This window comes from Herbaspirillum robiniae, from assembly GCF_002213415.1.
Classification (GTDB): Bacteria; Pseudomonadota; Gammaproteobacteria; order Burkholderiales; family Burkholderiaceae_D; genus Herbaspirillum; species Herbaspirillum robiniae.
The window spans coordinates 457890-514526 of sequence record NZ_NJGU01000001.1; the positions used below are offsets into that span (position 1 = coordinate 457890).

Consider the following 56637-nt stretch of genomic DNA (forward strand, 5'->3'; position numbering starts at 1 on the left):
TTGAAGTCGCAATACGGGCATTTGCGCACGCACCACGGGAAATGCACATACAGCGACAACGGCGGCAAGGCCGTCAACTGCAGGCTGCCCGGCTTCAGGAAGGCCAGCGCGGCCTGCGCCGGCCCGGACGGCGCCTGCTCGGCCGGCACGTTGGACGGGACCGGTTTGATGGGGATCATTTCAGCTTCTCTACCAATGCGCGCAAGGCCTGGCCGCGGTGCGAGACGGCGTTTTTCTCGGCCGCGGAGAGTTCGGCGGCGGTCTTGCCCAGCGCGGGCAACAGGAAATACGGGTCGTAGCCGAAACCACCCTCGCCGCGCGCCTCGGCGACGATCTCGCCCTTCCAGACGCCGTCGGCGATCACCGGCTGGGGATCCTCCGCATGGCGCACATAGACCAGCACGCAGTAATAATAGGCGGACTTGTCGGCATGCGCGGCCAGGTCCTTGATCAGCTTGGCGTTGTTGGCGGCGTCCGACTTCGGCTCACCGGCATAGCGCGCCGAGTACACGCCGGGGGCGCCGCCCAGGGCGTTGACGCAGACCCCGGAGTCGTCGGCCAGCGCCGGCAGCCCGGTCAGGCGGGCGGCGTGGCGCGCCTTGGTCAGGGCGTTTTCGACGAAGGTGCCGAACGGCTCTTCCGCCTCCGGCACGTTGAATTCACCCTGCGGGCGCACGTCGAGGCCGATGTCGCCCAGCAGGCTGGCGAATTCCTTGAGCTTGCCGGCGTTGTTCGACGCCATCACGATCTTTTGCTTGGTATCCATGCTTGTCTTGTCTGGCTCGTATCGTTTTGCAAAGTTTTACGCGGTGCAATGAAAAACGCCATGTCGTCGATATGTCGTCGATTCAACATGGCGTTTCCCTTGAAAGCCGCATTGTAAAGCGATTCGCGGGCGCCCGCAGGCCGCCCCGCGCATGCGCGCTGCCGCGCTTACAGGCCGAGGGCCTGCTTCTGCAGCGTGTTGAGGGTGGCGATGCCCTGCTGCGCCAGGTCCAGCAGGTCATTGAGGGCGGCGCGGTCGAAGGCGGCGCCTTCGGCGGTGCCCTGCACTTCCACGAAATGGCCGGCATCGGTCATGACCACGTTCATGTCGGTATCGCAGTCGGAGTCTTCCAGGTAATCCAGGTCCAGCACCGGCACGCCCTTGTAGACGCCGACCGAGATCGCGCCCACGAAGTGCTTCACCGGGATGGTCTCGATCAGGCCGCGCGACTTCAGCACCGAAAAGGCGTCATAAGCCGCCACCATGGCGCCGGTGATGGCCGCGGTGCGGGTGCCGCCGTCGGCCTGCAGCACGTCGCAGTCCAGGTGCAGCGTGCGCTCGCCGAAGGCTTCCAGGTCGAAGGCGGCGCGCAGCGCGCGGCCGATCAGGCGCTGGATTTCCTGGGTGCGGCCGGACTGCTTGCCGCGGGCGGCCTCACGGTCCATGCGGGTATGGGTGGAGCGCGGCAGCATGCCGTATTCAGCGGTCATCCAGCCCTGGCCCTTGCCTTTCAGGAAGCCCGGCACCTTTTCCTCGATGCTGGCGGTGCACAGCACGCGGGTGTCGCCGAACTCGACCAGCACCGAGCCTTCGGCGTGCTTGGTGTAGTGGCGCGTCAGGCGCACGTCGCGCAGCTGGGAAACGGCGCGGCCGCTGGGTCGTTGGGATGCTGTCATGTCAGGTCCTTGTACTGTCTGCTGTTTTAAGAAGCCGGGAATCGTGAAAAACCGGCAATTTCGATGTTTTGATAGCGCGCCGCCGTCAATCTTCTTTAAAATGCGGGATCCGATCGGCCGATGCCTTCCGGGCCGCCGCGGCGGCTGCCGGAATTTTCGAATCCGGCATTGTAAAGGATGGCACGCCGCCCGGCGCGACATCGCTGCATGCCCGCCTTCGCATCGCAACCGACTCTACGACCCGCCAACGCGCCGCCGCATCCCGGCCGGCGCAAGCACACCGGAGCCTGAATTTGACCATCTACAGCATGACCGGCTATGCCGTCACCACCCGTGAAACCACAGCCGGTACGGTCACCGTCGAGATGAAAAGCGTCAACTCGCGCTTCCTCGACCTGCAATTCCGCATCAACGACGACCTGCGCGCGGTCGAGCCCATGCTGCGCGAAGCCATCATGGGCCGCCTGGTGCGCGGCAAGGTGGAGTGCCGCCTGTCCTTCGGCCGCAAGGTCGCCACCGGCAACAGCCAGGCGCTCAACGCCGGCGTCGTGGCCGGCCTGTCGACTCTGCAGGACCAGCTGCGCGCGCAGTTCCCGGACGCCGCGCCGCTGTCGGTCAACGAGCTGCTGCGCTGGCCCGGCGTGATGGAAGAAGCCGAGATCAGCCAGGAAACCCTGCAGGCCGACATCCTCTCGACCATGGGCCAGACCCTGGACTCCTTCGTCGACACCCGCGCGCGCGAAGGCGCGGCGCTGCAGGCCGTGATCCTGGCCCGGGTCGACGCCATGGAAGCCATCGTGGCCCGCATCACGCCGCTGATTCCGCAACTGATCGAACAGTTCAAGCAGAAGGCCACCGAGCGCATGACCGAAGCGCTGGGCCTGGCGCTGAACACTGCGGGCGCCTCCGCCCCGCTGGCCACCCGCGAGGAATCGCTGGAGCGCATCCGCCAGGAGGTCACGCTCTACGGCATCCGCATCGACATCGCCGAGGAACTGGCGCGCCTGTCGGCGCACCTGGCCGAAACCCGCCACATCCTGAAAAAAGGCGGCCAGGTCGGCAAGCGCCTGGACTTCATGATGCAGGAACTGAACCGCGAGGCCAACACGGTCGGCTCCAAGGCCGCCGTCAAGGAACTGGCCGACGCCTCGATGGAACTGAAACTGCTGATCGACCAGATGCGCGAGCAGGTTCAGAACCTCGAATAAGACCACGCCGCCAAACGGCGGGCCGCGCCCGCCGCCGGCAACAACGACTTGAAGACTTGAAACAACAAAAACAGCGAGGATCCCATGCCAGCTAAAACCCCAACTTCCGGCAGCCTGTTCATGGTGGTTGCACCCTCCGGCGCCGGCAAATCGACCCTCGTCAACGCCCTGCTGAAGCAGGAACCGGCCATCAAACTGTCGATTTCCTACACCACGCGCGCCCCGCGCCCGGGCGAGGAACACGGCCGCGAATATTATTTCACCGACACCGAAGACTTCCTCAAGCGCCAGGCCGAAGGCGAGTTCCTGGAATGGGCCGAAGTGCACGGCAACTACTACGGCACCTCGCGCCTGATGATCGCCGACCAGATCGCCAACGGCACCGACGTGCTGCTGGAAATCGACTGGCAAGGCGCCCAGCAGGTCAAGAAGCAGTTCACCAACGCCATCGGCATCTTCATCCTGCCGCCGTCGATCGCCGCGCTGGAAGAACGCCTCAAAAAGCGCGGACAGGACGAGCCGCACGTGATCACCCGCCGCATCCTGGCCGCCGGGGGCGAAATCGCGCACTCTCCCGAGTTCGAATATGTTATTATTAATCAAGAGTTTGCCGTCGCTTTGTCTGAGCTGACGGCGATTGTCCAGGCAGCCCGCTGCCGCTTCCCGCAGCAAGCCGCACGCAACGCCTATCTGTTCACGCAGCTTGGGATCCACGCGCAGTAAAAGCTGGCAAGGCCGGCCGACAAAGGCGCCGCCGCCCGGACATTCCAACCATTTTCAAGCAAGACCGTCACTCAGGAGTTTTACATGGCCCGCATCACTATCGAAGATTGCCTCAAGCAAATCCCGAACCGCTTCCAGCTGACCCTGTCGGCCACTTATCGTGCCCGCCAGCTGCTGCAAGGCCACACTCCCAAGGTTGACGCCAAGGACAAGCCGACCGTGACCGCCCTGCGCGAAATCGCCGCAGGCAAGGTCGGCGTGGAAATGCTGAAGAAGGTTCCGGCCTGATCCTGGTCCGTCCATGAAGCTGATAACGGTAAAGCATGAGCCTCACCCCCACCGACTCCACCTTATCAGCAGCGACTAGCAACAAACGGGCAGCCGGTTCCGGCCGCCCGACCTCCCCGAACGATGCCAGCTCCGCCGCTCCCCACAGTGGCGTGGCGACGTTCGCGCACCTGATCCCCAAGCTCGAAGAATACCTGACGCCTTCCGAACTGAAGAAGGTCAAGGAAGCCTATCGCTTCGCCGACGAGATGCACCTGGGCCAGATGCGCAAATCGGGCGAGCCCTACATCTCGCATCCGCTGGCGGTGGCCGAGATCTGCGCCGAATGGAAGCTCGACGCCCAGGCCATGATGGCCGCCTTCCTGCACGACGTGATGGAAGACCAGGGCGTCAAGAAGGAAGAGCTGATCGAGCGCTTCGGCGCGCCGGTCGCCTCGCTGGTGGACGGCCTCTCCAAGCTGGACAAGATCGAGTTCCAGAGCCAAGTCGAGGCGCAGGCCGAGAACTTCCGCAAGATGCTGCTGGCGATGGCGCGCGACGTGCGCGTGATCCTGGTCAAGCTGGCCGACCGCCTGCACAACATGCGCACGCTGGGCTCGATGCCGCCCGACAAGAAGCGCCGCATCTCGCGCGAGACCATGGAAGTCTACGTGCCCATCGCGCACCGCCTGGGCCTGAACAACATCTACCGCGAGCTGCAGGAACTGTCGTTCTCGCACCTCTATCCGCTGCGCCACCGCACGCTGTCCAAGGCGGTCAAGGCCGCGCGCGGCAATCGCCGCGAAGTGGTGACCAAGATCATGGAGTCGGTCACCAGCACCCTGATCGCCGCCGGCATCCCGGCCCAGGTCGACGGCCGCGAAAAGACCCTCTACGGCATCTACCGCAAGATGCGCAACAAGCACCTGACCTTCTCGCAGGTGCTGGACGTCTACGGTTTCCGCGTGGTGGTGGACAGCTTCGCCAACTGTTACGTGGCGCTGGGCACCCTGCACTCGCTGTTCAAGCCGATGCCGGGCAAGTTCAAGGATTACATCGCCATTCCCAAGCTCAATGGCTACCAGTCGCTGCACACCACGCTGATCGGCCCCTACGGCACGCCGGTCGAATTCCAGATCCGAACCCGCGAAATGCACCGCGTGGCCGAATCCGGCGTGGCGGCGCACTGGCTGTACAAGGACGACGAAGGCAGCCTGACCGACCTGCAGCAGCGCACCCACGCCTGGCTGCAGTCGCTGCTGGACATCCAGAAGCAGACCGGCGACTCCGCCGAGTTCCTGGAGCACGTCAAGGTCGACCTGTTCCCTGATTCGGTCTACGTGTTTACGCCCAAGTCCAAGATCATCGCGCTGCCGCGCGGCGCCACGGCGCTGGACTTCGCCTACAGCATCCACACCGACATCGGCGACCAGACCACCTCGGCCATCATCAACCACGAGCCGGCGCCGCTGCGCTCGGAGCTGCACAACGGCGACATCGTCGAGATCATCACCTCGCCGACCTCGCGCCCCAGCCCCAACTGGCTGGGCTATGTGCGCACCGGCAAGGCGCGCTCGGCGATCCGCCATCGCCTGCGCACGGCCAACAAGATCGAGTCGCAGGCCGTCGGCCGCCGCCTGCTGGGCAATGCGCTGCACACGCTGGGCATCGACCCGGAACTGCCGGCCCACATCGTCGAGCGCCTGCTCAACGAATCCAGCGCCAAGACCCTGGACGACCTGTACGCCGAGATCGGCATCGGCACCCGCATGGCGCCGCTGGTGGCGCGCCACATCATGGGCATGCTGGACACCGGCGCTTCGGTGCCGCAGCTGGATCCGGAAGGCCACATGCTGCCCAACAAGCCGGATCCGGTGGTCATCACCGGCAGCGAAGGCGCGTCGGCGCAACTGTCGTCCTGCTGTATGCCGATCCCGGGCGACCGCCTGACCGGCTACCTGAAGCCGGACCAGACGCTGATCGTCCACACCCAGGAATGCGAGACCGCCAAGCGCCTGCACGAGAAGGAACCCGATCGCTGGATCGAGCTGGTCTGGGGCCACGACCTCAACCGCCGCTTCGACTGCCGCATCACCATCCTGATCCACAACGAGCGCGGCACGCTGGCGCGCATCGCCGCCGAGATCGGCGAGTCCGACGCCAACATCGTCTCGGTCAGCATGGACGACGACGGCGGCTCTTCGATGAAGTACCTGCGCTTCACCATCCAGGTCGAGGACCGCGTTCACCTGGCGCGCACCATGCGCGGCATCCGCCGCATCGACAGCGTGACCCGCATCCTGCGCGAACGCGGTTGAAGCCCTGACCCGGTGTGGTCGCCGACGGCGAAGCCGACGCCGAAAATAAAAACGCCCGCTGACCAGCGGGCGTTTTTTTATGGGCAAGCAACGGCAAACAAACGGCGAACAAGTCAGACGGCAGCCTTCTCCGCCGCACTCTCCCGCTCCGCCTGCCGGGCCTGCTTGCGCCTGGCGGCAGCCACGCCCGCCTCCTTGGCCAGCTTGGCCGCTTCCTCGCGGTCGAAATGCTCCTGGCAGACTTGCGCCCCCTTGTCGGCGATGCCGCGCTCCAGCTTGTCGGCGAAGAAATCGATCAGCGCCTTCACCGCGCTGGGCAACTGGCGGCGGTGTACATAGACCGCATACAGCCCCATGGAATCGCGCTGGTAATCCGGCAGGATGTGGACCAGGGTGCCGTTGCGCAGGTCTTCCGAGGCCAGCATGGTCGGCAGCAGCGCGATGCCCAGTCCGGCGCGCGCGGCACGCAGCTGTCCTTGCGCGGTATTGATGGCCAGCCGCGGATTGACGCGCACGCTCTCCGGCCCCTGCGGCCCTTCCAGCTTCCAGGTGGTGTGCTGCGGCGCCTGCGAAGTCGCCAGGCAGGCATGCTCCACCAGGTCGGCCAGGGTGCGCGGGGTGCCGAAATGCTCCAGGTAGCGCGGGCTGGCCACCAGCCCGCGATGGCTGTCCACCAGCTTGCGTGCCACCAGGCTGGAATCGGGCAACACGCCGCCGCGGAAAGCCACGTCGATGCCCTCGGCGATCAGGTCGGCACGACCGTCATTGAGCACGAACTGCAGCTGCACCTTGGGATACAAACGCATGAACTCGTGCATCCACTCGATCGAGAAATTGTCGAAGAAATCCACCGGCGCCGCCACGCGCAGGCTGCCGGACGGCTCGCCGGTGCTCTCGGTCAGGCTGGCGCTGGCGTGCTCGATGTCTTCCAGGCCCGGCGCGCAGCGCTCGAAGAATTCGCGGCCGGCGGCGGTCATGTTGAGCTGGCGCGTGGAGCGCTGCAGCAGGCGCACGCCGACTTGCGCTTCCAGCGCCTGCAGGCGGCGGCTGATGGTGTTGGGAGGCATGGACAGCTTGCGTCCCGCGGCGGCGAAGCTGCCGGCGCGCACCACTTGGACGAAGAGCCAGATATCGTTCAGGTCGACCATCATCAATTACCATCAAAAATGGATCAGTGAAATGCGATTCTCGCATCTTATGGAAGAAATGAAAACTGGGTATCTTTCTTTCAACGCCGCAAGCAAGGCAATTCAGGCAGCAAAGATACAAGGATTTTGCTTCCTCTGCTTCCGGCGCGGCATTTGAACCCGGCCGCGGACATTCCCGGCGGCGAAACGAACAACATGGCCGTTGCCAAAAAGCAAGCAACAGCCGTGCCAAACCGAAAAGGAAACACCATGAGCACCTTGCTGCACCTCGACTCCAGCGCCCGCACCAGCGGCTCCATCTCGCGCCAGCTGACCGCCTCCTTCGCCGAGCAATGGCAGGCCAAGAACCCCGGCGGCAAGATCATCCACCGCGACCTGGCCAGCGACGCCCTGCCGCACATCACCGAAGCGCTGCTGGGCGCTTACTTCACCCCGGCCGAAAACCGCAACGCGCAGCAGGCCGAGCTGATCAAGCAGTCCGACGCCCTGGTCGACGAGCTGCTGTCGGTCGACACCCTGGTGATCGGCGTGCCGATGTACAACTTCGCCCCGCCCTCGACCCTGAAGACCTGGATCGACCACGTGTTCCGCGCCGGCCGCACCTTCCGCTACACCGAGAACGGCCCGGTCGGCCTGGTCACCGGCAAGAAGGCCATCGTGATCCTGACCCGCGGCGGCAAGTACTCCGAAGGCCCGATGGAAGCGCTGGACTTCCAGGGCAAGTACATCAAGAGCGCGCTGGGCTTCATCGGCATCACCGATGTCGAGCTGGTCGTCGCCGAAGGCGTGTCGATGGGTGAAGAAGCCATCAAGCAGGCCGTGGCCAGCGCCCAGGAAAAGATCGGCGCCGCCGTCTGATCACCGCCTCCTCCCCCTGAGGCAACGGGGCGAGCCGCCACAAGCGGTTCGCCCCGTTTTCATTTGCGCGCCGGCCGGCGCGTCAGTGCTGCCCCAGGCCCTTATGCATGCGGCGCAGCCCCAGCCAGACGCAAGCCGCCACCACCGGCACCACCAATCCGGTCGCCAGATCCGGATTGATCGGCAGGCCGGCCGCCTTGGCCGCCTTGCCGGCGTAGCCGATCAGGCCGATCACGTAATACGAGATGGCCGCCACCGACAAGCCCTCCACCGCCTGCTGCAGCTTCAGCTGCTGGGCGGCGCGCGCGTTCATCGACTCCAGGATCTGCCGGTTCTGCTGCTCCTGCACGATGCCGATGCGGGTGCGCAGCAGGTCGTTGGTGTGGGCAATGCGCTCGGCCAGCGCCTCCTGGCGGCGCGCGATGGCCTGGCAGGTGTTCATGGCCGGCATCAGGCGGCGTTCCATGAATTCGCCGATGGTGGGCACCCCTTCGATGCGCTGCTCGCGCAGCTCCTCGATGCGCGCCTGCACCAGCCTGAAATACGCCTGCGAGGCCGAGAAGCGGTAGCTGTTCTCCAGCGACAGCTTTTCGATGCGCGCGGCCAGCCCGGTGATCTTGTGCAGCACGCGCTCGTCCTCGGCCTGCTGCTCGGGCGAGCCGCCGGTGGACTGCTCGGCGTGCACCATGGCCGCGGTCAGCGCCGCCAGGTCGCCCTCGATCTGGTTCAGGAACGGCCCCGCCTGCTGGGCGTGCGGCAGGCCCAGCAACGCCATCATGCGGTAGGTCTCGATCTCCAGGATGCGCTGGGCCAGCCGGCCGCCCTGCAGCTCGCGCAGGTCGATGTCGCGCACCACGAAGCGCGAGAAGCCATCGGACTGGATCTGGAAGTCGGTCCAGATCTCGCCACCCTGCAGGACCTTGCTGGAGCTCATCAGCTTGCCCTCGAAGATGCGCTGCATCTGGCGCGCGGTGGCGGCGGTGTCATCCTGGCCGGGTTCCACCACCACATGCGCGGCCACCATCAGCTTGCCCTGCAGCGACAGCAGCCATTGCTGCGGAATGTGCGACAGCGGCGCGCGCGAGAAGGCCTCGACGGTGGAGATCGCCTCCTCGTGCGCCTGGGCGAAGGTATAGGTGGCGAATTCGGTATGGCATTCCCACTTCAGGCGGAAGCGCCCGAAGTCGTGATAGAAGTGCTTGGCCTCGGCGCCCGGCGCGACCACGCCGAAATGCGTGCAAAGCGCCTCCAGCAGCGCGTGCTGGGCGCGGCCGTGCTGGTTGCCGTTGCCCTCTTCGCGCACATAGACGGCCAGGTGCGTGAGCGTTTCCGAGCGCGTGAGCTGCAGGAAGGGCCGCGAATGCACCTCCGCCGCCAGGACGACGCGTTGCGGATGATTCAGGCTGGCAAAGACGATGGACATGGTTTCCCCGTGGATGGTTTTCGATTCGGTCTGCCCGGCGCCGTGGTCGGCGCTCGCGGCAATATCCTCCCCGCATGCGAAATGCATGCCGGGCTTGGCGTTGTTGATTGGCGTGCTCAGCGTTGTAGCGGCGTCCCGCGGCAATTACCGCGGCGCCGGATAGCTCACTTCCAGGATGGTCAGCTGCTCCACGCCGGAAGGCGTCTGCAGCACCACCTCGTCACCCTCGCGCGACTTGGTCAGGGCGCGCGCCACCGGCGAGATCCAGCTGATCTTGCCCTTGAGCGGGTCGAGCTCGTCGATGCCGACGATGGTGACCGTGTGCTCTTCCCCGCGCTGGTTCTCATAGGTGATGGTGGCGCCGAAGAAGATCTGGTCGCTGCCGTGGTGCACGGCCGGGTCGACCACTTCGGCCAGATCCAGGCGCTTGGTCAGGAAGCGGATGCGGCGGTCGATCTCGCGCAGGCGCTTCTTGCCGTAGAGGTAATCGCCGTTCTCGGAGCGGTCGCCATTGGAGGCGGCCCAGGAGACGATCTTCACCACCTCGGGGCGCTCGACGTCGATCAGTTGCAGCAGCTCGTCCTTGATGCGCTGGTGCCCCTGGGGCGTCATGTAGTTCTTGGAGCCCGCGGGAATGGCTGGCAACGCGATGTCGTCATCGTCGTCGCCGCCGTCGGATTCTTTTACGAAGGCCTTGTTCATGCTCTGTGCTGTCCGGATATGCTTGTCCCGCCTGCTGATCAGGCGGGACTGTCAAACCACATTGTAGCCGCATGTGCGGCCCGGCGAAGGTACAGTTGGCGCCGTGAATGGATGCGCGACTGTGCTGGGAATGCGCCCCGGCCCCGGCGCGGCACTCGCCCTTTCGGTCGCACTCGGCGATAATCTGCGCATCGCGTCTTTTTCCCGCACCCTGCCTCCACCAACGAGCCTTTATGTCTTCGTCTTCCATCGCCCCCCGCTATCGCATCGGCCTGATCGCCAACCGTGCCCACCAGGACGCTCCCGACTCCGCGCTGGTCCAGCTGCTGACCGGTTCGCGCCATCGCATCGAAGCACTGCAGCCGGAACTGATCGTAGTCGGCCGCACGCTCGACGCCATCGGCCAGATGAACCTGCTGCCCGGCTACCCGCACCTGGTGCGCTTTCCCTACGGCCGCCAAGGCGGCCTGATGAAGCTGGTCTCGCGTACCGTCGACGCCGACCCCGAGCGCACGCTGGACGCGGTGATCTACCTGATCGACCCGGTCGACCCGTCCTCCACCTTTCCTGAGGCGGTGGCGCTGAAGCGCCAGTGCGTGATTCACGGCAAGCCCTTCCTGTCGACGCTGGGCGGCGCGCAGGAGTGGTTCGAGCTGGAGTCGATCGCCACCGGCGCCGCGCCCGATCCTGCGCTCGACGAACGCTTCAGGCTGGGCCAGGAAGGCATCGCCCTGATCGCCCACGACGCCATGAAGTCGCGCATGCTGGAGCTGGCCGAGAAGCACTTCGCGGTGCTCGACAAGTTCGCCTTCCGCTGCGCCACCGGCACCACCGGCGGGCTGCTGAACCAGCTCGCCGTGAAGATCAAGGGCGAGGCCGGCCGCAACTGGGTCAAGCCTTTCCTCTCCGGCCCGCTGGGCGGGGACGCGCAAATCGCCGAGCTGATCCTGGAGCGCCAGTGCCGCCGCGTGCTGTTCCTGGAAGACCCGCACGTGGCGCGCCAGCACGAAGCCGACATCCAGCTGCTGGAACGCGCGGCCCGCACCGTGACCGACTACGCCTCCTGCATGAGCGACATCAAATGGGGCGATCGCTGGCTGTCGCTGATCGAGGAGCGCCAGGTCAACTAGGACGAGCACGCTGCCTGCCATGAGCGAACACCCTTCTCCCCCGCGCCGCGCGGCCCGCTGGCGGCGCCGGCTGCTGGCGCCGCTGGTCTACCTGGCCGCACTGCTGCTGATGCTGGAGGAGTGGCTGTGGGATGCGACGCAGGCGGTATTGGCGCGTATCCCCGACTGGCCTTTCCTGATGCGCCTGCAGCGCTGGGTGGAGCGGCTCTCGCCCTATGCGGCCCTGCTGATCTTCCTCGCCCCGACGCTGCTGCTGTTGCCGGTCAAGATCCTGGCGCTGCTGTCCATCACACACGGCCATCCCACGCTGGGCCTGGTCATCATCCTCAGCGCCAAGATATTGGGCACGGCGCTGGTGGCGCGCATCTATGCGCTCACCCGGCGCAGCCTGCTGTCGCTGGCCTGGTTCCAGCGCGCGCACGACCGCCTGCTGGCGTTCAAGGACAGGATGATCGCGCAACTGCACGCCAGCGCCGGCTGGATCCGGATCCAGGCGCTGCTGGCGGCGCTGCGCGGATCGTCGCGCGACTTCGTGCAGCGCTGGAAGGCGCGCCTGGCGGGTTCGCCGCGCTCCGAAGGCGGACGCCTCATCCGCCTGCTGCGCCGCCTCGCCGCGCGCATGCGCAAGTGGCGCAAATGCCGGTCGCACTGATACCGCGCCCGGCCCACCAATTAAAAAAGGCTGCCATCACGGCAGCCTTTTCTTTTCATTCCGGTGCTTCAGCGCCCGGCGGGCGACATCAATCATCGTCGTCGTCATCGTCGATATAACCGTCGGGCGGCGGCGCCATCGACACGCCGCCGGCCTGGCCGACGTTGTTGCTCGAAATGCTGTTGCCCCATTCGAAGGCATACTTCTCCGCCTCGAAGAAATCGTCCGCCGACAGCTGCAGCTCGTCGAGCAGGCGCTGCATCTCGACCTGGTCCTGCTCGCGCTGTTCGGTGCATTCGACCAGTTTCAGGGCCATGCCGTAGAAACCGGTGCGGCGCAGCAGCGCCTCGCGGATTTCGGTGCTCACGGTGATCTGGCGCAGCACGCTTTCCATGCTCATGCCGAACAGCGCATCCACCAGCGACATGATGCCCACGGTGAAGGCCATCTCCGACATCTTGCGGCGGCCCGGACGGATCTTGGCGGTGATCAGCTCCAGCATCTTGCCGCGCGTGGCCGCCAGGATCATCAGCGGCGACAGGGCCGACTTGTCCTTCTCGGTGTTGGCGTACAGCAGGATCTGCAGCCAGCGCTTCAACTGGCGACGGCCCAGCACGATCAGCGCCTGGCCCAGCGAATCGATGAACTTCTGGAAACCGTACACCGGCGTATTGACCAGGCGCAGCAGCGTCAGGCTCAGCGCCACGTCGCGCTTGATGTAGCGCACGATCTCGCCGTTGTCGACATTGCGCACCAGCAGCGTCAACAGGTGCATGATCACCATCTTCGACGCTTCCAGCTTCTTGCCCTGGAGGATCATCGGCTTGGCGAAGTAATAGCCCTGGAAGTAATCGAAACCGAAGGTGACGCAATCGTTGAACTGCTGCAGCGTCTCGACCTTCTCCGCCAGCAGCTCCTTCTGCGCGCGCTTGAAATGCACCGACAGCTTCAGCAGCTTGCTGGGATCGACTTCCATCACGTCGATCTTGATGATCTTGATCATCGGCAGCAGCTCTTCGATCTCTTCGGACTCGGCCACCACATCGTCCAGCGCGAACACATAGCCGGCCTTGACCAGCTCGCGCACGCGCGTCACCAGTTCGGGCGTGACCTTGACGGTCTCGAGGATCTCCAGCACCACCTTGTCGGCCGGCAGGAAGTAGATGAAGTCGCTCATCAGCACGGCCGCATCGACGTTGATGAAGCCTTGCAGGTTGCCGATGACGTTGGACAAGCCCAGTTCCGACGCATGTGCGATCACCGCGGCGGTCGCGGTCACGCCGTCCTTGACGTTGGCCGGACCGAAAGCGGCGCTGCGGAACAGCAGCTCATAGCCGATCAGATCCTGTTCGCGGTTCAGGATCGGCTGGCGGGCCAGGAAGAAATCCAGCGCGTGCTGCTCAGGGGCGGATTGGTCGGATGACTGATCAGACATGGTTGTTATTTTAGTTACCCCAAGCGTTGCAATGACTCTTTATTTTCGGCAATTTCCGCATTGTATGCCGATTCGGCATCGCTTCGGCAAGCCGAAACCGGATTCCAATTGAAAAAATCACAAAAATTCACAACGCAAGTATAACTGGTCATCATACTTCCCCTGATTCGAGGACGAAGCCGGCGGTGTCGTCCACCCCCAGCACATCGACCAGGTAAGGCATCAATTCGCGCAGCATGGGCTCCAGGGTCCAGGGCGGATTGAGGATGAACATGCCGCTGTTATGCAGCCCGAAACCATCCGGCGCGGGGCCGTGGATGGCCAGCGTGACGTTGAGCCAGCTCTTGGCGCCCAGGCGCTTGAGCTTCTCCGGCAGCTGGATCGACTCATTGCGCTGCAGGACCGGATACCACACCGCATACATGCCGGTGGGGAAGCGCGTCAGCGCGTCGCGCAGCACTTCGGCCGTGCGCGCATAGTCGCGCTTGTCTTCATAGGGCGGGTCGATCAGCACCAGGCCGCGGCGCGACGGCGGCGGCAGCGTGGCCTTGAGCGCGAGGAAGCCGTCGGCGCGCTCCACCATCACGCGCTTGCCGCGCACGGTGGGACGCTGGCCCTGGGCGGCGGCATGCGCCTCGAGCTTGCGGAAGTTGTCGGCCAGCACGCGGCTTTCGGTCGGATGCAGCTCGAACAGGCGCAGGCGATCCTGGTCGCGCATGACCTTTTCGGCGCAATAGGGAGATCCGGGGTAGTAACGCATCTTGCCGCTCGGATTGAGCGACTTCACGACGTCGACGTATTCCTGCACCGCCGGCGGCAGGTCCTTGCGGTCCCACAGTTTGGCGATGCCGGTTTCATATTCGGCGTTCTTGCTGGCGTAGTCGCCGTCGAGCGCATACACGCCGGCGCCGGCGTGCGTGTCGACGACCATGTAGGCAGTGTCTTTCTGCCCAAGGTAGCGCATCAATTGAATCACCACCATGTGCTTCAGGACGTCGGCGTGGTTGCCGGCATGAAAAGCGTGGCGATAACTCAGCATGGGGAATTCTGTTCTTGGATGAAGTTGGAGATCGTACGAGTTGGCGGATAGCTACCGTGCGATTGAGGAAACGTTTGGCATTCTAGCAAGGATACGAGACCGTTAGGCCGCCCATTCCTCTTTTGTTACAAAGAAACAGCAGCTTTCATGCCTGTACCCACTCGCCGTATGCCCCTACTGTACCCCTTGCGCACGGTATGCGAGCAAAAATCGGCGCGATTTGCCGGCCATGCGCCGGCAGCCCGTGTAAATCATTAACAAAAAAGTACGCTGCTCAGTTGCCCGCCCGGTCCAGCCTGAAGTACGCGTCCAGCAGCGACGTCTTGAACACCACGCCCAGGAGCCTCGGATCCTCGGCATTGGCGATGACCGGCAAGCGCTCGCCCTGGTGATCGAGGAACAGCTGCAGCGCCTCGCCCAGCGACATGTCCGGCGTCACCTCGTGCAGGAAATGCCGGCGCAAGAAATCGCGAGCCGTCCGGCCGGCCGGCTCCTTCTTGTCGAGCAGCCACGACGTGATGTCCTGCAGCGCCACCACCCCCTGGTAGCGCTCGCGCTCGTCCACCACGTAGACGTACTTGACCGGGAATTTCAGGAACAGCGCGCTCACCTCCTCCAGGCTGGCATCCTCCCGCAAGACCGTCTCGGCCGGGCGGATCAGCTCGCTCATGTGGGTGCCGCGCAAGCGCAGGCGCTCTTCGGCATCCTTGTGCCGCTTGAGCGTGATCTCGTACATCGAACGGCCGTCCAGGCCGCGCGCAACCACATAGGCGACCACGCAGGACAGCATCAGCGGCAGCACCACCTGGTAGCTCAGCGTCATCTCGAAGATCATCAGGATCGCCATCAGCGGCGCGTTGGACGCCGCCGCCAGGAACGCGCCCATGCCGACCATGGCATAGGCGAACGGCTGCGACATGTGGAACGGCAGCAGCGCCTGGGCGGCGTCGCCGAACAGCAACCCGACCGCCGCGCCGACAAACAGCACCGGCGTGAAAATGCCGCCCACGGCGCCCGAGCCGACCGTGATCGAAGTCGCCAGGATCTTGACCACCAGGATCGTCAGCACCGCATGCCATACCCAACTGGTATGCAGCAGCGAATTGACCAGGCTGTAGCCGTTGCCCCACACCTCCGGCACCTGCACCGAAATCAGCCCCACCAGCAGACCGCCCACGCCCAGCCGCGCCGGCAACGGCAAGCTGAGCTTGGCAAAGCCCGTCTTGCCCAGCTCCAGCACGCGCAGGAACTGCGGCGCCAGCACCCCGGCCAGCACGCCCAGCACCAGGAACAGCAGCACCTCCCAGCCGGCGATCTCGGGGAAGAACGGCATTTCATAGGAAGGCCGGTAGCCCGGCAGCTCGCGCATGGTGATGTTGGCCACCACCGACGCCACCACCACCGGACCGAAGCTCTCCATCACCAGCGAGCCGAGCACGATCTCGGTGATGAAGAAGGCGCCGGCGATCGGGGCGTTGTAGGCCGACGTGATGCCGGCCGCGGCGCCGCAGGCCACCAGCAGGCGCAGGCGCGAAGAAGGGAAATGCGAGAACTTGCCCACCAGCGAGGCGCACAGCGCGGCCAGCTGCACCATCGGGCCCTCGCGCCCGATCGAACCGCCCGAGGCAATCGTGGCCAGCGACGAAATGCTGCGCAACAGCGTGTTGCGCACCGGGATGGCGCCGTCGCCAATGGCCACCGCCTCCATATAGTCGCCGCCGCCGCCGGCCGGCATGCGCCTGGCCCACACCAGGAACAGGCCGGCGATCACGCCGCCGCAGGTCGGCAGCAGCACCCGCATGTACCACGGCAAACCCTTGGCGATGTCGACGAAACTGCCGTTCTGGCCGGTCAGCAGCTCCTGCAGCAGCGCGATGCATTCGCGAAAGACCACGGTCGCCAGCGCACCGACGAAGCCGGCCAGCGCGCCCCACAGCAGCATGGAATGGTTTTCGGAAACGCGGCAGGCGTTCAGTACGCGCAGCCGGGACTTGAGCCAGATCTCACGCATCGTGCGCACCGTGCTCACTCCGACTGGTCGCTCATCAGCGAGCGCAGGTAGCCCAGGTCGGCGGCAATGCTGGCATCGGCCTTTTTCTGCATGCGCTGGTAACGGGCCAGTATGTCGCGCCCGAAATCGGTGACCACCGCCCCGCCGCCGCGCGCGCCGCCCGTGGCGGTCGTCACCAGGGCGCTGGAGAAGCAGCGGTTCATCTCCTCCACCAGCAGCCAGGCGCGGCGATAGGACATCTCCATCTCGCGCGCGGCGCCGGAGATCGATCCGGTGCGCTCGATGGCCTGCAAGAGATCGGCCTTCCCCGGGCCGAAGGCGATGGTGTCGCCCTGCATCACGCGCACTCTGATGGTCTTGGAATAATTCATGCGCGTGATTGTACAAGGGCCGCCCCGCGGCTCCAATATCGCAGCGCCGCATCGACGGCAACATGGCCGCAAACGCATATCATGTATAGCGGCGCTCGGTTGACGCACGCTATATCCTTGCGTATATTGCGACGGATTCAACAAGCGCGCGTCGCCCCTGGGTCCGCGCGCTTTTGCTTGTCCGCAGATTTGCGAACGACTTTCCGCCATCACAACAAGGAGGACCACCGATGCTGAAGAACACCCGCCTGAAAGCCGCCCTGGGCGCGGCATTCGCCGCCACCCTGATGTTTTCTGCGAGCGCCGCCCACGCCACCGACCTGGTGGTCTCGGCCGCCGCCAGCCTGACCAATGCCTTCAAGGAACTGGCCCAGTCGTTCGAGCAGCAGAACCCCGGCGTGAAGGTGGTCACCAACTTCGGCGCCTCCGACATCCTGATGCAGCAGATCGTGCGCGGCGCGCCGGCCGACGTGTTCGCCTCGGCCGACCAGACCGCGATGGACAAGGCGGTGACCGAGAAGGCCGTCAACCCCGCCACCCGCAAGAACTTCGCCGCCAACGGCATCGTCCTGATCGTGCCGCACGACGGCAAGCTGGTGCCCTCCGCGCTCAACGACCTGACCAAGCCCGAATACAAGCGCATCGCGCTGGGCAACCCGGCCTCGGTGCCATTCGGCCGCTATACCAAGACCGCGCTGGAACAGGCCGGCCTGTGGTCGCAAGTGCAAGCCAAGGGCGTGATGGCCGAAAACGTGCGCACCAGCCTGGACTACGTGGCGCGCGGTGAAGTCGACGCCGGCTTCGTCTTCGCCACCGACGCCGCCGTGATGCCGGACAAGGTCAAGGTCGCCGTGCGCATTCCGTCCGACACCCCGGCCACCTACCCGATCGCGGTCACCGCTGGCACCCAGCAGAAGGAGCTGGCCGACAAGTTCGTCAGCTACGTGCTGTCGCCCACCGGCCAGACCGTGCTGGCGCGTTACGGCTTCCTGAAGCCGTAACACGAAGGCGCGCACGCCATGCACCCGGTCTGGACGCCGCTGCTGCTCTCGCTCAAGGTCGCCGGTCTGGCGACCCTGGCCAATATGGTGCTGGGCGTGGCCGCGGCCTACGGACTGTCGCGCTGGCGCTCGCCGCTGCGCGACTTCATCGATTCGGTGCTGACGCTGCCGCTGGTGCTGCCGCCCACGGTGCTCGGGTATTACCTCCTGGTGCTGTTCGGCCGCCGCGGCACCTTCGGCGCCTGGCTTGAGAGCATGGGCATCCAGCTGGTGTTCACCTGGCAAGGCGCGGTGGTAGCCTCCACCATCGTCGCCTTCCCGCTGGTGCTGAAGGCCGCGCGCGCGGCCTTCGAGAACGTCGACCATCAACTGGAGAACGCCGCCCGCGTGCTGGGCGTGTCGGAGGCCGGCGTGTTCTTCCGCGTCAGCCTGCCGCTGGCGACCAAGGGCATCGCCGCCGGCGTGCTGCTGGCGTTCGCCCGCGCGCTGGGTGAATTCGGCGCCACGCTGATGGTGGCCGGCAACCTGCCGGGCCGTACGCAGACGCTGTCGGTGGCCATCTATGAAGCGGTGCAGGCCGGCGACGACGGCGCCGCCACCATGCTGGTGGTGATCACATCGATCACCTGCATCGTGGTGCTGATGCTGGCCGGCCGGCTGGTGCCGGACCGCAACCAGCTCCATGTGCGCTGAGTTGGGTTAATCTGCCCTCTTCCCTTTTCTTTTCCTTCCCTTGCCCTTGCCGTGAGCGTCGAACTCCAGATCCAGAAGAAGCTGCAAGCGGGCGACCGCGTGTTCGAGCTCGACATCGCCTTCGCCTCCGACAGCGACCGCATCGTGCTGTACGGCCCCTCGGGCTCGGGCAAGAGCCTGACCCTGAAGGCCATCGCCGGGCTGATGACGCCAGACGCCGGCCATATCCGGCTGGACGGCCGCACCCTGTTCGATGCCGCGCAGCAGGTCAATGTGCGCGTGCAGGAGCGCAACGTCGCCTACCTGTTCCAGGACTACGCGCTGTTTCCGCATCTGACCGTGGCGCAGAATATCGCCTTCGGCCTCTCGCGCGGCTGCTTCAACCTGCGCCGCCCGACATCGCACCCGGCGGTGCAGAAATGGCTGTCCGCCTTCGAGCTGCAGGCGGTGGCCGGCAGCCATCCCGCGCAGATTTCCGGCGGCCAAAGGCAACGCGTGGCGCTGGCGCGCGCGCTGGTGTCCGAACCCGACATCCTGCTGCTGGACGAGCCCTTCTCCGCCCTCGATCTCTCGCTGCGCGAGCGCATGCGCAAGGAGCTGGCCGAACTGCAGCAGCGCCTGGACGTGCACATGCTGCTGATCACCCACGACCCGGCCGACGTCGAGGCGCTGGGCGACGAAGTCTTCGAAGTGCGCGACGGCCGCATCAGCGCCCAGCGCACGCCCTGATGAGGCCATAAAAAAAGCCGTACCCTTTTGGGGTACGGCTCCAGGCTGGGGGATCACCCCCGCCGGCCCGCACAAGGATGCGGACCGGCGTCACACCACACACTCAAACTCAAATCATCGGATCGCCGTCATCAGGCGGCCTTCTTCTCGGCCTTGTCGTCGAAGAACTGTTCATCTTCGGTCGAACCGTGCAGCGCGGTGGTCGACGACTGGCCCTGCTGGATGGCCTGGGTCACGGCGTCGAAGTAACCGGTGCCGACTTCGCGCTGGTGCTTGACCGCGGTGAAGCCCTTGGTGGCGGCGGCGAATTCGGCTTCCTGCAGTTCCACGAAGGCCGACATCTGGTTGCGGGCATAGCCGTGCGCCAGGTTGAACATCGAGTAGTTCAGCGCATGGAAGCCGGCCAGCGTGATGAACTGGAACTTGTAGCCCATCGCGCCCAGCTCGCGCTGGAACTTGGCGATGGTGGCGTCGTCCAGGTTCTTCTTCCAGTTGAACGACGGCGAGCAGTTGTAGGCCAGCAGCTTGCCCGGGAACTTGGCGTGGATGGCTTCGGCGAAGGTCTTGGCGAAGGCCAGGTCCGGCTTGCCGGTTTCACACCAGACCATGTCGGCGTATTCCGCATAGGCCAGGCCGCGCGAGACCGCCTGGTCGATGCCGGGATGGGTCTTGAAGAAGCCTTCGACGGTGCGCTCGCCGGACAGGAAAGGCTTGTCGTTGGCATCCACGTCGGAAGTCAGCAGGTCGGCCGCTTCAGCGTCGGTGCGGGCGATCACCAGGGTCCTGGTGCCCATCACGTCGGCCGCCAGGCGGGCGGCGTTCAGCTTCTCGCAGGCTTCGCGGGTCGGCACCAGCACCTTGCCGCCCATGTGGCCGCACTTCTTCACGGAAGCCAGCTGGTCTTCGAAGTGCACGCCGGCGGCGCCCGCCTCGATCATGGACTTCATCAGCTCGAAGGCGTTGAGCACGCCGCCGAAACCGGCTTCGGCGTCGGCCACGATGGGCGCGAAGAAGTCGATGTCATCCTTGCCTTCGGACCACTGGATCTGGTCGGCGCGGGCGAAGGTATTGTTGATGCGCTTGACCACCATCGGCACCGAGTTGGCCGGATACAGCGACTGGTCGGGATACATCTCGCCGGCCAGGTTGGCGTCGCCGGCGACCTGCCAGCCCGACAGGTAGATCGCCTTCAGGCCGGCCTTGACCTGCTGCATGGCCTGGTTGCCGGTCAGCGCGCCCAGCGCGTTGACGAAGGGCTCGTTATGGACCAGGTTCCACAGCTTGTCGGCGCCGCGCTTGGCCAGGGTGTGCTCGACCTGCAGCGAGCCGCGCAGGCGGACCACGTCGGCCGCGGTGTAGTTGCGCTTGATGCCCTTCCAGCGCGGATTTTCCGCCCAGTCGCGTTCCAGTGCCTGGATTTGCTGTTCACGTGTGCTCATGTCGATCTCCTTTGTCGTCAATGGTGAGGTACTTCAAAATCGGATGAAATCGCGAATTCCATGACTTCATAGTAGTCCCGCCATGTGCAGAGCAACAATGTCTTATATAAGACATAGGTAAATTTTTTATATCAATAAAATCAAATACTTATATTTATATTTTTGCGATACGAAACGAAAACCCGGGGAATGAAATATGGTTTTGATGCTGCGCACTTTCATTTTTCACGATGCGAAATGAAAAATTCTCATCGTGAAAAACCGGCGCCGGGCGAAGCCCGGCAGTGCCGCAAAACCGGCTGCCAACATCTTTTAATACGAACGTTCGAAATTTTTTGACGGCCATCACATCGTCTTGCATAATAAAAGTCACTTGCCGCAGGCAAGCCTTTCCCATTTACGCAACACCGCCAACAAATAGCGGCGCCCAGCGCCCGGAGGAAGACCAATGACGACGAGAGAAGAAACGCTGGCGCTGTGGCGCCAACAGGAACAAGCCGTGCGCGCCAAACTGGCCGCGCCCGGCGTATCCAGCCTGGAAGACCTGAAGGCCGGCACCGGCATGGAGTTCCTGCAGAAGATCTGGGACGGCGTATTGCCGTCGGTGCCCATTGCCGAGACCCTGGACTTCATCCCTGTGGAGGGAGAGCCCGGGCGCGTCGTGTTCCAGGGCACGCCGAGCAAGCGCCACTACAATCCGCTGGGCAGCGTCCACGGCGGCTACTTCTGCACCCTGCTGGACTCGGCGGTGGCCTGCGCGGTGCATTCGATGCTGCCGCAAGGCATGGGCTACACCACGCTGGAACTGAAAGTGAACCTGGTGCGCGCGCTGACCGACAAGGTCGGCCCGGTACGCGCCGAAGGCAAGGTCATCCAGGTCGGCAAGCAGGTCGGCATCGCCGAAGGCCGCATCATCGATGCCGACGGCAAGCTCTACGCCCACGCCACCACTACCTGCCTGGTGTTCCCCCTGCCCTGAACCGGCGCGCGGGCGATGAAAAAACTTCACGCGCCGCGCGCCCTTCGGCGTCCTTCCGCCAGCCGCGGCGCGCCAGGGCGCGCGGCGACCGCCCCCCAGTTGTTTTGTTCAAGGTATTTGTTTTGCACGCGGCGCCTGCGTTCGGTTGTTTAATCGTCCAAGAAGGCACAAAATAAGCGCCTACCAAAATTGAACGGCGATTCAACGTCGAAAGTCTTCATGCATTACGCCCTGGACATCCGCACGTTTCTATTCAGTCATTATTTCTATACTGGGGTGCGGATCGCGATCGGGGTGGTCGGCTTCACCATGCTGGTGTACAACGTGGCCGACATGCAGACCACCATGACGGTGTTCCTGGGCGCGCTGTGTACCAGCCTGATGGACCTGCCCAGCCCGCTGCGGCACAAATTCAACGAGATGCTGGCCGGCGTGCTGCTGTGCACGGTGGTGATGCTGGTCATCAGCCTGGCCGCGCCCGTTCCCTGGCTGGTCTCGGCGATGATGGTGGTGGTCAGCTTCTTCGCCAGCATGATGGTGGTCTACGGCAAGAAGACCATGCCGCTGCAGTTCGCGGCGCTGATGGTGATGACCCTGTCGATGGAAAACCAGGTGCCGATCGCCGACGCCATCCTGCACGCGGTGCTGTTCCTGGGCGGCGGCCTGGGCTACCTGGCCTATTCGATGGCGGTGTCGTGGTTCCTGCGCCGCCGCATCAAGCAGCAGGTGCTGGCCGAGGCCCTGTTCGAGCTGGCGCGCTACCTGCGCATCAAGGCCGACTTCTATGACGTGCGCCACGACCTGGCGGCCCAGTTCAACCAGCTGGTGCGCCAGCAGATCGTGGTGGCCGACAAGCAGCAGGCCTCGCGCGACCTCATCCTGCGCGACCTCTATACCAAACAAGACGGCCTGCTGGTGCAGGTGCACCTGTCGATGCTGGAACTGTACGAACAGGTGCTGTCCACCCACGCCGACTACGCCTTCCTGCGCAACCACTTCGGCGACGCCGACGTGATGATCTTCCTGCGCGACCTGGCCAACAAGGCCGCCGAAGACATCGAATCGATCGCCTACGCGATCACCCGCAAGAAGGCCTCGACGCCCACCGTCAACTACAAGGCCGAGCTGCGCGCCATCCAGTACGAGATGCAGCAGATGTCCCAGCCCGGCCCCGGCCAGGCCTCCGAAGAGGCGCTGACGGTGCTGCGCGTGACCTACAACAAGATCCGCGACATCATGGAGTTCATCGGCCAGCTGCACCAGGCCACGCAAAACCCGGTCGACCCCATCCCCATCCTGCCGGGCTCGGACATGACGCCCTTCCTGACCCAGCAGAAGTTCAAGTTCAACATGCTGCTGGTCAACCTGCGCTGGCAGTCGCCGATCTTCCGCTTCGCCATCCGCGTGGCGCTGGCCGTCACCACGGGGCTGTGGATCTCCAACCACCTGCCTTACATGGCGCACGGCTACTGGATCGTGCTGACCATCGTCATCATCCTCAAACCCAATTTCAGCGCCACCAAGCAGCGCATGGCCGACCGCCTGATCGGCACCATCATCGGCTGCCTGATCACCATGCTGATCCTGCGCTTCGTGCACAACCCGATGGGCCAGATGGCGGTGCTGTTCGCCGCCAGCGTGGCCGCGCCGGCCTTCACCTACGTGAAGTACCGCTATACCGCCATCGCCGCCTCGGTGCAGATCCTGATGCTGCTCAACCTGCTGGTGCCGGCCGGCCACCAGGGCGTGATCGGCGAGCGCCTGATCGACACCATCATCGGCGTGGTGATCGCCACCCTCTTCAGCTACGTGCTGCCGGCCTGGGAATACCGCGACCTGCCCAAGCTGCTGCGCAACGTGCTCAAGTCCAGCCAGCGCTACCTGACCGCCAGCCGCGACCTGCTGGAAGGCAAGGTCAAGGACGACTTCTTCTACCGCGTCTGCCGCAAGGGCTTCATGGACAGCCTGGCGGCGCTGATCTCGGCGCTGGTGCGCATGATGGACGAGCCGGTGACCAAGCACCGCGCGGTCAAGGAGCTGAACCGCTTCATCGTCCAGAACTACCTGGTGGCCGCCCACATCGCCGCGCTGCGCCTGATGCTGCGCCGCCATCAGGAAAACTTCCCCGAAGGCCCGGTCAACAAGCTGATCGAGGACACCTACCTCGAAGCCAGCGAGCACCTGGCCGAAGCCCAGCGCATCCTGGCGCCCAAGCCGAGAAAGCGCGGCGGCGCCGTCACCGTCTCGCCGGAGGCGCCGGAGCAGAAGGCGCTGTCGGGCAAGATCGAGCTGATCGGCCCGGTCACGCCGGAGCCGTTGCCGGCCGAAGCCAGCTCGTGGTCGGGCTGGGTCACGCTGCAGCGGCGTGCCAGCCTGCTCAACCAGGACCTGCGCGAGATCGTCAGCCAGACCGCTGCGATCGACAATATCCTGCGCAAGAACTGAGTCTCCCGGATGAAGTGAAGCCGATGCGCCCCAAGGCTGGCGTCGGCGCGCCCGCGGGATTATGATTCAAATGAAAAATTCCCAGCACACGCTTGAATCACGCTAATAATAAATTCCGGCCGCCGCAACACCAGCCCGGCCGACAGCCCGAGCCGCCGCAGACCATGCAATCGATACTGGAAATCCGCCACCTGAAGACCCTGCAGGCGCTCAAGGAAGCCGGCAACCTGCTGCGCGCCGCCGCCCTGCTCAACGTCACCCAATCGGCGCTGTCGCACCAGATCAAGCAGCTCGAAGACCATCACGGCACGCCGCTGTTCGAACGCAAGTCGGTGCCGGTGCGCTTCACGCCGGCCGGCGAACGCCTGCTCAAGCTCGCCGCCAGCGTCTTGCCGCAGATCGACCAGACCGAGCGCGACCTGGCCCGCCTGCAGCAGGATGCCGGCGGCAAACTGCGCCTGGCCATCGGCTGCCTGCCCGGCACGGACGATTGGCTGCTGCCCGCGCTGGACGCATTGCGCAGCCGCTGGCCCGATGTCGCTCTGGAGATCGTCTCCACTCCCGCGGCGGATGCGCCGGGCCTGCTGCGCGAAGACCGCGCCGACCTGGCCATCGTCGCCGATGCGATTGCGCACAAACACGTCGATCAGCACCTGCTGTTCGGTTTCGAACTGGTGGCCCTGCTGTCCCGCGGCCACGCCCTGGCTGACAAGGCGCACCTGGAGGCGCAGGATTTCGCCGGCGAGGCGCTGGCCGCTTACCCGTCGCCGGCCGACCTGCCCGAGGCGCTGCGCCGGCTGTTCAAGTCCGCCGGCGTCAAACCCGCCCGTCGCCCGGCCGCGGCGCCGCTGTCGCTGCTGCAACTGGTGGCGGGCGAACGGGGCATCGCCATCCTGCCGGCCTGGGCCGCGCAAGGCTATGCCAATCGCGGCCACGCGATGGTCAAACGCATCACCGCCGGTGGTCTCCCATGCACCGTCCATGCGGCCTGCAAGCCCGAGCTATCGGCCAAACCCTGGCTGGCCGACTTCCTCGATATCCTGCGCCGCACCGCCTACCTCAACCTGCCCGAGGTGCAATTGCCGGACCTGTCCGGCGCGCGCCAGTCCTGAACCGCCACGCGCTGCAAACAAGAACGGCTTCCCGAGGGAAGCCGTTCGCATGGTGCGACAGGAAAAAGAAGCGACGCCGTCAAAGCGGCGTGCGCGACACCAGTACGCCGTCCACGTCGGCATAGATCCAGTCGCCCGGATGCACCGCCACGCCGGCGATGCCGACCTTGATGCCGGCGTCGCCCGCGCCCTTGCGAAAACTGCGCTGCGGATGCGTGGCCAGCGCCCGGATGCCGACGTCGCAGGCGTTCAGCTCGAGCGCATCGCGCACGCAGCCGTTGACCAGGATCCCGGCCCAGCCGTTCTTCTCGGCCAACTGGCCGAGATTGCCGCCCACCAGCGCGCAGCGCAGGCTGCCGCCGCCGTCCACCACCAGCACATGACCGTCGCCCGGCGCTTCCAGCGCGGCGCGCACCATCACGTTGTCCTCGAAGACCTTCAAGGTCTTCACCGGCCCGGCGAAGGCCTGCCGGCGGCCGAATGAGGCGAAGATCGGCGGCAGGACGTGCAGCGTGCCGGCTGCCAGCTTGTCTTCGTTGGCATCGCACAGGTCGCAGGTGGCAAAGCTCATGGCGCTCTCCTTGATGTGATCGGGTTCGGGATCGGGGGGCTCGGTCGGCTTACACCGACAGCATGCGGTGCAGGCGCTTCTGGTCGAACATGCGCGAGTCGGCCACGCGCAGCAGGGTTTCCACGTCCAGGCCGTCGTCCGGATACAGCGACACCCCGACCGAGGCGTCGACCGTGTACTGGTGGCCGTCACGCCCCTCGATGGGCTTGTTGACCGAATGGCGGATCTTGTCGGCGATGGTGCGCGCGACCTCTGCTTCGGACACGCCGTGCAGATAGACCACGAACTCGTCGCCGCCGAAGCGCGCCACCGAATCGTCGTGCCGCAAGGTGTGCTGCAGCCGCTCGGCGATGACAACCAGCACCTTGTCGCCCTCGTCATGGCCGTACTCGTCGTTGACGGCCTTGAAGCGGTCGAGGTCGATGAACAGCATGGCAAAGCGCAGCGGATTGGCCTCCGAGGCATTGTGGCGACGGAAGTCGATCTGCGCGATCAGCGAATCGCGGTTGAGCACATTGGTCAGGCGATCGGTGCGCAGGTTGCGCTCCATCTCCTGGAAGCTCTGCGCGAGCTGGCCGATCTCGTCATTGCGGTCGATATTGAGCGCGGGGAACGGGCTGCCATTGCCGATGCTCTTGGCCGCCAGCGTCAGCTTGCGGATGTCGCGCAGCACCCAGCGCAGCAGCAGGAAGCCGATCACGAAGGTCAGGCACACCGCCACCAGCCCCAGCAACAGCGTCTGGTAGACGCCGCCGGTGACCGAGCCCAGGAAATCCGAACGCGGGGCCACGCTGATGGCCAGCCAGTCCAGCCCGGCCTGGTCATGGTGCAGGCGGAACGCCACCTCGATCTTGCTGCCCTCGCTGCGCGCGCCCAGCAATATCAGTCGCCCCGGCTCGGCCGGATTGGCGGTGAGATAACGCTGCACTTCGGCGAAGGCCTGCTGCACCAGCGGCGACTTGCTCTGCTGGGCGGTCAGCCGCTTGAACTCGGTGCTGTTGTCGCGGACCTCATGCAGCGGCTCGTTGAGGGAAGTGGCGATCATGTCGCCCTTGAGCTCGGTCACGAAGGCCACGCCGTTGCGGCCCAGCGGCAGCTGCTGCAGGAACTCGGTCAGCTGGCGCAGGCCGATGCTGCTGCTGGCCACGCCCATGAGGACGCCTTCGGCGTCGAAGATCGGTTTGGAAAGATTGATGCCCAGGTGCTTAAGGCGGAAATCGGTGTAGACCGAAGACCAGGTCTCGCGCCCGCGCTCCACCGCCTGGCGATACCACGGGCGGGTACGCGGATCGTAGTCCTGCACCGCGGCCTGCTGCATCTCGGTGCCGGGGCCGCGCAGGTAGGACACATAGTTCTTGCCCTCCGGCTCGCGCACGCTGTACATGAAGCGGTTGCGGCTTTCCTGCTTGATGCCCAGGAAACTGCCGTCGGCGCCGCCGAAATAGACGTAGCTGGGATCGTCGAACAGGAAGTTGGCCAGCCACAGGCGCTCTTCTAGCTGCTTGCGGTCCTTGGGGAAAGGCAGCACAGCCGGCGCATCGCCCGGCTCGAACGGCGGCACCGGCGGCGGCGCCACCACGTTGAGGCTCTCGCGCGCGCTCAGGGTCTGGCGGTCGATCGCCTGGCTCACGCGGCCCATCACCTCCATCAGCGCATTGCGCGCCAGCACCTCGGTGGCGTCGTCGCCGGCCCGATAAAGGAACCATCCTATGGTCAGCGCCAGGCAAACCATCAGGAAGATGAACGGCAGGATGAAAAGCCGCTGCAATGACGATTGCTTCAGAATCGCCCCCTTGTCGTACCGGGAGAAGAGATGCAACTTTCTTTTGGCATGTTTTCCTTGCAACGGCGCCGCCGGCCGCCCTGGTCTATGTTCGCGTTTCTCGAGAAACAGCATTTTATGCGAAAGCGGCGCGTCCCAGTTCCTGCCTGGCAACGAATGCAACGACGCTTGCGTGTCGATCAAGTAGATAGCACATCCACTCTTGCTTTGGGAGTCATTTTTGCGCGCTGCGGGAATAATTCCGGCCCCGGCAGGCGCGCCGTCGCGCACATGTGGTCGTTGTGCAAACAAAAATGAATGAGATGACAACTTCCCCATCCTCCTCGCCACAGCAATAAAAAACGGCGGATGCGCCTTCACACATCCGCCGTTCCATGGGGCCTGGCCCGTTGCAGCAGGGATTACCTGTTGAAACTCAGCTGGCCGTTCTTCACATCGACATGCACCACGTCCTTGGGACCGAACCTGCCGGCCAGGATCTCCTTGGACAGCGGGTTCTCGATCTCCTGCTGGATCGCGCGCTTCAGGGGCCGCGCGCCATACACCGGATCGAAACCGGCCTCGGCGATCTTCTGCAGACCGGCCTCGCTGATCTCCAGGCCGATCTCCAGCCGGGCCAGGCGGCTTTCCAGGATGCGCAGCTGGATCTTGGCGATGGCGCCGATGTTCTTGGCGTCCAGCGCGTGGAACACCACGATCTCGTCCACCCGGTTGATGAATTCCGGACGGAAGTGCGTGCGCACCTCGGCCATCACCGCCAGCTTCACCAACGCAGGATCGCTGTCTTCCATCGACTGGATCTTGTGCGAACCCAGGTTGGAGGTCATCACGATCACCGTGTTCTTGAAGTCCACGGTGCGCCCCTGGCCGTCGGTCATGCGACCGTCGTCCAGCACCTGCAGCAGCACGTTGAACACGTCCGGGTGCGCCTTCTCGATCTCGTCGAGCAGGATCACGCTGTAGGGCTTGCGGCGCACGGCCTCGGTCAGGTAGCCGCCCTCCTCGTAGCCCACGTATCCCGGCGGCGCGCCGATCAGGCGGGCCACGGAATGCTTCTCCATGAACTCGCTCATGTCGATGCGGATCATCGCCTCCTCGGTGTCGAAGAGATAGGACGCCAGCGCCTTGCACAGTTCGGTCTTGCCCACGCCGGTCGGGCCCAGGAACATGAACGAGCCATACGGCTTGCTCGGGTCGCCCAGACCTGCGCGCGAGCGGCGGATGGCGTCGGAGACGGCGACGATCGCCTCGTCCTGGCCCACCACGCGCTCATGCAGCACTTCTTCCATGTGCAGCAGTTTTTCGCGCTCGCCCTGCATCATGCGCGAAACCGGAATGCCGGTGGCGCGCGCGACGATCTCGGCGATTTCCTCGGCGCCCACCTGCGTGCGCACCAGCTTGGGCTTCTCGACCTTGGCGCCGGCGGCGTCCTTCTTGTTCTGCACTTCCAGCGCGGCCTCGAGCTCGGCCAGCTTGCCGTACTTCAGCTCGGACACCTTCTGCCAGTCGCTCTTGCGGGTGGCCTCTTCCATCTGCAGGCGCACCTTCTCGATCTCTTCCTTCAACTGCTGGCCGCCCTGCGCGGTCGACTTCTCGGCCTTCCAGATTTCTTCCAGATCGGCGTATTCGCGCTCCAGCTTGCCGATTTCTTCCTCGATCAGCTGCAGGCGTTTTTGCGAAGCCTCGTCCTTCTCGCGCTTGACCGCTTCGCGTTCGATCTTCAGCTGGATCAGGCGACGGTCGAGCTTGTCCATCACCTCGGGCTTGGAGTCGATCTCGATCTTGATCTTGGCCGCGGCCTCGTCGATCAGGTCGATCGCCTTGTCCGGCAGGAAGCGGTCGGTGATATAGCGATGCGACAGCTCGGCCGCGGCCACGATGGCCGGGTCGGTGATGTCCACGCCGTGGTGCACCTCGTACTTCTCCTGCAGGCCGCGCAGGATGGCGATGGTCGCCTCCACGCTCGGCTCGTCGACCAGGATCTTCTGGAAGCGGCGCTCCAGCGCGGCGTCCTTCTCGATGTACTGGCGGTATTCGTCCAGCGTGGTGGCGCCCACGCAATGCAGCTCGCCGCGCGCCAGCGCTGGCTTCAACATGTTGCCGGCGTCCATCGCGCCCTCGGCCTTACCAGCGCCCACCATGGTGTGCAGCTCGTCGATGAAGACGATGGTCTGGCCCTCGTCCTGGGCGATTTCCTTCAACACCGCCTTCAGGCGCTCCTCGAACTCGCCGCGATACTTGGCGCCGGCCAGCAGCGCCGCCATGTCCAGCGACAGCACGCGCTTGGACTTCAGGCTGTCCGGCACTTCGCCGTTGACGATGCGCTGCGCCAGGCCTTCGACGATGGCGGTCTTGCCCACGCCGGGTTCGCCGATCAGCACCGGATTGTTCTTGCTGCGGCGCTGCAGCACCTGGATGGCGCGGCGGATTTCATCGTCGCGGCCGATCACCGGGTCGAGCTTGCCGGCGCGGGCGCGCTCGGTCAGGTCCAGGGTGTATTTTTTCAAGGCCTCGCGCTGGCCCTCGTCCTGCTGCGAGGACACCGACGCGCCGCCGCGCACCGCCTTGATGGCGGCTTCCAGCGACTTGCGGGTGAGGCCGTTCTCGCGCGCGGCGCGGCCGGCGTCGGACTTGTCGTCGGCCAGGCCGAGCAGCACCATTTCGCTGGCGACGAACTGGTCGCCGAGCTTCTGCGCTTCCTTGTCGGCCAGGTTCAGCAAGGCCACCAGCTCGCGGCCGACCTGCACTTCGCCGCCGTTGCCGGAGACCTGCGGCAGGCGCTGCAAGGCGCCCTGCAAGGCGGTGGCCAGGCCGTTCACGTTCACGCCGGCGCGCTGCAGCAGCGAGCGCGCGCCGCCGTCGTCCTGGTTCAGCAGGGCGATGACGAGGTGGACCGGTTCGATGTATTGGTTGTCGTGGCCGACCGCCTGGGATTGCGCGTCGGCCAGCGCTTCCTGCAATTTGGTGGTGAGTTTGTCGAGACGCATGGTTCGCTCCAATTTTTCAATGAGATGAAAATTGGGCCGGCCATTTGATTTTCAAGCAAATCCCGTGCCGCATTATTTGATCTGCGTCAGCAATGCGACACCGGCCCGCTCAGCCGACCAAAGCCCGATAGCTTGCAAATCCGGCAACGCACAGCGCGATGGAGCCCACCAGGTGCAGCGCCGAATGGCCGATGGCCCAGAGATAATCGCCCCGCTGCAGCAGGATCATGGCCTCGGCGGAGAAGGTGGAGAAGGTGGTCAGCCCGCCGAGAAAGCCGGTGATGGCAAACAGGCGCCATTCCGGCGGCAGCGCCGGATGCTGCTCGAACCAGGCCACCAGAAAGCCGATCACGTAGCCGCCGATCCAGTTGGCGGCCAGCGTGCCGACCGGCACCAGGTGCCCGGCCACGTTCCAGATCACCGACAGTTGCCAGCGCAGCCACGCGCCCAGTGTCGCCCCGATGCCTACCGCCAGCCATCCCATGCCAATCTCCGCGTTCATGTTGTCAGGTTAGAGAAGCGATGATGCCAGAAAGTGCAACAATCGCCGGCAGCGCGCCGGCCCGGCCTCAGGACGTGTGCTCCTGGGCGGTAACGATACCCTGCATTTCCTCGCGCAGCGTGCCGATGCGCTCCAGCGCCTGGTGGTCTTCCTGCAGCGCCTTGTCGACGCTCTCGTGCATCCAGTCGACCCAGGTACTGATCTTGGCGTCCAGGTACTGGCGCGACGGATACAGCGCGTACACGCCCATGTGCTGCATGCGATGCTGCGGCAGCACGCGCACGATGGTGCCGGCGCGCAGCGGGTCCACCGCCGAGTAGATGGGCAGCACGCCCACGCCCATGCCCTCGCGGATGGCCGCCAGCATGGCCTCGGCCACGTTGACCTGGAAGTTGCTCTTGACCACGGTGGCCGAGCCGCCCTCCGGCCCTTCCAGCACCCATTCGTCCAGCGGCGAGACCGGGCTCACCAGTTGCAGGCAGGCATGGTTGGCCAGGTCGGCCGGCTTTTGCGGCGCGCCGTACTTGTCGATGTAGGCGGGCGAGGCGCACAGCATGCTGAAGGTGCTGCCGAGTTGGCGGAAGATCAGGCCCGAATCCGGCAGCTCGCGCGCCAGCACCAGCGAGACGTCGTAGCCCTCTTCCAGCATGTCCGGGATGCGCTGGGCCAGGGTCAGTTCCACCGCCACGTCCGGGTAGCGCTTCTGGTAGCCCGAAATGGCCGGGATCACATAGCGTTGACCAAAACTGGTCATGGCGTGGATTCGCAAACGGCCGGACGGCTTCACATAGGCCGCGCCCGCCTCGGCCTCGGCTTCCTCGACATAGGACATGATCTGCTGGCAGCGCAGCAGGTAGCGCTCGCCGGCCTCGGTCAGGGCGATGCGGCGGGTGGTGCGGTTCAGCAGGCGCGTGCGCAGATGCCGCTCCAGATCTGCCACCGCGCGCGATACGTGGGCCGTGGTCATGCCCATCTGCTGGGCCGCCGAGGTGAAGCTGCCGGCATCGACCACGCGCACGAATACGCGCATGTTTTGCAAGGTATCCATACTCTTCCTATGCTGTAACCAGGCAGCCGCGCGCTCTGCCATGCAAAAGACATGGGACTGCTCGCGTTTTACGCACTGGCGGATGACAGCATTGTTACCCAGAATGGAGCAATAATTATTGCAATATCCGATATAAACAATTGCGAATCGGCGAATTTTTCCCGGAATAATTACAAAATATAATACATACCATCTGATATTTGCATATTTTTGGGTAATTCCATGAAACGCATTTCCTACCATCGCCTGTCCGCCCTGACCGTCATTGCGCTATCGCTGACAATCGCCGGCTGCGCCGACCAGGGCGGCATCAAACCGCAGTCCCAGGTGCGCGACGTCGCCACGCTGGACGCCGGCCAGGCGCTCCGCCAGGCCGGCGCCGAGGCCGGCTGGCCGCAGCGCGCATGGTGGCAGGCCTATAACGATCCCCAGCTCGACACGCTGGTCGAGCGCGCCGTGGCCGGCAACCCCAGCATGGCGATTGCCGCCGCCCGCGTGCGCCAGGCGCAGTCGATGGCGGTGGTGGCGCATGCCGGCGAGCTGCCCAGCGCCCAGCTGGACGCCGCCGTGGGCCGCAAGGACTGGTCCGACAACGTCTATTACGGCGCCAGCTTCCGCGACAAACTGACCTGGAACAACACCGCCACCCTGAGCCTGGCCTACAGCGTCGACCTCTGGGACCGCAACAAGAACACCACCGAGCGCGCCCAGGACGAGATGCACGCCGTGGCCGCCGACGCCCGCGCCGCCCAGCTCGACCTGGAAAGCAATGTGGTGCGCACCTACGTGCAACTGGCGCTGCAATACGGCCTGCTGGACAACACCGAGGCCATGCTCAAGGAAGAGCAGAAGATCCTCGACCTGGCGCACCGCCGCTTCAAGGGCGGCCTGGGCACCCAGCTCGACATCACCCAGGCCGAGGCCCCGCTGCCGGAAACCCGCCGCCAGATCGAAGCCTTGAATGAAAGCATCGCGCTGGTGCGCAACCAGCTGGCCGCCCTGCTGGGCGAAGGCCCCGGCGCCGGCGAGAAGATCGCGCGCCCGGTGCTGGCGCTGCACGCCGCCATCGGCCTGCCCAGCGCGCTGCCGGCCGAACTGGTGGGCCGCCGCCCCGACATCAGCGCCGCGCGCTGGCGCGTGGAGGCCGCTGCCCGCGGCATCGCCGTAGCCAAGGCCGCGTTCTACCCCAACGTCAACCTGCTGGCCGGCATCGGCCCGGCCGCCGCCGGCGGCGGCGTGCTGTCCTTCATGAGCATGAAGAACTGGCAGACCACCTACGGCCCGGCGATCTCGCTGCCGATCTTCGAAGGCGGCCGCCTGCGCGGCCAGCTGGGCGCCACCACCGCTGGCTACGACATCGAGGTCGAGCATTACAACGCCCTGCTCTCGCAGGCCCTGAAAGGCATCTCCGACCAGGTCGTGACGCTGCAGTCGGTGCAGCGCCAGCAAAAGCAGGCCGATGAATCGGTGGCGGCCGCGCAAAAGAGCGTCGACATCTCCACCCGCGCCTACCAGCGCGGCCTGACCGACTACCTCAACGTGCTGCACGCCCAGACCCAATGGCTGCGCCAGCAACAGATCGTGCAGCAGCTGCAGGCCCAGCACCTGTCGGCCTATGCGGCGCTGACCGCCGCCCTGGGCGGCGGCCTGGAGCCGGTGGACGCGAGCGCTGCGGCGGCCGCCCACGACGACGCCATCAAGGCTGCCGCAAAATGAACCAGCCCGCCGACACCACCGCCGTCACCGCGCGCGCGTCGTTCGGCGCGCAGCTGCGCGAAGCCGCGGCCGACTGGCTGCGCAACGACGGCCCGAACTGGATCTACGTCTTCAAGATGGTCTTCGCCGGCCTCCTGGCGCTGGGCATCGGCTACGCGCTCGACCTGGAGTCGCCGCGCTCGGCGCTGATCACGGTGTTCATCGTGATGCAGCCGCAAAGCGGCATGATCCTGGCCAAGAGCTTCTACCGCGTGATCGGCACCCTGATCGGCTCGGTCGCCATCGTGGTCTTCGTCGGCCTGTTCGCGCAGACGCCCGAACTGTTCCTGCTGGCCTCGGCGCTGTGGATCGGGCTGTGCACGGTGGGCTCGGCCCACAACCGCAACTTCCGCTCCTACGGCTTCGTGCTGTCGGGCTATACGGTGGCGCTGATCGGCCTGCCGGCGGCGCTGAATCCCGGCATCACCTTCGACTCGGTGATGACCCGCGTGACCGAGATCACGGTGGGCATCGTCTGCGCCGGCGTGGTCAGCGCCCTGGTGTTCCCGCAGGCCAGCGCGCCGGGCCTGGTGCGCATCATCCGCGGCCGTTTCTCGGCCTTCGTCGACCTGATCGGCGCCACGCTGGGCGGCACCACCGAGCGCAAGCAGCTCGAGGCCACCAATGCCCGCTTCGTGGGCGACATCATCGGCCTGGAAGCGCTGCGCAGCTCGGCCATCTTCGAAGACCCCGAGATCCGCCTGCGCAGCGGCCGCCTGACCCGCATGAACAGCGAGTTCATGGCGCTGTCGACCCGCGTGCATGCGCTGCACCAGCTGATGAACCGGCTCCACGCCAATCCCGCGCCCGGCGCGCAGACCGTGATCGCCGCCATCTCGCCCTACTTCAAGGAAGTGCAGCCGCTGCTGACCCGCGAAAGCGGCGAGCCGGTGATGAGCGCGGTCGACGCCGCCGACGCCGCCCTCAAGCTGGAGGCCTACAAGCGCGAACTGCCGCGCCGCGTGCGCGCCACCCGCGACGCGCTGGCGCTGGACAGCGACAGCGCCATGCTGGACTTCGACACCGCCTCCGAGCTGCTGTACCGCGTGATCGAGGAGCTGCATGCCTACACGCTCACCTACGCGTCGCTCAACCAGCGTCGCCACGAGCGCGAGCAATGGGATCACTCCTACGCCCCCAAGACCAGCATGACCACGGCCCTGATCGCCGGCGCCCGCGCCGCCATCACGCTGCTGTTGCTGTCCGCGTTCTGGCTGGCCAGCGGCTGGCCCAGCGGCGACGTCGCCGCCCTCAACGCCGCCGCCTTCTGCGCCATCACCTCGGCCGCGCCCGATCCGGCCAAGGCCACCCGCACGGTCGCCATCGGCGTGGTGTTCGCCGCCATCGCCGGCTACGTCTACACCTTCCACATCCTGCCGCGCATGGACGGCTACTGGATGCTGGCCGCCGCGCTGATGCCGGTGCTGATGCTGGCCGTGCTGCTGACCACCAAGCCCAAGTGGGCCGGCTACGGGCTGGGGATCTGCATCTTCTTCCCCTTCCTCGCGGTGCCGGACAACTTCGCCCACTTCAACGCCGCCGGCTATCTCAACGAGGCGATCGCGCTGATGGTGTCGCTGATCGTCACCGCCGTGGCGTTCATGCTGCTGCTGCCGCCGACCACCGACTGGACCGTGCGCATCCTCGAGAAGCAGTTGCGCAAGCAAGTGGTGGACGCCTGTTTCGGCAAGCTCGGCCACCTGGCGCTGAAGTTCGAAAGCGGCACCCGCGACCTGATGCACCAGATCACCATGCTCACCAGCAGCCGCCCGGTGCTGCGCCAGAACGCCTTCGGCTGGATGTTCGCCACGCTGGAAGTGGGCCACGCCATCATCGAGCTGCGCACCGAACTGCACGGCATCCGCACCGGCGCGCCCGACCTGCTGCCGCCCGCCGCCTACGCCGCGCTGGACCGCCTGCGCGAGACGATTCCGGCGCTCTTCGAGCGCCCCAACGGCGCGACCCTGGCCGCCGCGCTGGCGGCCAACGACGGCGCCATCGTCGAGGTCCAGCAAGCCATCGGCCCGCACTACCGCGAACGCAGCGAACGCCATCGTCTGCAGCGCACGCTGAGTTACCTGCACTTCATCCGCACCGCCCTGCTCGACGAGCAATCGCCGCTGCACACCATGCGCGCCGGCGGCGCCGACAGCGCCAACAACAATCCTGGAGCACGCCATGCCACGTGAGATTTCATTTTTCGACGCCTACATCCCCACGGTGCTGCTGCTGGTCATCGTGGCCGCCGCCCTGTCGCTGGCAGCCGACCGCATCCTGGTGCGTTTCGGCTTCTATGACCTGACCTGGCACCCGGCGCTGTTTCGCGTGAGCATGTTCGTCTGCCTCGCTTCGCTGATGGGGCTTTACGTGTACAGCTAGCGTCTGAGCGACCTTCCGCGCCAACCCAATCAACCCTACGAAAAGACAAAGAAACAATCAGGAGTAGTTCATCATGTCGGTCAAATCGATTTTCCGCGCCATCGTCACCTTGGTGATTTTCCTGCTCGCGATCCTGCTCGCCTGGACGCTGTGGCAGCATTACATGCTTTCCCCCTGGACTCGCGACGGCCGCGTGCGCGCCGACGTGGTCAACATCGCCCCCGACGTGTCCGGCCAGGTGGTCGAACTGCCGGTGCGCGACAACCAGCTGGTCAAGAAAGGCGACCTGCTGATGGAAATCGACCCGGCGCGCTACCAGCTGGCATTGCAGCAGGCCGAAGCCGCGGTGGCCGCGCGCCGCGCCGACCTCGATGTGCGCCGCGCCGACATCGACGCCCGCCGCGCCGACCTGAACATGCGCCGCGCCCAGGCCCGCCGCCGCGCCGACATCGACGCCCTGGTGGTCTCGCGCGAAGCCCGCGAAGACGCCGGCAGCCAGGTCACCACCGCCGAGGCCCAGACCCAGGCCGCGCAGGCGCAGTACCAGTCGGCCCAGGCCAACTACCAGGCCGCCCTGGCCCAGCGCGACACTGCCAAGCTGAACCTGGAACGCACCAAGGTGTTCTCGCCGGTGGACGGCTACATCACCAACCTGAACGTGCGCCGCGGCGATTTCGCCACCGCCGGCGCGGCCAAGATCGCCGTCATCGACAGCCACTCGTTCTGGGTCTACGCCTACTTCGAGGAAACCAAGCTGCCGCTGCTGTCCATCGGCGACAAGGCCAAGATCCAGCTGATCAACGGCGCCACCCTGGGCGGCCACGTCGACAGCATCGCCCGCGGCATCTACGACCGCGACAACCCGCAAAGCCGCGAGCTGATCGCCGACGTCAACCCGACCTTCAACTGGGTGCGCCTGGCCCAGCGCATCCCGGTGCGCATCCACCTGGACGACGTGCCCAAGGACGTGCTGCTGGCCTCCGGCCTGACCTGCACGGTGGTGCTGGAGCCGGGCAGCGGCAAGCAGGCGCAACATACCCAGGCTGCCCCCGCGCCGCAACGCTGAACCTGTCCCGCCGGCGGGTGTCGGCAACGCCGCCTGCCACGCCAACGGCCGATGCACTGCATCGGCCGTTTTGCTTTTCTGCTGCAGGTTCCGAACGTCGTTTTCCTCAGCGATTTCTGCGCCCCCGCTTCAATCAAATGCGTGATTGAAACCGGACTTCCTCAAGAAATTCCAGCCGCACGCAAAAAGAAGCCCAGGCAAGTCGCCTCCTGCATTCGATTTATCGATCAATTTCTCCGGCGCACCGCAGAGCGCTTTGTCACCGCTCATAAGATCTTCGCTAGTTCTCCGCCGCACCAGCGCGGGAGAACGCACACCACAAACAAGATCCATCAGCCGGAGACAGCAATGAATGCATTCAACAACGGCGCAGCGCCATTCTCGCCGGTCAGGCTGGGCATGCCCGTGTCGCTCTTCTGGGGCTACGTCGCCATGGCGATTTTCATGACCGGCGACGGCATCGAACTGGCCTATCTGTCCACCCATCTCTTCAGCACCGGCTTAAGCGAGAAGCAAGTGTCGCTGGTGTTTACGCTGTATGCGCTGACGGCTGCGCTATCGAGCTGGCTCTCGGGCGGCATCAGTGAAATCTTCGGCCCCAGGAAGATCATGCTGACCGGAGCGGCATGGTGGATCCTGGTGCACGCGGTGTTCGTGTTCTTCGGCATCCGCGCCAACGATTACACCGTGATCCTTGCCAGCTATTGCCTGCGCGGTTTCGCCTACCCCCTGTTCTTCTACGGTTTCTACGTGCTGGTCGTGCAGCGTACGCCAGGCCACCGGCTGGCATCCGCCACCGGCTGGATCTGGTCGATGTTTACCATCGGCTACGGCATCTGCGCTTCGTTTCTTGCCGGATTTGCCGTTCCGCGCATCGGCTTCGAGTCCACCTTGTGGCTGTCGTCGGTGTTTGCGGCGGTGGGCGGCGCAATGGCCGTCTTTCTGATCAAGGAGGCGCCGCCCCCGGCGCGGCTCGTCGCCAGCCGCTGGAGCGAAAAACTGCAAGAGATTGCCAGGGGACTGACGCTGATGATCGAAGACCGAAGCCTGTTCCTGGCGCTGATCGCGCGGGTGCTTTGCAATGTGTCGCTGTTCGGCCTGCCGGTATTCATGCCCATCTATTTCGTCAAACAGCTTGGCTACTCCACCGAAGAGTGGTCGCATATCTGGGGCGTGTTCTTCCTGGTCCAGCCGCTGACCAATGTGCTCTGGGGCATTTGCGGCGACCGCGTCGGCTGGCTGCCGCAGATGCGCTGGGTCGGTTTCTTCGGCAGCGCCTTGAGCACCCTGGCCTTCTACCACCTGCCCTCCGCATTCCCCGGCAACGTCTGGATCGCGATGGGTTGCGCCTTGCTGCTGGCCCTGACCCTGACCTCGTTCGTGCCGATGGGCGCGATCTTCCCGATGCTGGCGCCTGAGCACAAAGGCGCAGCCGTCTCGCTGCAAAACCTGGGAGGCGGCCTGGGCAACCTGATCGGCCCGGCCGTCGCGACGCTGATGTTCTCGCTCTCCTTGGGCATCGGCGCAGTCATCCTGGCCTTCTCCGTCCTGTATGTGCTGGGCGGCATGCTGACCCTGTTCATCCGCAATCCGCAACCATCCGTCACCGCCACCCCATGAGGCCCCAAATGAATTCCCCATTTTCCCTGCAAGACCAGGTTGCGATCGTCACCGGCGGCGCCTCCGGCATCGGTTATGAAATCGCCCGCCGGCTGCGCGACGCTGGCGCCACCATCGCCCTGGTGGATCGCGATCCCGACGTCTTCCATCAGGCGCAAACCCTGGGCGACAGGGTCAGCGCTCATCGCTTCGACCTGTCCCGGGTCGATGATCTGCACAGGCTGGCCACGGACATCGCGGATGCCCACGGGCAGATCGACATCCTCATCAACAACGCCGGCATCGGCATCCTGGAGCCCGTCGGCGAGGTGCAATTGAGCAGCTGGAACAGCACCATGCTGATCAACCTCACCGCGCCGTTCTTTCTCGCCCAGCATTGCGCCCGCTTCATGAAAATGCGCGGCGGCGGACGCATCATCAACATCGCCTCGCAAGCCAGCGTCGTCGCACTGGATGAGCACGCCGCCTACTGCGCCAGCAAGGCCGGGATGCTGGGCTTTACCCGTGTGTTGGCGGCCGAACTGGGGCCGCACGGCATTACCGCCAACGCCGTTTCACCCACGGTGGTTGAAACCGCGCTGGGCAGGGTTTACTGGAATGGAGAACGCGCCGCGCAGATGAAACGCAAGATCCCGGTCCGGCGCTTTGCCGCAACTGAAGAAATTGCCGCCGCCGTGCTTTACCTGAGCAGCAAGGAAGCCGGCATCGTCAACGGAGAAAACCTGATGGTAGACGGTGGATACAGCGCGATATGAGGTACGCCGCGCTTGCGTTCAACAACATGCCGGGAGCCTTGCCCCGGCATGTCTCAATTGCCTAGCCGGCAAACACTTGCACCACCAGCCACACATTGGCCGCGCTGATCGCGGCAAACAGCAGCCATGCCGTCCCCGCCACCCACCACGGATTGACCAGCTCGCCCATCAGGTCGCGCCGGCTGGTCAGGCGGATCAGCGGATACATGGCGAACGGCAGCTGCAGCGACAGCACCACCTGGCTGGCCACCAGCAGCTTGCCCACCGAGTGCGGGCCCAGCGTCAGCACGCCGACCAGGGCCGGGATCAAGGCCAGTCCGCGCGTGATGACGCGGCGCTGCCAGCACGGGATCTTCAGCTTGAGGAAGCCCTCCATGATCACCTGCCCGGCGATGGTGCCGGTGAAGGTCGAACTCTGCCCGGCGGCGAACAGGCCGACGCCGAACAGGATGGCAGCGGCGGCCGAACCTGTGATCGGATCGAGCAGGTGGTAGGCCTCGTCCAGCTCCGCCACTTGCGTGTTGCCGCTTTGGTGGAAGGCCGAGGCCGCCAGGATCAGGATCGCGGCGTTGATCACCATGGCGATCATCAGCGAGACGATGGTGTCGACCCGCGTGTAGCGCACCGCATCGGCCAGCGAGGCCGGGTCGCGCCGCACGCTGCGGGTCTGCACGATGGACGAATGCAGGTAGAGGTTGTGCGGCATCACGGTGGCGCCGATGATGCCGATGGCGAGATACAGCGGCTCGCGGCTGGAAATCGCCTGCAGCGACGGCACGAACCCCAGCGCCACCGCATGCCAGTCGGCCTTGACGAAGGCCAGCTGCGCCAGCAGGCAGACCGCGATGGTGATCACGAGGCCGAGGATGATGGCTTCCACCTGGCGAAACCCCCTGCCCTTGAGGCCAAGCACGATCAGCGTATCGAGCGCGGTCAGCATCACGCCTACCGGCAACGACACTCCCAGCAGCAGGTGGAAGGCCAGCGCGCAGCCGAGCACCTCGGCCAGGTCGCAGGCGATGATGGAGAGCTCGGCCAGCACCCACATGCCACGTCCGACGATGGGCGGATAGTGCTCGCGCGAGTGCACGGCCAGATCCTTGCCGGTGGCGATGCCCAGGCGCGCGCACAGGCACTGCAGCACGATGGCGGCGAGGCTGGACAGCATCACTACGAACAAGAGCTGGTAGCCGAATTGCGAGCCGGCCTGGATGGAAGTGGCCCAGTTGCCCGGGTCCATGTAGCCGATCGAGACCAGCAGCCCCGGGCCGACGTAGATCTTCAGCTTTTGCCAGACCGAAGCGGACGGCGGAACGTCGACCGAACCGGCGACTTCAGAGGGACAGAACGGCGCCGTCGCGGTGGTGGGCAAGCCCGGGATGCGCGGCAGTTTGAAGGTGAATGGCAAGCGCGGTATTCCTTGTTCTTATCTGTACTTGTCGATGACTGGCCGCCCCTGCGGCCTTGCCTGGCCCATCCTTACCTCGCCCATTTGCCCAGCGCGGCATCATCGCTCTCGCGGGCGTCGACCCAGCGCGCGCCCTCGGGCGTCTGCTCCTTCTTCCAGAACGGCGCCTGGGTCTTCAGGTAATCCATGATGAATTCGCAGGCTGCAAAAGCCTCGCCCCGGTGCGGCGACGTCACCGCCACCAGCACGATCTGCTCCAGCGGCCGCAGCGGACCGACGCGGTGGATCACCAGCGCGTCGAAGATCGGCCAGCGCGCACGGGCGTCGGCCACGATCTGCTCCAGCGCGCGCTCGGTCATTTCGGGATAGTGCTCCAGTTCCATCTCGGACACGGCGGCGCCGTCATTGAGATTGCGCACGGTGCCGACGAAGGACACCACCGCGCCCACTCCGGGATTGGTCAGGCGCAATTGCGCCACTTCGGCGGAGAGGTCGAAATCGGCGGTCTGGACGCGTACGGGCATGACGGTTCGGAAAAGTAATGAGAGTCAGCGACAGATTCTACCAGCGGCGTCGTGGCCGCAGACGATCGAACGCCGCTGGGTCCCGGCCTGCGCCGGGACCCAGCGGCGTTGATAGTGTGGCGAACGCTGGCGGCTACCGCCCTCGCCACAGGGCGAGGACGAAAGAGCAGAATACCGCCAGCAGCATGAAGTCCGGCTTAGACAAGCAGGCCCCACAGCACCAGCGTCATGCCCAGCCCGATGACCGACACCAAAGTCTGGATCACCGACCAGGTCGCCAGCGTCTGCTTCAGGTTCAGGCCGAAATACTCCTTCACCATCCAGAAGCCGGCGTCATTGACGTGACAGAAGAACACCGAGCCGGCGCCGATGGCCAGCGCCATCAGCGAGTTGTGGGTAGCCGACAGGCCGGCCACCAGCGGCGCCACGATGCCGGCGGTGGCGGTGGTGGCGACAGTGGCCGAACCGGTGGCCTGGCGCAGCGCCACGGCGATGATCCAGGCCAGCAGGATCAGCGGCATGTGCGTGCCGACGGCCACCTTGGTGATGGTGCCGCTGATGCCGGCGTCCAGCAGCGTCTGCTTCAGGCCGCCGCCGGCGCCGATGGTCAGCAGCAGGCCGGCGATCGGCGGCAGCGCGCGGCGCAGCGTGGCGCCGACGTCGAAGCGGCTGGTGCCCTGGCCCCAGCCCAGCACCACCACGGCGAACAGCACGGTGACGGTCAGCGCGATGATGGGCTCGCCGAAGAAGTTCAGCATCTCGTACAGTTCAGTCTTGGGCGTGACCCAGATGCGCGCCACGGTGCGGCCCAGCATCAGCGCTACCGGCAGCAGGATGGTCACGATCGCCGACAGGAAGCCCGGCTGGTGCTTCTGCTCGCGCGCGGTGAACAGCTTGCCGATCTGGTCGGGCTCGGCCACGCTCAGGCGCGGCGCCAGGAAATTACCGTACAGCGGACCCGCGATGATCACCGCGGGAATCGCAACCACGAAGCCCAGCAGCATGGTGGTGCCGAGGTCGGCGTGCAGCGCGCTCACTGCGATCAGCGGGCCCGGGTGCGGCGGCAGCAGCGCATGCAGCGTGGTCATGCCGGCCAGCGCGGGGATGGCCACGCGCATGATGGGCAGGTCGGAGCGGCGCGCCATGACGAAGATGATCGGCGCCATCATCACCAGGCCGACTTCAAAGAACAGCGGCAGGCCGATCACCAGCGCCACCACCGCCATCATCCAGGGGATGGCGCGGCCGCGCGCATAGCGCAGCAAGGTGCTGACGATCTTGTCGGCCGCGCCGGACTCGGCCATCAGCGCGCCCAGCATGGCGCCCAGGGCGATGATGATGCCGGCTTCGCCGAGGATGCTGCCGGCGCCCTTGCTGAAGGCCTTGGCGATTTCTTCGAGCGGGAGGCCGGCGCCGATGCCGGCCACGAAAGTGCCGATCAGGATGGCCAGAAAGGGAGCGATGGACAGGAAGCTGATCAGTACGACGATGGCCACCAGCGCCACCAGCGTCACCAGCAGCAGCTGCGTGTCCTGGGCCGCCCAGGCGGCCAGTTGGGTTGATATCACGATGTTTCCTTCTTCAGGTGTGGATGAATGCGCGCCTTGTGGCGTCTTGTGCATCTCCCCTTTGCTCGGGCATGTTTGGCTGCATGCCCTGTCTCCTCCCAAAGAAACGGATCCGGAGACTGGATCGCGGCTCCCCCCAAGGGAGCCGATGGCGGCCGCGTCAGCTCTTGCGCCAGACGCTGGCCAGCCACGGCTGCTGCTCGCGCGGCAATCCGTCAGGGCGGTAATAATGCCGCAATTCGATAAATCCTGCAGCGGCGAGGTAACGCTGCCAGCCTTCGAGGCTGTGCCACACGCCATAGCGCTCGCCGCTCCAGCCCTCGACGTCGTCGCCGCGCGGGTTGGAACTGAACAGGATGCCGTCTTCCTTCAAGGCCGCGTGCAGTTGCCGCAGCACGCGCGGCAGGTCGGCCGAGGGCACATGGAACAGCGAAGCATTGGCGAACACGCCGTCAAAACGCTGCGCCGGCAGGTCGAGCCGGACGAAATCCTGGTGCAGCACTTCGCAGCCGGAAGCCTCGCGCGCCATGCGCACGAACGCTTCGGTGCCGTCCAGGCCGACCGCTTCGTGGCCCAGCCGGGACAGCGTCAACAGGTCGCGTCCCGGGCCGCAACCGAAATCGAGGATGGAAAACGGCCCGTTGCCCGCCGGACCTGGGCGCATCGACAAGGCGTCCAGCAAGGCGCCGATGTTCTGGCTGACGTCATGGTCCCAGGTGCCCTGGCGAAACCCTTCGGCATTGCGGCTGTAGTGCCCCAGGGTGCCGGACGAGGCATCGCCTCCCGCGTCGCGCCGGCTCATCTCAGCCACCGGTGACCGGCGGGAAGAAGGCTACCTCGCCGCCCTCGACGATCTCGGTGTCGGCCTCGGTCATCACATGGTCGTAGGCCATGCGCAGGTTCTTCTCCGGCCCCAGCACCTCGGCCCAGGATCCGCCGCGGCCGATCAGGAAGGCGCGCACGTCGCCCACGGTCTTGACGCTGGCGGGGACGTCGATGACTTCGGTGGAGGTCTTCAATGCTTCACGCACGCTGGCGAAGAAGCGCAATTCGATTTTCATCAGAGCAGTTCCTGGAAAGAGATGAACGAGACGATGTCGCCGGCGGCGATCGTCTTGCCGGGCGGGTTGTCGATCACGCCGTCGGCCCATACGGTGGAGGTCAGCACGTTCGAGCCCTGGCTGGGGAAGAGGTCGAGACCGCCCTGGGCGTTGCGGCGCACGCGCAGGAACTCCTGGCGCTTGTCGGCCTTCTTCCAGTCGAAGTCGGCGCGCATGGCCACCGGCTGCGGCAGCGCCGCCTCGCGCGGCAGGCCCTGCAGGCGCAGCAGGAAGGGACGCACGAACACCAGGAAGGTGACGAAGGACGACACCGGGTTGCCCGGCAGGCCGATGAAGAAGGCGCGCCCGGCATCGGGTGCAGCGCGGTTCACTTCGCCGAAGGCCAGCGGCTTGCCGGGCTTCATGGCGATCTGCCACATGTTGATGCGCCCTTGCGCTTCCACCGCCGGCTTGACGTGGTCTTCCTCGCCCACCGACACGCCGCCGCTGGTGATGATCAGGTCGTGCTGCTGCGCCGCTTCGCGCAAGGTCTTGCGGGTCGCTTCCAGGTTGTCGGGAACGATGCCGTAGTCGCTGATCTCGCAGCCCAGTTTTTGCAGCAGGCCGCGCAGCAGGAAGCGGTTGGAGTTGTAGATGGCGCCGGGCTTCAAGGCTTCGCCCGGCATCGCCAGCTCGTCGCCGGTGAAGAACACCGCCACGCGCACGCGGCGGCGCACCGACAGCTGGGCCTGCCCGACCGAGGCGGCCAGGCCCAGCTCCTGCGGGCGCAGGCGCGTGCCCACCTCAAGGATGGTGGAGCCCTGGCGGATGTCTTCGCCGATGTAGCGCACCCATTCTCCGGCCTTGGGGACATGGCGCACGATGACGTGCTCGCCGTCGGCCTCGCAGGCCTCCTGCATGACCACCGCGTCGGCGCCCGCCGGCATCATCGCGCCAGTGAAGATGCGCGCGGCGGTGCCCGCCTCCAGCGGCTGGCCTACATGGCCGGCCGGGATGCGCTGCGAGACGCGCAAGCGGGCCTCGCCCGAGGCGCAGTCGGCGGCGCGCACGGCGTAGCCGTCCATCTGCGAGTTGTCCATGCCGGGCACGTTGATGTGGGCCTGCACGGGCGCGGCCAGCACGCGGCCGCAGGCGTCCAGCGTGGCGACGGCCTCGGCGCCTTCCACCGGCACGGCGGCGTCGAGCAAGGTGCGAAGCGCCTGCTCCACGCTTTGCAGCGGGGGACGGGACGGTTTGTCGGAGGAATTCCGGGTGGTGATGTTGGCTGGCATAAATGACCTGTGAATGGCGCCGGCGCGGTGTCGTCCGCGGCCTGCCGCGCTGAGTTCCTGGCGATATAGCGACCCGACATTCTAATGCAATCGAACGACGGATTCCGGCTTGCCGGGGCTGTGCTCTCGGCCATGAAAAACGCCGCGCGAGCCGTCGTGGCGCGGGCGGCGTCGAACGGGCGATACCGGCTTACAGGCCGGTGTGCTCGGCCACGAAGGACTTCACGCACGCGGCGTCGGCCGGCATCACCTCGAAGCGCTGCGGCAGCGCCTCGATGTTCTCGAAGCCCGCCGGGCGATCGGCGTCGCGGCCCAGCGCTTCGCGGATGGTTTCGTTGAACTTGGCCGGCAGCGCGGTTTCCAGCACGATCATGGTCACGCCCGGGGTCAGGTTCTCGCGCGCCACCTTGATGCCGTCGGCGGTATGGGTGTCGACGGTGATGCCGTAGTTCTTTTCGGCGAAACGGATGGTGTCCAGGCGGTCGGCGTGGGTCGAGCGGCCGGAGGCGAAACCGTACTTGATCACGCTGGCGAACTCATCGCCGTCGCTGCCCGGCTTGCCGGTCAGGTCGAAGCCGCCGGCGGTCTCGACCTTGTGGAACAGCGCCTTGACGCGCGCGGCGTCGCGCCCCAGCAGATCGTAGACGAAGCGTTCGAAGTTCGAGGCCTTGCTGATGTCCATGCTGGGGCTGCTGGTGTGGTAGGTCTCGGCCGACTTGCGCACGCGGTAGACGCCGGTGCGGAAGAATTCGTCGAGCACGTCGTTCTCGTTGGTGGCGACCACCAGCTTGTCGATCGGCAAGCCCATCATGCGCGCGATATGGCCGGCGCAGATGTTGCCGAAGTTGCCCGAAGGCACGGTGAAGGAAACCTTCTGCGCGTTGGAACTGGTGGCGGCCAGGTAGCCGCGGAAGTAGTACACCACCTGCGCCACGACGCGCGCCCAGTTGATCGAGTTGACGGTGCCGATCTTCTTGGCGGCCTTGTAGTCGAGGTCGTTGGAGATGGCCTTGACGATGTCCTGGCAATCGTCGAACACGCCTTCGACGGCGATGTTGAAGATGTTGGGGTCCTGCAGGCTGAACATCTGCGCGGTCTGGAAGGCGCTCATCTTCTTGTGCGGCGACAGCATGAAGACGCGGATGCCCTGCTTGCCGCGCATGGCGTATTCGGCCGCGCTGCCGGTGTCGCCCGAGGTGGCGCCGACGATGTTGAGCTCGGCGCCCTTCTTGGCCAGCGCGTACTCGAACAGGTTGCCCAGCAGCTGCATGGCCATGTCCTTGAACGCCAGGGTCGGGCCGTTGGACAGGCCTTGCAGCACCAGCTTCTTGCCGTCCTTGTCTTCCAGCGTGCGCAGCGGCGTGATCTGCGCCGCGTCCTCGCCGGCGCGGGTGTTGCGGTAGACGTCGGCGGTGTAGGTCTTGTGCGCCAGCGCCTTCAGGTCAGCCTCGGGAATGTCGGTGGCGAACTTCTTCAACACCTCGAACGCCAGGTCGGCATAGGACAGCTTGCGCCACTGGTCCAGCTCGGCGCCGCTCACCTGCGGGTACTGCGACGGCAGGTACAGGCCGCCGTCCGGCGCCAGGCCGCCCAGCAGGATTTCGGAAAAGGAAGGAGTGGCAGAGTGACCGCGTGTGGAGACGTATTGCATGACGTGTGAAGGCAGCAGAAATGCGTGGTATGCGCGTGGTGGCCGGAAAATCGGAAAAGACCGCCATTATAGCGTCCCGCCGCCCTCCCCGATCACATTTGCGGCGCGCCCGGCACTTGCGGTGCGGACAGCATCAGCATGCGGCGCCGGGCCGCCGATGCCCGGACTTGAGGTCCCGCGCGTGGAAACATTCAGGTGCGGATCAATGCCGCCCCGGCGCGCGGAGCAGCCCAGGAAGAGCGCACCGTCGTCTTCAAATGAGCCCTGAACGCCGTAGCCGGATTTTGTTTCAATAAAGAAATGAATTTGTCCGCGGCGACATGAAATAAAACGTTACCACCCTTGAAAGCCCGGCTGGGCCGGGCTATGCTGCGGCACTTCGTGCTTGCGCCCCTCATGGGGAATTCCTGCACGACAGCCAAATCAAAGACGGCATTCAACTCAAGAAGGATGGAAACGGCATGAAACACAAGATCAAGACCCTGCTCGCGGCGTCCGGCATGTTTGGCGCCTTGCTGGCGGGCATTCCGGCGCATGCGGAAAACTGGCAATCGCTGGGCGGCTCCGACGAGTCAGAACTGCTGATCGATACCGACTCCATCGTCGAGGCCGGCGGCATGCGCGAGGCATGGTCCCTGTGGAACTTCAAGCAGGCGCGTCCCAACACCGGCGATTCCGGCTTCCCCACCCTGAAGTCGTACAAGGACCTGCACCAGTACAACTGCAAGGCCGGCACCGTGAAGCTGGTGCGCGAGATCATCTTTGCCGAGAACGACGGCAAGGGCGACAAGCGCGACCACTCCGACGCGCTCAAGGGCATGGAGTTCTCCAAGCCCAAGCCGATGTCGGTGGGCGACGCGATGCTGCAGGCGGTGTGCGGCTTCGAACTGAAGAAGTGATCGCTGCCCGCCGCCCCTGATACGGCGGCGCGCAGATAAAAAAACGGAGCCCGAGGGCTCCGTTTTTCATTGCTTGCATGACTGGGGCAGCGTCAATCAGTTCAGCTCTTCCAGGCGGATCTTGGTGACCGCGCCCACCACCGTGGCCAGGGCTTCGATCTTGGCGATGGCCGCCTCGATGTTCTTTTCCTGGGTCTGGTGGGTCAGCATGATGATGTCGGTCTGTTGCTCGCCTTCGGCCGGCTCCTTCTGCAGCATGGCGTCGATCGAGATCGACGAGTCGGCCAGGATGCGGGTGACGTCGGCCAGCACGCCGGCCTTGTCGGCCACGCGCATGCGCAGGTAGTAGCTGGTGGTGACTTCAGCCATCGGCAGCACCGGGGTATCGGCCATGGAGCCCGGCTGGAAGGCCAGGTAAGGCACGCGGTGCTGCTGGTCGGCGGTGGCCAAGCGGGTGATGTCGACCAGGTCGGCGATCACGGCCGAGGCGGTCGGCTCGGAACCGGCGCCCTTGCCGTAATACAGGGTCTCACCGACGGCGTCGCCGCGCACCACGACGGCATTCATCGCGCCTTCGACGTTGGCGATCAGGCGTTGCGCCGGGATCAGCGTCGGGTGCACGCGCAGCTCGATGCCCTTCTCGGTCTGGCGCGTGATGCCCAGCAGCTTGATGCGGTAGCCCAGCTGCTCGGCATAGGTGATGTCGCTGGCCTGCAGCTTGGTGATGCCTTCCACGTGCGCGCGGTCGAACTGCACCGGGATGCCGAAGGCGATCGAGGCCATGATGGTCAGCTTGTGGGCGGCGTCCACGCCTTCGATGTCGAAGGTCGGGTCGGCTTCGGCGTAGCCCAGGCGTTGCGCCTCCTTCAACACGACGTCGAAGTCCAGGCCCTTGTCGCGCATCTCCGAGAGGATGAAGTTGGTGGTGCCGTTGATGATGCCGGCGATCCACTGGATGCGGTTGGCGGTCAGGCCTTCGCGCAGCGCCTTGATGATGGGGATGCCGCCGGCCACGGCCGCCTCGAACGCAACCATCACGCCCTTCTCTTGCGCCGCCTTGAAGATCTCGTTGCCGTGCGTGGCGATCAGCGCCTTGTTGGCGGTGACCACGTGCTTGCCGTTGGCGATGGCCTTGAGCACCAGTTCCTTGGCGATGCCGTAGCCGCCGATGAGCTCGATGACGATGTCGATGTCGGGATCGTTCACCACCAGGTTGGCGTCGTTGACAACCTTGACTTCTCCATTCGTCAGTTCGGTGGCGCGCTCGGTGTTGAGATCGGCCACCATGGTAATTTCAATGCCTCGGCCGGCGCGGCCGGCAATCTCTTCCTGATTGCGCTTGAGAACATTGAAAGTACCGGAACCCACGGTGCCGATGCCGAGCAAACCTACTTTGATGGATTTCATATTGTCTTCGTGGTTGGTGAAAAATGCCGCCGTGCCCAAACCCTGAGCACGGCGGGTACTGCAAGTCTTACGCGGTGCCGTGGCGGCGGCGATAGCCTTCGAGGAAGTGGGCGATGCGGCCCATGGACTCGGTCAGGTCGTCGGTGTTGGGCAGGAACACCACGCGGAAGTGGTCGGGCGTGGGGCAATTGAAGCCGGTGCCCTGCACGATCAGCACCTTCTCCTCGGCCAGCAGCTCGTAGGCGAACTCCTGGTCGTCCTTGATCGGATAGATTTCGGGATCCAGGCGCGGGAACATGTACAGCGCCGACTTCGGCTTCACGCAGGTCACGCCCGGGATGTCGGTCAGCAGCTTGTGCGCCAGGTCGCGCTGCTTGGCCAGGCGGCCGTTGGGCGCGACCAGGTCGTTGATGCTCTGGTAGCCGCCCAGCGCGGTCTGGATCGCATACTGGCCGGGCGCGTTGGCGCACAGGCGCATCGAGGCCAGCATGTTGAGGCCTTCGATGTAGTCGCGCGCATGCTTCTTCTCGCCCGAGACCACCATCCAGCCGGCGCGATAGCCGCAAGAGCGATAGTTCTTGGACAGGCCGTTGAAGGTGATGAACAGCACGTCGTCGGCCAGCGAGGCCAGCGAGGTGTGGGTGTTGCCGTCGTAGAGCACCTTGTCGTAGATCTCGTCGGCCAGGATGATCAGCTGGTGCTGGCGCGCGACCTCGATGATCTCCTTTAACACCTCGGTCGAATACAGCGCGCCGGTGGGGTTGTTGGGGTTGATGACCACGATCGCCTTGGTGTTGGGCGTGATCTTCTTCTTGATGTCGGCGATGTCGGGCTGCCAGCCTTGCTGCTCGTCGCAGACGTAGTGCACCGGCGTGCCGCCGGACAGGCTGACGGCCGCGGTCCACAGCGGGTAGTCGGGCGACGGCACCAGCACTTCGTCGCCGGTGTTGAGCAGCGCGTTCACGCTCATGACGATCAGCTCGGAGGCGCCATTGCCCAGGTAGATGTCGTCGATGGTGACGCCTTCGATCTTCTTCTGCTGGGTGTAATGCATGACCGACTTGCGCGGCGCGAACAGGCCCTTGGAATCGGTATAGCCGGAGGCGTTGCCCATGTTGCGGATCATGTCCTGCACGATCTCGTCGGGCGCGTCGAAGCCGAAGGCGGCCAGGTTGCCGATGTTGAGCTTGATGATCTTGTGGCCCTCTTCCTCCATCTGACGCGCTTTTTCCAGCACGGGACCACGAATGTCGTAACACACATCTGCCAGCTTCTTGGATTTCTGAATCGGTCGCACAGCTCTTCCTCTACACGTTTCGGGACGGCCTCCGGGAAACCGTCCCCTCCTGCGCGCCGCCGGATCCGGAACCTTTCGGATTCCGGCGTCTCCATCTCGGCGCGTTCATATGATTTGCTTCCGGTGCCTTTCGGCAATTTTCTGCATCGCCGCCGTCCCGTTGCAGCGCAACGCAAACCGGTGGCGAACGCTGGCGGACACGCTTGCAAAGGCGCTTGGCCAGCCGGCCGGGAACCGGCCATTTTGCCCAAAGCTGTCCATTTTATCAATCAAATAGGCGCGCGCCCGAGATGGAAACGGCTACAATGCTGCACTTTACGACCAGATTGCTGCAATGCATGTCGGAATGACATCGCGGCCGCGCCGCCTACCGCTCTTCCGGCTGCCTTCGCAGCCCATCTTGCGATGAAGCTTCACACAACCGAAACCAAGCAGTACCAGACCGTGACCGCCTACGATGAGGACGGCGTCGAGCTGAACGCGATCCGCTTCACCGACAGCCTGCTGGTGCTGCCCGAGAGCGATCCCGTGCCGTGGCCGGTGGCCAGCTTCGAGGCGCTGACCGCAGCCGACTTCGAACGCATCGACGCCACCGCCCCGGACGTGGTGATCCTGGGCACCGGCGAGCGCCAGCGCTTCGTCCATCCCAAGCTGACCGCGGTGCTGACCGCGCGCCGCATCGGCGTGGAATGCATGGACAACCAGGCGGCCTGCCGCACCTACAACATCCTGATGGCCGAAGGCCGCAAGGTGGCGCTGGCGCTGATCATTGCGCCCAAAAACTGATTCCGCGCTTTGCCGCGACAAGAAACCCAAGAACACGCACAAGGAACCGCCGTAAATGCGCGAACTGTATAAATCGAAGGCGTTCATCTGGACGCTGCTCATCCTGTTTCTGCTGGTCTGGTTCTGGATGCTGGGGGCGCGCACCCTGGTGCCGACCGATGAAGGCCGCTACGCGGAAATGGCGCGCGAGATGGTCGCCACGCAGGACTGGATCACGACCCGCCTGAACGGCATCAAGTACTTCGAGAAGCCGCCGCTCCAGACCTGGATGAACGCCGTCACCTTCGAGCTGTTTGGCCTGGGCGAATGGCAGGCGCGGCTGTGGACCGGCCTGTGCGGCCTGCTGGGCATCGGCCTGGTGGCCGTGACCGGCACCCGCGTGTTCAGCGGCCGCGTGGGCTTCTACGCCGCGCTGGTGCTGGCATCGAGCTTCTTCTGGGCCGGCATGGGCCACATCAACACGCTGGACATGGGCCTGACGGGCATGATGACCATCTCGCTGTGCGCCTTGCTGATGGCGCAGCGCGACGGAGCCTCGCGCGACATCCAGCGCAACTGGATGCTGCTGTGCTGGGCCGGCATGGCGCTGGCCGTGCTGTCCAAGGGCCTGATCGGCATCGTGCTGCCGGGCGCGGTGCTGGTGCTCTACACCCTGTTCTCGCGCGACTGGGCGATCTGGAAGCGCCTGCACCTGTTCAAGGGCCTGCTGCTGTTCTTCGCCATCGCCACGCCGTGGTTCGTCGCGGTGTCGCTGAAGAACCCGGAGTTCCCGCAGTTCTTCTTCATCCACGAGCACTTCCAGCGCTTCACCAGCAAGATCCACAGCCGCACCGGCCCGTGGTACTACTTCATCCCCATCCTGGTGCTGGGCATCGTGCCGTGGCTGGGCGTGTTCTTCCAGGGACTGTGGCAAGGCGTGCGTGAAGAGCGCGACACCGCCGGCTACAACAGCCTCAACGGCGGACGTTTCCAGCCGAAGAAGATGCTGCTGATCTGGGCCGCCTTCATCTTCGTGTTCTTCAGCATCTCGGACTCCAAGCTGCCGTCCTATATCCTGCCGATCTTCCCGGCGCTGGCCCTGCTCATCGCCTGCTACCTGGAGCGCGCCGACTACAAGGCACTGGCCTGGGCCGGTTCGCTGGTGGCCGTGCCCAGTGCGGTGGCGCTGGCCTTCATCCCGCGCGTGCCGTCGCTGGCCAAGGACGCGTTCTCGCTGCCGCTGGTGGAGGCGCATGTCCCCTACATCTACGCCGGCACGCTGATCTTCTTCATCGGCGGCGTCGCCGCCATCCGGCTGGCGCGCCAGCACAAGGATGCCGCGGTGACCGCGCTGGCCGCGACCGCCTTCCTGGCGGGCCAGGTGCTGATGCTGGGCCACGACCCACAAGGCCGCTATTCGGCCGGCGTCGACTACGTGCCGGCGCTGCAGGCCGAGCTCAAGCCCGAGACCCCGATCTACCTGGTCGGCCGCTACGAGCAGGCGCTGCCCTTCTACCTGCAGCGGACCATGACGCTGGTGCAGCATGCCGACGAGATGGAGTTCGGCCTGAAGCAGGAGCCGCAGCTGTGGCTGCCGACCGTGGATGCCTTCGTCGCCCAATGGGTGGCCGACCATACCGCCGGCAAGAAGGACATCGCCATCATCAATCCGGACATCTACAAGCAGCTGGTCGAGCGCAAGCTGCCGATGCGCCTGATCGGCCAGGATCCGCGCCGCGTGATCGTGGCCAATGACCCGGCGCCGGAAGCCGCCGCCGGCGGCAAGAAGGCGGCGCAATGAATCTCGCGACCTTCGGATTCATCTTCGCCGGCATTTGCCTCAACGCGGTGGCGCAGCTGCTGCTCAAGGCCGGCACCAACGCCGTGGGCGCGATCCACCTGACCGCCGACAACTGGTTCGCCACGGGCCTGAAACTTGCTACCCAGCTGCCCATCATCGGCGGCCTGTCCTGCTATGTGATTTCGGTGGTGGTGTGGATCATCGGCCTGTCGCGGGTGGACGTGACCATCGCCTACCCGCTGCTGTCGCTGGGCTACATCATCAACGCCGTGGGCGCCTGGTATTTCCTCGGCGAAGCGGTGTCGATGCAGCGCATCCTGGCCATCGGCGTGATCATCGTCGGCGTGGTCTTGCTGACAAGAAGCTGATTTACAATAGCGCCGCGCGCGACAACATGTCCCCGCGCGGCTGCCCTATCCGACCATTCGCCAGACCTGAAACACGACCATGAGCCTGCCTTTCCTGCCCTTCTCCAAACCCACCATCGACGAGCCGACCATCGCCGCCGTCGCCGACGTGCTGCGCTCGGGCTGGATCACCAGCGGCCCCAAGGTGCAGGCATTTGAAAAGGCCTTGTCCGAGTACCTGGGCGGCCGCATCGTGCGCACCTTCAACTCCGGCACCTGCACGATGGAGATCGCGCTGCGCATCGCCGGCGTCGGCCCGGGCGACGAAGTCATCACCACCCCGATCTCCTGGGTGGCCACCGCCAACGTGATCCTGGAAACCGGCGCCACCCCGGTGTTCGCCGACATCGACCCGATCACCCGCAACATCGATCTCGACAAGCTGGAAGCCGCCATCACCCCGCGCACCAAGGCGGTGATCCCGGTCTACCTGTCGGGCCTGCCGGTGGACATGGACCGCCTGTACGCCATCGCCAACAAACACAAGCTGCGCGTGGTGGAAGACGCCGCGCAGGCGCTGGGCTCGACCTGGAACGGCAAGCGCATCGGCGCCTTCGGCGACTTCGTGTCGTTCAGCCTGCAGGCCAACAAGAACATCACCAGCTCCGAAGGCGGCTTCCTGGTGCTCAACAACGCCGAAGAGGCGAAGCTGGCCGAAAAGTACCGCCTGCAGGGCGTGACCCGCAGCGGTTTCGACGGCCTGGAAGTGGATGTGCTGGGCGGCAAGTTCAACATGACCGACGTGGCCGCCGCCATCGGCCTGGGCCAGTTCGCGCATATCGACGCCATCACCGCGCACCGCAAGGAGCTGGCGCGCCATTACTTCGCCACCTTCGGCGACGGCTTCGAGGCCGAGTTCGGCGCCCAGCTGCCGGTGGCCGACTTCGAGAACTCCAACTGGCACATGTTCCAGCTGGTGCTGCCGGAGCGCATCACGCGCGCCGCCTTCATGGAAAAGATGATGGAAAAGCAAGTCGGCATCGGCTACCACTACCCGGCCATCCACCTGCTGAAGCTCTACCGCGACCGCGGTTTCAAGGAGGGCATGTTCCCGGTGGCCGAGCGCGTGGGCCAGCGCATCGTCTCCTTGCCGATGTTCAATGCAATGAGTAAAGATGACGTAGTGCGTTCGGTCGAAACGGTAAAATCGGTACTGCGTTGATTTTGTATCAATTTTCCGTTTAAATTCGGCACAATCCGTTTTATTCGCATTTCGTTTCAAGCGGGCCTGAATGTCGCGACACCAGCCGGTCGCCGCGGCTTCGGGCCTTTGACATATTTCGTACCAGCCATTGATGAAACCAGAACTGTCCGTCGTCATCCCGGTTTACAACGAGGAATCCGGCCTCGCCAAGCTGTTCGAGCGCCTCTACCCGGCGCTGGATGCATTGGGTTACAGCTATGAAGTCATCTTCGTCAACGACGGCAGCCGCGACCGTTCGGCCGGCATCCTGGCGGAACAGTATCGCATTCGTCCGGACGTGACCCGCGTGGTGCTGTTCAACGGCAACTACGGCCAGCACATGGCCATCATGGCCGGCTTCGAGGCGACCCGCGGCGAAGTCGTGGTGACGCTGGACGCCGACCTGCAGAACCCGCCCGAGGAAATCGGCAACCTGGTGGCCAAGATGCGCGAGGGCTACGACTACGTCGGCTCGATCCGTCGCAAGCGCCAGGATTCGGCATGGCGCACCTATGCCTCCAAGGCCATGAACCGCCTGCGCGAGAAGCTCACCCGCATCAAGATGACCGACCAGGGCAACATGCTGCGCGCCTATGGCCGCAACGTGATCGATCTGGTCAACAAATGCCAGGAAGTCACGACCTTCGTGCCGGCGCTGGCCTACACCTTCGCGCGCAAGCCTACCGAGATCATCGTCGAGCATGAGGAGCGCTCGGCCGGCGAATCGAAGTATTCGCTGTATAGCCTGATCCGCCTTAACTTCGACCTGGTGACCGGCTTCTCGCTGGTGCCGCTGCAGTTCTTCTCGTTGCTGGGCATCCTGCTGTCGTTCGCTTCGGCGGCGCTGTTCATCCTGATCGTCTTCCGCCGCCTTCTGATCGGCGCCGAAGTCGGCGGCGTGTTCACGCTGTTCGCGATCACCTTCTTCCTGATGGGCGTGATCCTGTTCTCGATCGGCCTCTTGGGCGAATACATCGGCCGCATCTACCTGCAGGTGCGCGCGCGCCCGCGCTACGTGGTGCAGGCCATCCTCGAACAATCCTCCGAAGAGGACAAGCAGACATCATGAATGCCGTCGTATTCGCCTACCATGACGTTGGAGTGCGCTGCCTGAAGGTGTTGCTGGCGCGCGGCGTGCAGGTGTCGCTGGTGGTCACGCACGAAGACAGCGCCACCGAGAACATCTGGTTCGGCTCGGTGGCCGGGCTGTGCCGCGACAACGGCATCCCGTTCATCACGCCGTCCGACCCGAAGTCGCCGCAACTGCTGGCCCAGGTGCAGGCCGCGCAGCCGGACTTCATCTTCAGCTTCTACTACCGCCACATGCTGCCGGTCGAAGTGCTGGCCACGGCCAGGCACGGCGCCTACAACATGCACGGTTCGCTGCTGCCCAAGTACCGCGGCCGGGTGCCGATCAACTGGGCGGTGCTGCACGGCGAGACCGAGACCGGCGCCACGCTGCACGAGATGACCATCAAGCCCGACGCCGGCGCCATCGTGGCCCAGACCGCCGTGCCCATCCTGCCGGAAGACACCGCCTACGAAGTCTTCGGCAAGGTGGTGGTGGCCGCCGAGCAAACTCTG

52 protein-coding genes (2 of these 52 running past the window's edge) are annotated in these 56637 nt (G+C 65.1%); 26 read left to right on the forward strand and 26 right to left on the reverse strand.

Annotation, left to right across the window (positions count from 1 at the left end):
• The 3 genes from hemW to rph all read right to left on the reverse strand — a co-directional run.
• A protein-coding gene (hemW, locus tag CEJ42_RS01900; protein WP_079215168.1) for a radical SAM family heme chaperone HemW crosses the window boundary here: on the reverse strand, window positions 1–179 show its beginning. The gene continues 1066 nt to the left of window position 1, outside the view; 179 of the gene's 1245 nt are visible here — the first part of the coding sequence; its start codon is at window positions 177–179; the stop codon falls past the left edge of the window.
• Entirely contained in the window at window positions 176–766 is a 591-nt protein-coding gene (gene rdgB, locus CEJ42_RS01905) for an RdgB/HAM1 family non-canonical purine NTP pyrophosphatase (RefSeq protein WP_088749874.1), read from the reverse strand. The genes hemW and rdgB overlap by 4 nt, the downstream gene beginning before the upstream one ends.
• A 167-nt stretch (window positions 767–933) precedes the next feature.
• Window positions 934–1662, reverse strand: coding sequence for a ribonuclease PH (gene rph / locus CEJ42_RS01910; protein ID WP_088749875.1), 729 nt, complete (start codon window positions 1660–1662; stop codon window positions 934–936).
• Window positions 1663–1955: 293 nt separating this feature from the next.
• Here rph and CEJ42_RS01915 point away from each other — a divergent pair, with 293 nt between their 5' ends.
• The 4 genes from CEJ42_RS01915 (at window position 1956) to CEJ42_RS01930 (ending at window position 6178) form a co-directional block, all read left to right on the forward strand.
• Window positions 1956–2870 (forward strand): YicC/YloC family endoribonuclease, encoded by a 915-nt coding sequence (locus CEJ42_RS01915; RefSeq protein WP_088749876.1) that lies wholly within the window; start codon window positions 1956–1958, stop codon window positions 2868–2870.
• Between the two features lie 84 nt (window positions 2871–2954).
• The gene (gene gmk / locus CEJ42_RS01920) at window positions 2955–3593 is read left to right on the forward strand and encodes a guanylate kinase (RefSeq protein WP_079215172.1); all 639 of its coding nucleotides are present in this window, start codon (window positions 2955–2957) and stop codon (window positions 3591–3593) included.
• 84 nt (window positions 3594–3677) lie between these two features.
• Entirely contained in the window at window positions 3678–3881 is a 204-nt protein-coding gene (gene rpoZ, locus CEJ42_RS01925) for a DNA-directed RNA polymerase subunit omega (protein WP_008112385.1), read from the forward strand.
• A 35-nt stretch (window positions 3882–3916) separates the two neighbouring features.
• Window positions 3917–6178, forward strand: a complete 2262-nt coding sequence (locus CEJ42_RS01930) for a RelA/SpoT family protein (RefSeq protein ID WP_088749877.1) — start codon at window positions 3917–3919, stop codon at window positions 6176–6178.
• A 113-nt stretch (window positions 6179–6291) separates the two neighbouring features.
• Here CEJ42_RS01930 and CEJ42_RS01935 read toward each other — a convergent pair whose 3' ends face one another.
• Window positions 6292–7326, reverse strand: a complete 1035-nt coding sequence (locus tag CEJ42_RS01935; protein WP_079219106.1) for a LysR family transcriptional regulator — start codon at window positions 7324–7326, stop codon at window positions 6292–6294.
• Between the two features lie 249 nt (window positions 7327–7575).
• Between CEJ42_RS01935 and CEJ42_RS01940 the strand changes: the two genes are divergently transcribed.
• Window positions 7576–8184, forward strand: a complete 609-nt coding sequence (locus tag CEJ42_RS01940) for an FMN-dependent NADH-azoreductase (RefSeq protein ID WP_079215174.1) — start codon at window positions 7576–7578, stop codon at window positions 8182–8184.
• Window positions 8185–8266: 82 nt separating this feature from the next.
• Here CEJ42_RS01940 and CEJ42_RS01945 read toward each other — a convergent pair whose 3' ends face one another.
• Window positions 8267–9607, reverse strand: coding sequence for a DUF3422 family protein (locus CEJ42_RS01945; protein WP_088750202.1), 1341 nt, complete (start codon window positions 9605–9607; stop codon window positions 8267–8269).
• Window positions 9608–9751: 144 nt separating this feature from the next.
• Window positions 9752–10309 (reverse strand): transcription elongation factor GreB, encoded by a 558-nt coding sequence (greB, locus tag CEJ42_RS01950; protein WP_088749878.1) that lies wholly within the window; start codon window positions 10307–10309, stop codon window positions 9752–9754.
• A 233-nt stretch (window positions 10310–10542) separates the two neighbouring features.
• Here greB and CEJ42_RS01955 point away from each other — a divergent pair, with 233 nt between their 5' ends.
• Both CEJ42_RS01955 and CEJ42_RS01960 read left to right on the forward strand, forming a co-directional pair.
• Window positions 10543–11439 carry a methylglyoxal synthase gene (locus tag CEJ42_RS01955; RefSeq protein ID WP_088749879.1) on the forward strand — a complete coding sequence of 299 codons (897 nt, stop codon included), beginning with the start codon at window positions 10543–10545 and terminating at the stop codon, window positions 11437–11439.
• 19 nt (window positions 11440–11458) lie between these two features.
• Window positions 11459–12091: a hypothetical protein gene (locus CEJ42_RS01960; RefSeq protein WP_079215177.1), complete on the forward strand. Its 633-nt coding sequence runs from the start codon at window positions 11459–11461 to the stop codon at window positions 12089–12091.
• An 88-nt stretch (window positions 12092–12179) separates the two neighbouring features.
• Here the strand turns inward: CEJ42_RS01960 and CEJ42_RS01965 are convergent, their stop codons facing one another.
• The 4 genes from CEJ42_RS01965 to CEJ42_RS01980 form a co-directional block, all read right to left on the reverse strand.
• Window positions 12180–13526 (reverse strand): EAL and HDOD domain-containing protein, encoded by a 1347-nt coding sequence (locus CEJ42_RS01965; RefSeq protein WP_079215178.1) that lies wholly within the window; start codon window positions 13524–13526, stop codon window positions 12180–12182.
• A gap of 151 nt (window positions 13527–13677) precedes the next feature.
• Window positions 13678–14565 carry a 23S rRNA (adenine(2030)-N(6))-methyltransferase RlmJ gene (locus CEJ42_RS01970; RefSeq protein WP_079215179.1) on the reverse strand — a complete coding sequence of 296 codons (888 nt, stop codon included), beginning with the start codon at window positions 14563–14565 and terminating at the stop codon, window positions 13678–13680.
• A 274-nt stretch (window positions 14566–14839) separates the two neighbouring features.
• A complete protein-coding gene (locus CEJ42_RS01975; protein ID WP_079215180.1) occupies window positions 14840–16576 on the reverse strand; it encodes a ClcB-like voltage-gated chloride channel protein in 1737 nt (578 codons plus the stop codon).
• Window positions 16577–16590: 14 nt separating this feature from the next.
• Window positions 16591–16947, reverse strand: a complete 357-nt coding sequence (locus CEJ42_RS01980) for a winged helix-turn-helix domain-containing protein (protein WP_079215181.1) — start codon at window positions 16945–16947, stop codon at window positions 16591–16593.
• Between the two features lie 230 nt (window positions 16948–17177).
• On the opposite strand from CEJ42_RS01980, the gene modA reads away from it, so the two are divergent.
• The 3 genes from modA to CEJ42_RS01995 are packed head-to-tail and all read left to right on the forward strand — an operon-like array spanning window position 17178 to window position 19370.
• A complete protein-coding gene (modA, locus tag CEJ42_RS01985) occupies window positions 17178–17948 on the forward strand; it encodes a molybdate ABC transporter substrate-binding protein (RefSeq protein WP_079215182.1) in 771 nt (256 codons plus the stop codon).
• An 18-nt stretch (window positions 17949–17966) separates the two neighbouring features.
• Window positions 17967–18641: a molybdate ABC transporter permease subunit gene (gene modB, locus CEJ42_RS01990; protein ID WP_079215183.1), complete on the forward strand. Its 675-nt coding sequence runs from the start codon at window positions 17967–17969 to the stop codon at window positions 18639–18641.
• 51 nt (window positions 18642–18692) lie between these two features.
• Complete coding sequence (locus CEJ42_RS01995; RefSeq protein WP_088749880.1) at window positions 18693–19370, forward strand: sulfate/molybdate ABC transporter ATP-binding protein; 678 nt, start codon at window positions 18693–18695, stop codon at window positions 19368–19370.
• A 131-nt stretch (window positions 19371–19501) separates the two neighbouring features.
• Here CEJ42_RS01995 and aceA read toward each other — a convergent pair whose 3' ends face one another.
• Both aceA and CEJ42_RS24380 read right to left on the reverse strand, forming a co-directional pair.
• Entirely contained in the window at window positions 19502–20809 is a 1308-nt protein-coding gene (aceA, locus tag CEJ42_RS02000; protein WP_079215185.1) for an isocitrate lyase, read from the reverse strand.
• Window positions 20810–20963: 154 nt separating this feature from the next.
• Window positions 20964–21206: a hypothetical protein gene (locus tag CEJ42_RS24380; RefSeq protein ID WP_129587660.1), complete on the reverse strand. Its 243-nt coding sequence runs from the start codon at window positions 21204–21206 to the stop codon at window positions 20964–20966.
• Between the two features lie 51 nt (window positions 21207–21257).
• On the opposite strand from CEJ42_RS24380, the gene CEJ42_RS02005 reads away from it, so the two are divergent.
• The 3 genes from CEJ42_RS02005 (at window position 21258) to CEJ42_RS02015 (ending at window position 25345) form a co-directional block, all read left to right on the forward strand.
• Entirely contained in the window at window positions 21258–21788 is a 531-nt protein-coding gene (locus tag CEJ42_RS02005) for a PaaI family thioesterase (RefSeq protein ID WP_088749881.1), read from the forward strand.
• Window positions 21789–22007: 219 nt separating this feature from the next.
• On the forward strand, window positions 22008–24233 hold the full coding sequence (locus tag CEJ42_RS02010) for an FUSC family membrane protein (RefSeq protein ID WP_079215187.1): 2226 nt from the start codon (window positions 22008–22010) through the stop codon (window positions 24231–24233).
• A 164-nt stretch (window positions 24234–24397) separates the two neighbouring features.
• Window positions 24398–25345 carry a LysR substrate-binding domain-containing protein gene (locus tag CEJ42_RS02015; RefSeq protein WP_088749882.1) on the forward strand — a complete coding sequence of 316 codons (948 nt, stop codon included), beginning with the start codon at window positions 24398–24400 and terminating at the stop codon, window positions 25343–25345.
• A gap of 79 nt (window positions 25346–25424) precedes the next feature.
• Here the strand turns inward: CEJ42_RS02015 and rraA are convergent, their stop codons facing one another.
• The 5 genes from rraA to CEJ42_RS02040 form a co-directional block, all read right to left on the reverse strand.
• The gene (gene rraA / locus CEJ42_RS02020; protein WP_088749883.1) at window positions 25425–25916 is read right to left on the reverse strand and encodes a ribonuclease E activity regulator RraA; all 492 of its coding nucleotides are present in this window, start codon (window positions 25914–25916) and stop codon (window positions 25425–25427) included.
• Between the two features lie 49 nt (window positions 25917–25965).
• Window positions 25966–27684: a diguanylate cyclase gene (locus CEJ42_RS02025; protein WP_476702749.1), complete on the reverse strand. Its 1719-nt coding sequence runs from the start codon at window positions 27682–27684 to the stop codon at window positions 25966–25968.
• A 416-nt stretch (window positions 27685–28100) separates the two neighbouring features.
• Entirely contained in the window at window positions 28101–30686 is a 2586-nt protein-coding gene (gene clpB / locus CEJ42_RS02030; protein ID WP_088749884.1) for an ATP-dependent chaperone ClpB, read from the reverse strand.
• A gap of 109 nt (window positions 30687–30795) precedes the next feature.
• Complete coding sequence (gene crcB / locus CEJ42_RS02035) at window positions 30796–31170, reverse strand: fluoride efflux transporter CrcB (protein ID WP_088749885.1); 375 nt, start codon at window positions 31168–31170, stop codon at window positions 30796–30798.
• An 85-nt stretch (window positions 31171–31255) separates the two neighbouring features.
• On the reverse strand, window positions 31256–32236 hold the full coding sequence (locus CEJ42_RS02040; RefSeq protein WP_079215191.1) for a LysR family transcriptional regulator: 981 nt from the start codon (window positions 32234–32236) through the stop codon (window positions 31256–31258).
• A gap of 222 nt (window positions 32237–32458) precedes the next feature.
• Between CEJ42_RS02040 and CEJ42_RS02045 the strand changes: the two genes are divergently transcribed.
• The 6 genes from CEJ42_RS02045 to CEJ42_RS02070 all read left to right on the forward strand — a co-directional run bounded on the left by CEJ42_RS02045 (window position 32459) and on the right by CEJ42_RS02070 (window position 39811).
• On the forward strand, window positions 32459–33952 hold the full coding sequence (locus tag CEJ42_RS02045) for an efflux transporter outer membrane subunit (RefSeq protein WP_088749886.1): 1494 nt from the start codon (window positions 32459–32461) through the stop codon (window positions 33950–33952).
• On the forward strand, window positions 33949–36180 hold the full coding sequence (locus CEJ42_RS02050) for an FUSC family protein (RefSeq protein ID WP_079215193.1): 2232 nt from the start codon (window positions 33949–33951) through the stop codon (window positions 36178–36180). The genes CEJ42_RS02045 and CEJ42_RS02050 overlap by 4 nt, the downstream gene beginning before the upstream one ends.
• A complete protein-coding gene (locus tag CEJ42_RS02055) occupies window positions 36170–36370 on the forward strand; it encodes a DUF1656 domain-containing protein (protein ID WP_079215194.1) in 201 nt (66 codons plus the stop codon). The genes CEJ42_RS02050 and CEJ42_RS02055 overlap by 11 nt, the downstream gene beginning before the upstream one ends.
• Before the next feature lie 73 nt (window positions 36371–36443).
• Window positions 36444–37436: an HlyD family secretion protein gene (locus CEJ42_RS02060; RefSeq protein ID WP_088749887.1), complete on the forward strand. Its 993-nt coding sequence runs from the start codon at window positions 36444–36446 to the stop codon at window positions 37434–37436.
• 348 nt (window positions 37437–37784) lie between these two features.
• Complete coding sequence (locus CEJ42_RS02065; protein ID WP_088749888.1) at window positions 37785–39056, forward strand: MFS transporter; 1272 nt, start codon at window positions 37785–37787, stop codon at window positions 39054–39056.
• Window positions 39057–39064: 8 nt separating this feature from the next.
• On the forward strand, window positions 39065–39811 hold the full coding sequence (locus CEJ42_RS02070; RefSeq protein ID WP_088749889.1) for a GolD/DthD family dehydrogenase: 747 nt from the start codon (window positions 39065–39067) through the stop codon (window positions 39809–39811).
• A 61-nt stretch (window positions 39812–39872) separates the two neighbouring features.
• Here CEJ42_RS02070 and CEJ42_RS02075 read toward each other — a convergent pair whose 3' ends face one another.
• The 7 genes from CEJ42_RS02075 to thrC form a co-directional block, all read right to left on the reverse strand.
• Window positions 39873–41219, reverse strand: coding sequence for an Nramp family divalent metal transporter (locus CEJ42_RS02075; protein ID WP_088749890.1), 1347 nt, complete (start codon window positions 41217–41219; stop codon window positions 39873–39875).
• A gap of 71 nt (window positions 41220–41290) precedes the next feature.
• Complete coding sequence (gene moaE / locus CEJ42_RS02080) at window positions 41291–41743, reverse strand: molybdopterin synthase catalytic subunit MoaE (RefSeq protein WP_088749891.1); 453 nt, start codon at window positions 41741–41743, stop codon at window positions 41291–41293.
• A 197-nt stretch (window positions 41744–41940) separates the two neighbouring features.
• Complete coding sequence (locus tag CEJ42_RS02085; protein WP_079215200.1) at window positions 41941–43311, reverse strand: GntT/GntP/DsdX family permease; 1371 nt, start codon at window positions 43309–43311, stop codon at window positions 41941–41943.
• Window positions 43312–43471: 160 nt separating this feature from the next.
• Window positions 43472–44113 carry a class I SAM-dependent methyltransferase gene (locus CEJ42_RS02090; RefSeq protein ID WP_088749892.1) on the reverse strand — a complete coding sequence of 214 codons (642 nt, stop codon included), beginning with the start codon at window positions 44111–44113 and terminating at the stop codon, window positions 43472–43474.
• A gap of 1 nt (window position 44114) precedes the next feature.
• The gene (gene moaD, locus CEJ42_RS02095; protein ID WP_079215202.1) at window positions 44115–44372 is read right to left on the reverse strand and encodes a molybdopterin converting factor subunit 1; all 258 of its coding nucleotides are present in this window, start codon (window positions 44370–44372) and stop codon (window positions 44115–44117) included.
• Window positions 44372–45643: a molybdopterin molybdotransferase MoeA gene (locus tag CEJ42_RS02100; protein WP_088749893.1), complete on the reverse strand. Its 1272-nt coding sequence runs from the start codon at window positions 45641–45643 to the stop codon at window positions 44372–44374. The genes moaD and CEJ42_RS02100 overlap by 1 nt, the downstream gene beginning before the upstream one ends.
• 190 nt (window positions 45644–45833) lie before the next feature.
• Window positions 45834–47294, reverse strand: coding sequence for a threonine synthase (gene thrC, locus CEJ42_RS02105; protein WP_088749894.1), 1461 nt, complete (start codon window positions 47292–47294; stop codon window positions 45834–45836).
• 461 nt (window positions 47295–47755) lie between these two features.
• Between thrC and CEJ42_RS02110 the strand changes: the two genes are divergently transcribed.
• Entirely contained in the window at window positions 47756–48193 is a 438-nt protein-coding gene (locus CEJ42_RS02110; protein WP_079215209.1) for a surface-adhesin E family protein, read from the forward strand.
• A gap of 96 nt (window positions 48194–48289) precedes the next feature.
• Here CEJ42_RS02110 and CEJ42_RS02115 read toward each other — a convergent pair whose 3' ends face one another.
• Together CEJ42_RS02115 and CEJ42_RS02120 are read right to left on the reverse strand one after the other, a co-directional pair.
• Entirely contained in the window at window positions 48290–49600 is a 1311-nt protein-coding gene (locus CEJ42_RS02115) for a homoserine dehydrogenase (protein ID WP_079219111.1), read from the reverse strand.
• Between the two features lie 67 nt (window positions 49601–49667).
• On the reverse strand, window positions 49668–50897 hold the full coding sequence (locus tag CEJ42_RS02120; protein ID WP_079215210.1) for a pyridoxal phosphate-dependent aminotransferase: 1230 nt from the start codon (window positions 50895–50897) through the stop codon (window positions 49668–49670).
• 405 nt (window positions 50898–51302) lie between these two features.
• Here CEJ42_RS02120 and CEJ42_RS02125 point away from each other — a divergent pair, with 405 nt between their 5' ends.
• The 6 genes from CEJ42_RS02125 to CEJ42_RS02150 form a co-directional block, all read left to right on the forward strand.
• Window positions 51303–51683 (forward strand): Mth938-like domain-containing protein, encoded by a 381-nt coding sequence (locus CEJ42_RS02125; RefSeq protein WP_088749895.1) that lies wholly within the window; start codon window positions 51303–51305, stop codon window positions 51681–51683.
• A gap of 55 nt (window positions 51684–51738) precedes the next feature.
• Window positions 51739–53463, forward strand: coding sequence for a glycosyltransferase family 39 protein (locus tag CEJ42_RS02130; RefSeq protein ID WP_088749896.1), 1725 nt, complete (start codon window positions 51739–51741; stop codon window positions 53461–53463).
• Window positions 53460–53831 carry an EamA family transporter gene (locus tag CEJ42_RS02135; protein WP_088749897.1) on the forward strand — a complete coding sequence of 124 codons (372 nt, stop codon included), beginning with the start codon at window positions 53460–53462 and terminating at the stop codon, window positions 53829–53831. The genes CEJ42_RS02130 and CEJ42_RS02135 overlap by 4 nt, the downstream gene beginning before the upstream one ends.
• Window positions 53832–53910: 79 nt before the next feature.
• A complete protein-coding gene (locus CEJ42_RS02140) occupies window positions 53911–55032 on the forward strand; it encodes a DegT/DnrJ/EryC1/StrS family aminotransferase (protein WP_079215214.1) in 1122 nt (373 codons plus the stop codon).
• Window positions 55033–55165: 133 nt separating this feature from the next.
• A complete protein-coding gene (locus tag CEJ42_RS02145; protein WP_079215215.1) occupies window positions 55166–56122 on the forward strand; it encodes a glycosyltransferase in 957 nt (318 codons plus the stop codon).
• Window positions 56119–56637, forward strand: partial view of a formyltransferase gene (locus CEJ42_RS02150; protein ID WP_088749898.1) — the 5' portion only. Its footprint extends 399 nt past the window's final position; the window shows 519 of its 918 coding nt (coding positions 1–519); its start codon is at window positions 56119–56121; its stop codon lies off the right edge, out of view. The genes CEJ42_RS02145 and CEJ42_RS02150 overlap by 4 nt, the downstream gene beginning before the upstream one ends.

What these genes read in the sequence shown, in the direction of transcription:
- CEJ42_RS02135 (WP_088749897.1), top strand. Translation starts at nt 53,460, where the DNA reads ATGAATCTCGCGACCTTCGGATTCATCTTCGCCGGCATTTGCCTCAAC.
- clpB (WP_088749884.1), bottom strand. Translation starts at nt 30,686, where the DNA reads ATGCGTCTCGACAAACTCACCACCAAATTGCAGGAAGCGCTGGCCGAC.
- CEJ42_RS24380 (WP_129587660.1), bottom strand. Translation starts at nt 21,206, where the DNA reads ATGGGAAAGGCTTGCCTGCGGCAAGTGACTTTTATTATGCAAGACGAT.
- CEJ42_RS01930 (WP_088749877.1), top strand. Translation starts at nt 3,917, where the DNA reads ATGAGCCTCACCCCCACCGACTCCACCTTATCAGCAGCGACTAGCAAC.
- CEJ42_RS02100 (WP_088749893.1), bottom strand. Translation starts at nt 45,643, where the DNA reads ATGCCAGCCAACATCACCACCCGGAATTCCTCCGACAAACCGTCCCGT.
- CEJ42_RS01980 (WP_079215181.1), bottom strand. Translation starts at nt 16,947, where the DNA reads ATGAATTATTCCAAGACCATCAGAGTGCGCGTGATGCAGGGCGACACC.
- CEJ42_RS02005 (WP_088749881.1), top strand. Translation starts at nt 21,258, where the DNA reads ATGACGACGAGAGAAGAAACGCTGGCGCTGTGGCGCCAACAGGAACAA.
- aceA (WP_079215185.1), bottom strand. Translation starts at nt 20,809, where the DNA reads ATGAGCACACGTGAACAGCAAATCCAGGCACTGGAACGCGACTGGGCG.
- CEJ42_RS02130 (WP_088749896.1), top strand. Translation starts at nt 51,739, where the DNA reads ATGCGCGAACTGTATAAATCGAAGGCGTTCATCTGGACGCTGCTCATC.
- CEJ42_RS02145 (WP_079215215.1), top strand. Translation starts at nt 55,166, where the DNA reads ATGAAACCAGAACTGTCCGTCGTCATCCCGGTTTACAACGAGGAATCC.
- CEJ42_RS01960 (WP_079215177.1), top strand. Translation starts at nt 11,459, where the DNA reads ATGAGCGAACACCCTTCTCCCCCGCGCCGCGCGGCCCGCTGGCGGCGC.
- CEJ42_RS01970 (WP_079215179.1), bottom strand. Translation starts at nt 14,565, where the DNA reads ATGCTGAGTTATCGCCACGCTTTTCATGCCGGCAACCACGCCGACGTC.
- CEJ42_RS01955 (WP_088749879.1), top strand. Translation starts at nt 10,543, where the DNA reads ATGTCTTCGTCTTCCATCGCCCCCCGCTATCGCATCGGCCTGATCGCC.
- CEJ42_RS02065 (WP_088749888.1), top strand. Translation starts at nt 37,785, where the DNA reads ATGAATGCATTCAACAACGGCGCAGCGCCATTCTCGCCGGTCAGGCTG.
- moaE (WP_088749891.1), bottom strand. Translation starts at nt 41,743, where the DNA reads ATGCCCGTACGCGTCCAGACCGCCGATTTCGACCTCTCCGCCGAAGTG.
- CEJ42_RS02050 (WP_079215193.1), top strand. Translation starts at nt 33,949, where the DNA reads ATGAACCAGCCCGCCGACACCACCGCCGTCACCGCGCGCGCGTCGTTC.
- CEJ42_RS02090 (WP_088749892.1), bottom strand. Translation starts at nt 44,113, where the DNA reads ATGAGCCGGCGCGACGCGGGAGGCGATGCCTCGTCCGGCACCCTGGGG.
- rph (WP_088749875.1), bottom strand. Translation starts at nt 1,662, where the DNA reads ATGACAGCATCCCAACGACCCAGCGGCCGCGCCGTTTCCCAGCTGCGC.
- thrC (WP_088749894.1), bottom strand. Translation starts at nt 47,294, where the DNA reads ATGCAATACGTCTCCACACGCGGTCACTCTGCCACTCCTTCCTTTTCC.
- rdgB (WP_088749874.1), bottom strand. Translation starts at nt 766, where the DNA reads ATGGATACCAAGCAAAAGATCGTGATGGCGTCGAACAACGCCGGCAAG.
- greB (WP_088749878.1), bottom strand. Translation starts at nt 10,309, where the DNA reads ATGAACAAGGCCTTCGTAAAAGAATCCGACGGCGGCGACGACGATGAC.
- CEJ42_RS02055 (WP_079215194.1), top strand. Translation starts at nt 36,170, where the DNA reads ATGCCACGTGAGATTTCATTTTTCGACGCCTACATCCCCACGGTGCTG.
- CEJ42_RS01965 (WP_079215178.1), bottom strand. Translation starts at nt 13,526, where the DNA reads ATGTCTGATCAGTCATCCGACCAATCCGCCCCTGAGCAGCACGCGCTG.
- CEJ42_RS02110 (WP_079215209.1), top strand. Translation starts at nt 47,756, where the DNA reads ATGAAACACAAGATCAAGACCCTGCTCGCGGCGTCCGGCATGTTTGGC.
- CEJ42_RS01975 (WP_079215180.1), bottom strand. Translation starts at nt 16,576, where the DNA reads ATGCGTGAGATCTGGCTCAAGTCCCGGCTGCGCGTACTGAACGCCTGC.
- CEJ42_RS01935 (WP_079219106.1), bottom strand. Translation starts at nt 7,326, where the DNA reads ATGGTCGACCTGAACGATATCTGGCTCTTCGTCCAAGTGGTGCGCGCC.
- CEJ42_RS01945 (WP_088750202.1), bottom strand. Translation starts at nt 9,607, where the DNA reads ATGTCCATCGTCTTTGCCAGCCTGAATCATCCGCAACGCGTCGTCCTG.
- crcB (WP_088749885.1), bottom strand. Translation starts at nt 31,170, where the DNA reads ATGGGATGGCTGGCGGTAGGCATCGGGGCGACACTGGGCGCGTGGCTG.
- CEJ42_RS02015 (WP_088749882.1), top strand. Translation starts at nt 24,398, where the DNA reads ATGCAATCGATACTGGAAATCCGCCACCTGAAGACCCTGCAGGCGCTC.
- CEJ42_RS02010 (WP_079215187.1), top strand. Translation starts at nt 22,008, where the DNA reads ATGCATTACGCCCTGGACATCCGCACGTTTCTATTCAGTCATTATTTC.
- rpoZ (WP_008112385.1), top strand. Translation starts at nt 3,678, where the DNA reads ATGGCCCGCATCACTATCGAAGATTGCCTCAAGCAAATCCCGAACCGC.
- CEJ42_RS02125 (WP_088749895.1), top strand. Translation starts at nt 51,303, where the DNA reads ATGAAGCTTCACACAACCGAAACCAAGCAGTACCAGACCGTGACCGCC.
- moaD (WP_079215202.1), bottom strand. Translation starts at nt 44,372, where the DNA reads ATGAAAATCGAATTGCGCTTCTTCGCCAGCGTGCGTGAAGCATTGAAG.
- gmk (WP_079215172.1), top strand. Translation starts at nt 2,955, where the DNA reads ATGCCAGCTAAAACCCCAACTTCCGGCAGCCTGTTCATGGTGGTTGCA.
- CEJ42_RS02115 (WP_079219111.1), bottom strand. Translation starts at nt 49,600, where the DNA reads ATGAAATCCATCAAAGTAGGTTTGCTCGGCATCGGCACCGTGGGTTCC.
- rraA (WP_088749883.1), bottom strand. Translation starts at nt 25,916, where the DNA reads ATGAGCTTTGCCACCTGCGACCTGTGCGATGCCAACGAAGACAAGCTG.
- CEJ42_RS02060 (WP_088749887.1), top strand. Translation starts at nt 36,444, where the DNA reads ATGTCGGTCAAATCGATTTTCCGCGCCATCGTCACCTTGGTGATTTTC.
- CEJ42_RS02070 (WP_088749889.1), top strand. Translation starts at nt 39,065, where the DNA reads ATGAATTCCCCATTTTCCCTGCAAGACCAGGTTGCGATCGTCACCGGC.
- CEJ42_RS02140 (WP_079215214.1), top strand. Translation starts at nt 53,911, where the DNA reads ATGAGCCTGCCTTTCCTGCCCTTCTCCAAACCCACCATCGACGAGCCG.
- CEJ42_RS02045 (WP_088749886.1), top strand. Translation starts at nt 32,459, where the DNA reads ATGAAACGCATTTCCTACCATCGCCTGTCCGCCCTGACCGTCATTGCG.
- modA (WP_079215182.1), top strand. Translation starts at nt 17,178, where the DNA reads ATGCTGAAGAACACCCGCCTGAAAGCCGCCCTGGGCGCGGCATTCGCC.
- modB (WP_079215183.1), top strand. Translation starts at nt 17,967, where the DNA reads ATGCACCCGGTCTGGACGCCGCTGCTGCTCTCGCTCAAGGTCGCCGGT.
- CEJ42_RS02040 (WP_079215191.1), bottom strand. Translation starts at nt 32,236, where the DNA reads ATGGATACCTTGCAAAACATGCGCGTATTCGTGCGCGTGGTCGATGCC.
- CEJ42_RS01940 (WP_079215174.1), top strand. Translation starts at nt 7,576, where the DNA reads ATGAGCACCTTGCTGCACCTCGACTCCAGCGCCCGCACCAGCGGCTCC.